Below are 57,671 nucleotides of genomic sequence, written 5' to 3' on the forward strand. Positions count from 1 at the left end.
AACTGCGCAATTTCTTGTAAACTAAATTCACGTGGAAATTTCATATACTTTATTCTTTAACTCGCTCTAAATAAGCTCCTTTTGATGTGTCAATTTTAACTTTATCACCTTCATTAATAAATAAAGGTACGTTTATTTGTGCACCTGTTTCAACTGTTGCAGGCTTTGTTGCATTTGTTGCTGTATTTCCCTTAACACCAGGTTCGGTATGGGTTATTTCCAAAACAACACTTGCCGGCATATCAACCGAAAGTGGCATACTGTCTTCAGTATTAAAAATTATGGTTACAACTTCTCCTTCTTTTAAAAGATCAGGACAATCAAGCGTTTCTTTTTGAAGCTCAATTTGATTGTAATCATCTGTATTCATAAAGTGAAACGTATCACCTTCAGGATATAAGAATTGATATTTTCTAGTTTCAACACGTATATCTTCAATTTTTCTTCCAGCTGGAAATGTGTTATCCAAAACTTTACCAGAAGTAAGACTTTTTAATTTTGTTCTTACAAATGCTGGACCTTTTCCTGGTTTTACATGTAAAAATTCTATTACTTTAAAAATATCATTATTATGTCTAATACATAATCCATTTCTAATATCTGATGTTGTTGCCATATTTTCTATTTATTTTTTAAATTTTTAGCTACCTGTATACCCTTTCATAATTCCCCTTTGAGAATTTTTAATGAAAAGAATAATTTGATCTCTTTCACTTGTAGCTTCCATTTCTGCTTCAATAATTTCTACTGCTTGTGTTGTATTATAATTTTTTTGATACAAAAGCCTAAATATATTCTGAATTTCTCTTATTTTTTCTGTTGTAAAGCCTCTTCTTCTTAATCCTATTGAATTAATTCCAATATATGAAAGCGGTTCTTTTCCAGCTTTTGCAAATGGAGGTACATCTTTTCTTACTAAAGATCCTCCAGATACCATAGCATGTTCTCCTATATGAATAAATTGATGAACAGCAACTAAGCCACTTAAAATGGCAAAATCTCCAACTGTTACATGACCTGCAATTACAGATCCATTTGCCAAAATACAGTTATTTCCAATTACACAATCATGTGCAATATGCGAGGTTGCCATTATCAAACAGTTATCTCCTATTTGGGTTTTTCCAAGGGCTTTTGTTCCTCTATTAACTGTAACACATTCTCTAATTGTAGTATTATCTCCAATTACTGCCAAAGAATCTTCACCATCAAATTTTAAATCCTGTGGAATTGCAGAAATTACTGCTCCTGGAAAAATTCTACAATTCTTACCAATTCTGGCACCTTCCATAATGGTTACATTAGATCCTATCCAGGTTCCCGAGCCAATTATTACATTATTATGAATTGTAGTAAATGGTTCTACCACCACATTGGTTGCAATTTTTGCACCTGGGTGAATATATGCTAAAGGTTGATTCATTATTCTTTAGGTTTTTTTGCTATTTGCGCCATTAATTCTGCTTCAACAACTAATTTACCATTTGCGTATCCATAAGACTGCATATGACAAATTCCTCGCCTTATAGGTGAAATTAATTCGGCTTTAAAAATTAAAGTGTCTCCTGGCAATACTTTTTGTTTAAACTTAACATTATCCATTTTCATAAAATATGTTAAATAATTTTCAGGATCTGGTACCGTACTTAAAACTAAAATACCACCACATTGTGCCATTGCTTCTACTTGTAAAACTCCTGGCATTACTGGTGCACCTGGAAAATGACCAACAAAGAAATCTTCATTCATGGTCACATTTTTCATTCCAACTACATGTTTATCAGAAAGTTCTATAATTCTATCTATCAATAAAAATGGTGGCCTGTGTGGTAGAATACTCATAATTTTATGAATATCCATTAATGGAGGTAAATTTAAATCAAACGAAGGAACCTTATTTCTTTTCTCGTATTTTATAATTTTTTGAAGTTTTTTTGCAAAAACCGTATTTACTAAATGCCCTGGTTTATTTGCAATTACTTTACCTCTTATTCTAGTTCCAACCAATGCTAAATCACCAATAACGTCTAACAATTTGTGCCGTGCAGCTTCATTAGCCCAGCGCAATGTTAAATTATCTAAAATTCCATTTGGCTTAACATTCAACGTTTTTTTATTAAACGCTTTTTTTAATTTATCCATAGTTTCTTCAGATATTTCTTTATCTACATAAACTATGGCGTTATTTAAATCTCCTCCTTTTATTAAATTATTATCTAAAAGCATTTCTAATTCATGCAAAAAGCTAAAAGTACGGGCATCAGAAATTTCATCTTTAAAATCTGCTAATGAATTTAAAGTTGCATTTTGTGTTCCTAAAACCTTTGTACCAAAATCTACCATTGCAGTAATTTGATATTCATCTGAAGGCATTAAAATAATTTCACTTCCAGTTTTTTCGTCTTTATATGATATTATTTCTTTAACTACATATTCTTCTCTTAAAGCATCTTGTTCTTGAATTCCTGCTTTTTCCAGCGCTTCAACAAAGTGTTTTGAAGAACCATCCATAATTGGAGGTTCAGGGTTGTTTATTTCAATACAAATATTATCTATACCTAATGCTACGACAGCAGCTAATACATGCTCCGAAGTATTTACAAAAACACCTCTTTTTTCTAAATTTGTGCCTCGTTGCGTATTTACAACATATTCAGCACTTGCTTCAATAATAGGCTCACCTTCCAAATCAATTCTAACAAAAGCATATCCGTGATTTATTGGAGCTGGCTTAAATGTCATAGTAACTTTATTTCCAGTATGTAAACCCACCCCTGAAAGTGTTACTTCTTTTTTAATTGTCTTCTGTTTAGTACTCATTATTTTTCCTTTAAAGCTTTAATTTCTTTTTCTAATGAATTTAATTTAGCGACAAGGTCTGGCAATTTTTTAAAATAAACATAAGACTTGTTAAAATCATTATATCCAAATGCCGGAGTTCCTTGAATAATTTCATTATCCTTTATATTTCTACCAATACCAGATTGTGCTTGTATTCTAACATTGTTTCCAATTATTAAATGACCGGCTATACCAACTTGACCACCAATCATACAACTTTCACCTATTTTTGAAGATCCAGCAATACCTGTTTGAGCGGCTATTACAGTATTTTTGCCAATTTCTACATTATGTCCAACTTGAATTTGATTGTCTAATTTTACACCTTTTCGTATAATTGTTGAACCCATAGTTGCTCTGTCAATTGTTGTAGCAGCACCTATATCTACATAATCTTCAATAATTACATTTCCAATCTGAGGGATTTTTGCATAAATACCATCCTTACTTGGAGCAAATCCAAATCCATCCGCTCCAATAATTGCCCCTGAATTAATTACACAATTTTTTCCAATTTCAGTTTCAGAATAAATTTTAGCACCTGAAAATAATATCGTATTATCTCCAATGGTTACATTATCACCAATATACACATTTGGATATATTTTAACATTATTACCAATATTAACTTCGCTTCCAATATGTGAAAATGCTCCTAAATAAACAGCATCCCCTAATGTAGCGCTATCGCTTACAAAAGAAGGCGTTTCGATACCAATTTTATTTAATTTAACCTGACTGTAATATTCTAATATTAACGCAAATGATTCATAAGCGTCTTCAACTTTAATAAGCGTAGTTTCAAACTCTTTTTCAGGAGTGAAATTTTTGCCAACAATTGCAACAGAAGCTTTTGTTGAATAAATAAATGGCGTATATTTTGGATTGGATAAGAATGTTAATGAACCTTCTTCTCCCTCTTCAATTTTAGAAAGTTTAAATACTTCAATATCTCCATCACCAACAATATCACCTCCTAAAATTTCTGCTATTTGATTTGCTGTAAATTTCATTGCTGCAAAAGTAAAAAAAAAGAATAACTATACCTATTTCTTTGGGTAACACATATAATACTTATTCACTGGTTTTGAAAGTGCCTGTATATTTAAATGATCAGATGCCTCCATAACATCTTTTAATTCACCATTTTTAAATAAAAGTTTAATAATGTTTTTAGTTGAATCATAGGCTTGATTAGATATTTTTCCACTATAAACAAAATAATCAAGTTCAAATTCATTAAGATTTAATGAACTCTTAACTTGTTGTCTAATATCTTCAAGTTGCGCATCCGAAAATGGATCATTTCTTAATTCAACTTTTGGTAACCTTCTATTTATTAAACTTTCAGATAATTTTGAAAGAATCGTATCTTCATTAGAAATCCATTCTTTTATAGATGCTAGTACATCATAATCATCAAGTTTTGCAAATATTCTCAGGGTTTTTATTGAAAAATTATCTTCATTAATTTGATTATTTAAAAAATACTCAAAAGCTTTACTTGTGGGTAATTTAACACCTGCTAAAACAAGTTCTTTTGCTCTAATTAGAATTTTTTCTAACAATTTTTCTGCTACCAAACTTGTTTTATGCAAATAGACTTGCCAATACATTAATCTTCTGGCTACAATAAATTTTTCAACAGAGTAAATTCCTTTTTCTTCAACTACCAAGTAATCATCTTTAACATTTAACATTGTAATTAAACGCTCCGAATTAATATTTCCTTCTGAAACACCGGTATAAAAACTATCTCTTTTCAAATAATCCAATCGATCCATATCTAACTGACTTGCAATAAGTTGATATAGGAATTTACGATGATATTTTCCTTTAAAAATAGTAATTGCAAGCGAAATTTGTCCATCAAAATCTTGATTTAAAGCCTCCATAAACTTTAATGATATGGATTCATGATGTACTCCAGTTGCAATACTTTGCTCTAATGCATGTGAAAATGGACCGTGGCCAATATCGTGTAATAAAATTGCAATATAAAGTGCATTGGATTCATCATCAGAAATTTCAACGCCTTTAAACCTTAGAATTCGAACTGCTTTTTGCATTAAATGCATACTTCCCAATGCATGATGAAATCTGGTATGGTGCGCTCCTGGATAAACTAAATGAGACAAACCCATTTGAGAAATTCTTCTTAATCTCTGGAAGTAAGGGTGTTCTATTAAATCATAAATTAAAGCATTTGGAATAGTAATAAAACCGTAAATTGGATCGTTTAATATTTTTAGTTTGTTCGTTTTTTTCTCGTTCAAAACAAATAATTTATAATTATAGCACAAAGATAACAATATGGGCGAAATAAACATTTTATGGGTTGATGATGAAATTGATATTTTAAAACCTCACATTCTTTTTTTAGAAAAAAAAGGTTATAAAGTTACTACTTGCAATAATGGTGCAGATGCCATAGACTTGTGTGATGAGAATAATTATGATATTATTTTTTTAGACGAAAATATGCCTGGTCTATCGGGATTAGAAACGTTGGCTGAAATAAAAAGTAAACAAGCCAATCTTCCAGTGGTTATGATTACAAAGAGTGAAGAAGAATATATTATGGAAGATGCAATTGGAAATAAAATTGCCGATTATTTAATAAAACCTGTAAATCCACATCAGATATTGCACAGTTTAAAGAAGAATTTAGATTCTTCTAGATTGGTCTCAGAAAAAACAACTTCTAATTACCAACAAGAATTTAGGAAAATAACTATGGATTTAGCAATGGTAAATTCATATGAAGAGTGGATTGATGTTTATAAAAAATTAATTTACTGGGAATTAGAACTTGAAAATATTAGTGATTCTGGAATGGTTGAAATTTTAGAGAGCCAAAAACAAGAAGCAAATTCTTTATTTTTTAAATTTATAAAGAACAATTATATAGATTGGATAAAAGATGATGAAGATGCTCCAATTTTATCACATACTTTATTTAAAAAGGTACTCTTACCTGAAATAAAAGACTCCAAAGGAACACTTTTGGTCGTAATAGATAATTTACGTTATGACCAGTTTAATATCATAGAAAAAACGATTAATAAGTATTATAAAAAACAGCAAGAAGTTCCTTATTTATGCATTTTACCAACAGCAACTCAATATGCAAGAAATGCTATTTTCTCTGGATTAATGCCTTTAGAAATGGAACAAAAGCATCCTGATTTATGGAAAAATGACATAGATGAGGGTGGCAAAAACCTATTTGAAGAAGAATTTTTAAAAGCCCAATTACAAAGATTAAAAGAACAACTAAAATTTGAATATTATAAAATTACCAATCTTAAATCTGGTAAACAATTGTCGGATAATTTTAATTCAATAAAAGAGAATGATTTAACTGTAGTTGTTTATAACTTTGTTGATATGCTCTCTCACGCTAAAACCGAAATGGAAGTTATTAAAGAACTGGCTAGTGACGATAAAGCTTATAGATCACTTACCAATAGTTGGTTTTTAAATTCTCCTTTATTGGAAATGATTCAAAAAGCACAAAAATTAGGATTAAAATTAATTATTACAACTGATCACGGAACAATAAACTCAAAAACTCCTTCAAAAGTAATTGGAGATAAAAATATAAGTTCTAATTTGAGATATAAAACCGGGAAAAGTTTAACCTACGAAGAAAAAGAAGTTTTTGCGGTTAAAAATCCTAAAGATATTTTATTACCTTCTTTAAATATGAGTAGTTTATTTATTTTTGCAAAAGAAGATTACTTTTTTGCGTACCCAAATAATTACAACCATTTTGTAAAATATTATCGAAACACCTATCAACATGGTGGAATCTCTTTAGAGGAAATGATAATTCCTTGTGCTATATTTGCACCAAAATAATTTAAGAATATGGTTAAAAATTACTCTTTGCAAGAATTACCTGAAATTGCAAAAGAAATTATTCAAAATTGCAAACATAAAATATTACTTTTTTATGGTGAAATGGGCGTTGGTAAAACAACGCTTATAAAAGAAATTGTAAAGCAACTAGGTGTTTTAGATAATGTTAGCTCACCTACCTTTTCTTTAGTTAATGAATATCACACTTCAAATAGTGATAAGGTTTATCATTTTGATTTTTATAGAATTGACGATGAAGAAGAGGCTTTAGATATGGGAGTTGAAGAATATTTTTATAGTAATAATTGGTGTTTAGTAGAATGGCCAAATAAAGTTGAAAATTTATTACCTTTAAAATCTGTAAGTATTACAATTACTTCAGATAGTAATCAAGTAAGAACCATTACAATTAAAGATAATGAGTAAAAAAATTAATTCACCATTTAGTAGACAAGAGTTAATTCCACAAGAGGAAACCTTAGAAATTATTAAACAAAAAGGTGAACTTGTAATTGGGATTCCAAAAGAAACTCATTATCAGGAAAAAAGAGTTTGTTTAACTCCGGACGCTGTTGCTGCTTTAACAAATCAAGGGCATAAATTTGTAATTGAAACTGGCGCTGGTGAAGGGGCAAATTTTTCAGACAAAGAGTATTCTGAAGCTGGAGCAAAAATTTCGTACGATGTTAAGGAAGCATTCGGCTGTCATATAGTTTTAAAAGTTGAACCACCTTCTTTTGATGAAATTAAATTAATAAACCCCCAGAGTATTCTTTTTTCCGCACTGCAATTAAAAACACAAACTAAAAAATATTTCGAAGCATTAGCAAGTAAACGAATTACTGCTGTTGCTTTTGATTATATTAGAGATGAACATGGAATTTATTCAGTGGTTAAATCTTTAAGTGAAATTGCAGGAACCGCTTCTATATTAATTGCTGCAGAAATGATGAGTAAGGGAAATGAAGGTAATGGATTGCTACTAGGAAATATAAGTGGAGTACCTCCTACCGAAGTTGTAATTCTTGGAGCTGGAACTGTTGCAGAGTTTGCGGCTCGTTCTGCAATAGGATTGGGTGCTAACGTAAAAGTGTTTGACAATTCTTTAACAAAATTGAGAAGCTTACAGCATAATTTAGGAAGACCAATTTACACGTCAACCATACAACCCAAAACACTTAAAAAGGCATTAATGCGCTGTGATATTGCTATTGGAGCAGTTAGAGGAACTTCTAGAGCTCCAATTTTAGTTACAGAAGAAATGGTGGAAAGAATGAAACCAGGCTCTGTAATTGTTGATGTTAGTATTGATCGGGGAGGTTGTTTCGAAACTTCAGAAGTTACAACTCATAAAAATCCTACAATCGATAAATATGGAGTTATTCACTATTGCGTTCCTAATATCCCTTCTAGATATTCCAGAACTGCCACAGTATCAATAAGTAACATATTTACTCCATACCTTTCTAATATTGCAGAAGAAGGTGGTTTTGAAAATGCTGTAAGATTTGATAAAAGTTTACAAAAAGGGATGTACTTTTACCACGGAATTTTAACCAATAAAACGGTTGCAGATTGGTTTAATATTCCATTTAGAGATATCAATTTATTATTTTTGTAAAATGACATTTAAACAACGATTACCTTTTTTTTTAGGAGGTTTAACAATAGGAATTATAGTAGTAGTCTTTTTTTTAGGTAAAAAAGAAACTACTTTCGATTACTTACCAAACGCCCGCGTTTTAAAAAATATTAATACTAAAGAGCGTATTTATTCAGATGAATCTTTAGCAATTATAAATTCAATGCAAATTGATACTTCTCAAATTTCTAAAATATTAAAAAAAGGAAATGTTGATATCCTTAATAAAATAAAAACAGCATCTTGTATCGAATATAATATTGAAGGTAAAAAGGAATTAAAAAATGTCACTTTAACCGTTGAAAACTGCAAAACAATCGCTATTATAAAAAAAATTGTTATTCGTTAATTATTTTTGAATAATAATTTTCTTTGATTTTTTTTATACTTTTTATTGTTTTTTCTAACCAATCCTGATATTTTTCTCTTTTTTCTAGATCCGTTAAACACCAATCAACATTAGACTTTTTAAGTTTTTCAGTTAAATTTTGAAGGATTATGGCTACCGCAACGGAAATATTTAAGCTTTCTGTAAAACCAACCATTGGAATTTTTAAAAAACCATCTGCATTTTTCATAACATCATCAGATAAACCTTGTTTTTCAACACCAAAAAAGAATGCTGACTTTTGAGTAACATCAAAATCCTGTAATAAACAAGAATCGTTGTGTGGTGTTGTTGCTATAATCTTATAACCTTTTTCTCTTAAATTTTCAATACAATCTAATGTATTATTGGTATCTCTTTTATTATACATTGAAAAATCAATCCATTTTTGTGCGCCTTTTGCCACTTGATTTGATGCATAAAAAGAATATTTACTTTCTATAACCTGTAAATCCTGAACTCCAAAAACATCACATGTTCTAACAATTGCACTTGCGTTTTGAGGTTGAAAAATATCTTCAATAGCAACTGTAAAATGCCTTGTTCGTTCTTTTAATACTTTATTAAATAGATTTTTTCTGTTTTCAGTTAAAAATTGCTCTAAGTACTCAATATATTTTTCATCTGCCATTTAATATGTGTTTTTTCAAAGATAAAATTTTACTTTTGATATATGAAAAAAATTGTGATACTTACTGGAGCAGGAATGAGTGCCGAAAGTGGAATTAAAACTTTTCGAGAGGCAGATGGTTTATGGGAAGGTCATGATATTCTTGAAGTTGCATCCCCTGTCGGGTGGAATAAAAGTAATAAACTAGTTTTAGATTTTTACAATAAAAGAAGAGCTCAATTATTAACGGTTTCTCCTAATTTAGCACATCAATCTTTAGTTAAACTAGAAAAAAAATATAGTGTTAATATAATAACTCAAAATATTGATGATTTACATGAGCGAGCTGGTAGTTCAAATGTTTTACATTTGCACGGTGAATTATTAAAAGTGCGAAGCACTAAAAATTCTAATTTAATTTATAATTGGACAAAAGATTTAAATATTGGTGATGTTTGTCCTGAGAATTCTCAATTAAGACCACACATCGTTTGGTTTGGAGAAAATGTGCCAATGTTAGACAATGCAATTGAAATTACATCAGAAGCTGATATTCTAATTATTATTGGAACCTCTATGCAAGTATATCCAGCCGCCAACTTGATAAATTATACTAAGTCAAGTATTCCAATATATTTTATTGATCCAAAACCTTCAATTAGAGAAAATTATTTTAGAAATTTAACTGTAATTCCAGAAAAAGCCTCTATTGGAGTAACTAATTTAGTTAACCAATTAATTGAGCCATAGTTTTAAATAATTTCCCTTTTGAAATTGAACTCCCCATTTCAATCAACTTAAAAACCTCTATATTTCTTTCTTTTTTATATTTTTTTGAAGCTTTAAAATATTCTATACGGTCATCCATTGGATTATTTAAAAACCATTGAAAATCAGAATCGTTTAAAAAACTTTTCGTTTTATCATTCAACTGAATGTAAATTCTGATAATTTCTTTAGATGTACATTTAAACAAATTAATATGGTTATCTGAAATATGTTCTAAATATTCAGCTTTTGTTAATACATTTTCCCAAACAACATCGCTAAAAATATTTAATTCTTCTTCAGCCATTGAAGGTTTGTCCTTCTTAATTATTTCCCATTCTTTTACATCAATTTGCTGGGTAGCTAAAAACTCAGCAAACTCCTTGTGCAATTCTAAAAACTGCTCTTTTGTTAATTGTCTGTATTTCATATTTAGGCATAAAAAAACCGCCCAATTTGGGCGGTTCAAATATAATATATTTGGAATTAAAATGTATATCTTAATCCAAATTGCACTTGCCATCTTGATAATAAACTTGCATCATACACAAATGTGTCTTTTAAATCTGAGCTAAATGTATACGTTGGAGTTCCAGACCCATTAACAGAGACGCCAATTGGCTGCACTGCATTTGGTTGTTGAACCAATCCCCAATTAGAGCTTAATAAATTACCAAAGTTTAAAACATCAATGCTAAATTGTAATGAATTGTCTTGTGAGACTTTTAAATCCTGAAGAATTTTTACATCCCATCTTCCTCTCCAAGGAGCTAAAGCACCATAACGTTCAACATAATTTCCTCTTCGTCCACTTAAATAATCATCTTGTTGAATAAATTGTTCAAAAGCTTCACCTTGTCCTGCTCCAGAAAATTGCATCTGACCAATTTCAGAAGCAGTTGGAACATAAATTAAATCATTTAAAGAAGAACCGTCATTATTTATATCACCAGCATATGTATAATTAAATCTTCCTCCTTGGGCATATTCAAATACTGTAGAAATTGTAGTTCCCCATTTGTCATCAACTCCATAAGTCCAATTTTTACTTACAATACCTAAAACTCTATGCGTATCTCCATATTTAGAATACGCTAAAGTTGCATCATTTGCATTGCTTAATACTGGATTAAAATCAAATGCATCGCCAGTAATTTCAGCTTCAATAGAGTTTACATCTTTAGAATTTAAATAGTTATATGCTAAACTTGTATACAAACCATTTTCAAATGATTTTTGAGCTTTAAAGGTTGCATTAAAAGTTCTTCCTTTATCAGAATTTGTAAAAACATAAGCTGTATTTCCTTTATCCGAATCAGTATAAATCCCTCTATTATCAACACCGCTTAAGGTTCCTGATGGATTATTAAGTCCCCAGTTTTGTACGTGGGCTCCATTTATATCTTTTGTATAAGATAAATCAGTAGTAAGTACTAATCCATTTTCTAATTTTTTATCTACACCTAAACTTGTTCTCCAAACTTGAGGAAATTTAAAATCAGGATCAACAACTTGATAATAATAAACATTAGGATTTGCTATTTGGTTACCTAACCAAACAAAAGGAAAACGACCTGTAAACAACCCTGTTCCTCCTCTAATCTGCAAAGTATTGTCTCCATTTACATCCCAGTTAAAACCAACTCTTGGAGAAATTAAGAAATTGTTATCTGGCATTTTTGTTGAATCAAAGAAAACTGTTTCACCAGTTGAAGGTTTTGTATAAGGAATACCAGGAACATAAACGGCACCTCTATCAATTACTTCTTGTGCTTTCTTTGCAGAATCAAAGAATAAAGGTTTATCAAATCTTACACCATATGCTAATTTAAAATTATCATTAACATTCCATTCATCTTGTAAGTAAAATGCCATTTGACCAACATTTGTTTCAGCTAAAGCCCAAGAATCATTCGCATTATTAGCAGCATAAACCCCTTCTGCAGCTGCCATTGCATCTGCTAAGAATCCATTTGCAATTGCATCGTTAAATGCTCCCATATTTGCAAAATCTCCAAAGAAAGCTCCTACATATCCTCTGTCATCACCGTATCCATAAGCACCTAAATTAAATGAGTTATCAAATTGAAATTTTTCAAAAGAAAAACCAATAGTATAATTATGATTTCCTTTACTAATATTCAAATTATTAGTTACCTGAAAAACTTTTTGATCTAAAGTATTATGAATAGAAAAAGGTTCATGACCTGTAATAATATAATTTCCTCCACTTCCATCTTGAATTCTAAAAGCTGGCATAGGAGAAGATTTTGCATTTCTAAAATCATCAAAATGCGTAAATCCTATTTGAAATTTATTTGTAACATTATCATCAAATTTAGAATTTAATTCAGCTAAAAAAGATTGAATTTTATTATTTATTTGATAACCAGCATTTTCAAATTGAAGCATTTGAGAATTTGGTCCTCTAAACCCTAGTGCAGTTGGATGCGCTGTTTTATCTTTTGATGCATCTAAAAAGTTGTAAATAAGAGCTAAACGATTATCTTCATTAATATTCCAATCTAATTTCAAAATTCCTTTTGTACTTTCTGAATTATGCAAATAACCTTCATATTCTCCTGGATCGTATCCTATACTTCTTAATCCTGCCTGGACAGTCATTAAATCCGCAACAGAAACTCTAGATTCATTAATCGCTCCTGAACCCGTATTTGGTAACCAAGACTGACCTAAATCTGATCTTTCATCTTTTTCAAAGTTTGCAAAAACAAATAATTTATCTTTAATAATTGGAGCTCCAATACTAAAACCATATTGTTTTTGCTCTAATTTTGGAACAAAAATACTTTCTCCTTTAATTTTACTTCCAGTTAAATCTTGATTTCTGAAATAACCATAAACTGTACCTGAAACTTTGTTTGTACCACTTTTAGTTACGGCATTTATGGATGCTCCGGTAAAACCAGATAAAGTTACATCATAAGGAGCCGTAGACACAGAAATTTGCTCAATTGCATCCAAAGAAATTGGTTGAGAATCTGTTTGTCCACCTGGTGTTGCAGCGTCTAATCCAAAAGGATTGTTGAAAATTGAACCGTCTAAAGTAAAATTATTAAACTGGTCATTTCTACCTCCAAATGAACCTCCTGAAGCTGATGGATCTAATCGAGTAAAGTCTGAAGCTGATCTAGAAATTGAAGGTAAATTTGTTAGTTCTCTTTTACCAACACTTGTTTCTGCTCCTGTTCTATTATTATTAAAAGTAGAATTTCTTCCTCCTGTAATAACCACTTCACTTAATTGCTCACTTTCACTAACCATTTTAACATTTAGGTCAAATGCCTTTCCTAAATCTAAATAAATGTCTGTATACTCGATAGTTTTAAATCCAACATAACTAAAAGTTACGGTATAAGGACCTCCAACACGTAAGTTTGGTATTGAAAATCTTCCTCCTTCCAGAGTCATAGTACCCGAAATAGTTCCGGTAGGTGTATGTTTTGCAACCACATTTGCTCCAAATAGACCAGCTGATGTTTCATCATGTACAACACCTTGTATTTTAGAACTTGTAACTTGAGCAAAACCTGAAGCAACAAAAATAAGGGTAATAAACAATGTTAATTGTAATTGTTTTTTCATTTGTTTTATATTTTAATTAATTGAGTTAATTATAAATCAAATGTAAAAAAAAGCCCACTTCAAAAGTGGGCTTTCATATAAGTTTATTAACTAAAAACTGTTAATTACTTTGCTTCAGCAATAATATCAATAGGTAATTCTACTACAACTGCTCTATGTAATCTAATAGTAGCATTGTATTTACCAAGTCTTTTGATGTTTCCACCTTCAACTTTAATGTATTTTTTATCTACTTCATGACCAGCAGCAGCTAATGCTTCAGCAACATTGCCATTGCTTACAGAACCAAATAATTTTGTTCCATCTCCAGTTTTAGCACTGATTTTAATTTCTAGCTCTTTAATTGCATCTGCAATTTTTGTAGCGTCTTTAATTAGTTTTTCTTCTTTAAAAGCACGTTGCTTTAAAGTTTCTGCTAATACTTTTTTCGCTGAAATAGTTGCTAATACTGCAAATCCGTGAGGAATTAAAAAGTTACGACCGTAACCATTTTTTACAGTAACAACATCATCTATAAAACCTAAGTTTTCAACGTCTTGTTTTAATATAATTTCCATGATCCTCTTTCTTTTATTTTAACATATCGCCAACATAAGGCATTAAAGCTAAGTGACGTGCTCTTTTAATAGCAACAGAAACTTTACGTTGAAATTTTAATGATGTTCCAGTTAAACGACGTGGTAAAATTTTACCTTGTTCATTTACCAAGTATAATAAGAAATCGGCATCTTTATAATCAATATACTTGATACCATTCTTTTTAAAACGACAGTATTTTTTAACCTGTTTAGTGTCAATATCTAATGGAGTTAGGTAACGAACCTCACCTTGTTTTCCTCCTTTTGCTTGTTGTTCTATAGACATAACTCTTATTTTTTAGATGCGTTATTTCTTACTCTTCTCTTTTCAGCCCAAGCAACAGCATGTTTATCTAATGCTACAGTTAAATAACGCATAACGCTATCATCTCTTCTGAACTCAAGTTCGAATGGAGTAATTGATTGTCCATCTACTTTGTACTCAAATAAGTGGTAAAATCCACTTTTTTTGTTTTGAATTGTGTAAGCTAATTTTTTTAGCCCCCAATTTTCTTGTGAAATCATTTCGGCACCTTTAGAAACAAGATAGTCCTCGAACTTCTTTACTGTTTCCTTTATCTGTACATCAGATAAAACGGGATTCAAAATGAAAACAGTTTCGTAATGATTCATAATTAATAATTTAAGTTTTACTTTTAAGGCTGCAAATATACTATTATTTACTTAAATGGCAAGGCCTAATTTTAATTAAATGAACTCAATAATTATCAACGTCAATATTAAACTTAATTGGCCTAAATTCTTTAATCGCCTGAAAAGAGTTTTTAACTCGTAATATGTTAGTTTTAGTTGCTCCCAAAGCCTGTTTTTGAGGAATTTTAATAATAATATGACGAATATAATAATTCCTTATTTTTGATATAGCCGGGGTTGTAGGACCTAAAACATTTTCTTTAAATTGAGAAGTTAATGATTTACCTAACCAATTAGCGCCTTCATCTACCCTATTAAAATCTTTATGTCTAAGTGTAATTTTAATAATTCTATAAAATGGCGGATAATGATATTGCCAACGTTCGTCTAACTGCTCTTTATACATTTCTTCGTAAGAATTGGTAGAAACTTGTTGTAATATTTGATGATGAGGATTAAATGTTTGAATGGCAACTTTCCCTCTTACCTTTTTACGCCCAGCCCTTCCAGAAACCTGAACCATTAATTGGTAACTACGTTCATGGGCTCTAAAATCAGGAAAATTTAACATTGTATCTGCATTCATAATACCTACTAAAGATACATTCCCAAAATCCAATCCTTTTGAAAGCATTTGAGTACCTACTAAAATATCTATTTCCTGTGCTTCAAACTGACCAATAATTTTTTGATATCCATATTTACCACGCGTAGAATCCAAATCCATTCTTCCAATTTTGTGATTTGGAAATAACTCTCCTAATTCCAGTTCAATTTGCTCTGTACCAAAACCCTTCGTATTTAATTTTTCACTCCCACAAGCTCCGCAATTATGCCGCATTGCTTGTCTATATCCACAATAATGACAGCGTAATTCTTTTCTAAAACTATGAAATGTTAAACTAACATCACATTGAGGACATTGTGGCGAAACACCACAAGTTTCGCATTCTACAACAGGCGCATATCCACGTCTATTTTGAAATAAAATAATTTGTTCTTTTTCATTTAAAGCATCGTTCATCATTTCAAGCAATCTATCCGAAAAATGACCGGTCATTCTTTTTTTACGATGCTTTTCTTTAATATCAACTAGTTCAATTTCAGGCAATAAAACATCTCCAAACCTTCTATTAAGTTCTACTAAGCCATATTTACCTTGTTGTGCATTATAATAAGTTTCTACACTTGGTGTGGCAGTACCTAACAATACTTTTGCATTATGGTGGTTTGCCAATACAATTGCAGCATCACGTGCATGATATCTTGGAGCAGGATCATATTGTTTAAAAGAAGGTTCGTGTTCTTCATCAACTATTATCAAACCAATGTTGGAAAAAGGTAAAAATAGTGATGATCTAGCTCCTAAAATTAGTTGTGCCTTTTGTTTATTTTCTAATACATTATTCCAGACTTCAACACGTTCATTCATTGAATATTTTGAATGAAATACTGATAAATATTCTCCAAAATAATATTGTAATCTTTCAATTAATTGAGTTGTTAACGCTATTTCCGGAAGCAAATACAATACTTGTTTTCCATCTTCAAGTAATTGTTTAATTAATTTAACATATATTTCTGTTTTGCCACTACTTGTAATTCCTTTTAATAATACCGTGTTTTTAGTTTGAAAAAAAGTTTTAATGGCTTCATAAGCTATTTCCTGATGTTCAGTTAACTCTTTTATTTTAGAAGATTTTCCATTAAAACTGATACGATCTTTTTGAATAAAATAATATTCAAAAATATCCTTATCAACTAAAGATTTAATAACGGCTAAAGAACAATTTGAATCTTCCTGAAGCTTTGAAACTTTAATAGGCTTCTTACCAGTTTGTAATTGAAAATATCTTAATATTAACTCACGTTGTTTTTTTGCCCGACTTAATGTTTCTAATAATTCTGACAGCTTATCATTAGAATTCCACTCCTCTTTTAAACGAATGTATTTCACCAACTTTGGCTTATACTGCTCGTAAATCTGCTCTTTAACAACAATTACATTTTTCTCTATCAAGCTTTTAATAATAGGAAAGACTGATTTTTTCCCTAAAATTTCAATTACTTTAAAAATAGAAAGTTGGGATTGATGTTGTAAGGCTTCAAAAATTAAAAATTCTTCACCCGAAAGCTCATTTTCTTTTGAAAAACCTGCAACAGCCTGAATTTCAGTTTCACTTTCCAACAAAAATGCTGATGGTAAGGCTGCTCTAAAAACTTCACCTAAAGAACACATATAATATTTAGCAATCCATTCCCAATGTTTTAGTTGAATATCATTTACAACAGGTGTTTCATCTAAAATTTGATGAATTTCTTTAGCTTCATACCCTTCCGGAGCTATAGTATGAATTGAATAAACTAGCGCTGTGTATATTTTTGATTTTCCAAATTCTACGGCAACTCGCATTCCTGGCTTTAAAAAGTCAGCTTCAGCTTCGGTTATTTTATAGGTAAATAACTTTTGAAGTGGTATGGGTAATATTGTATTTATATAATTAATAGGATTCTATTTAAAATGGTATACAAAAATAATTATTTGAATTTCCTAATCACTTAAAATTTCATTTTTTAAACAATAATATTTTACTTCACTGATAATTAAACCTTTATGATTTAATTAATTTTTTGGCACGCTGTTTGTAACTAAGTAAACATATAATGCTTACCAACATTATAAGTATTAACATTAAAACCCAATATTATGAAAAACAACATATTTTTATTCGCAACATTTTTATTAGTAAGTTTAGGAGCAGTTGCTTCAAACACTACTAATTCAAAATCAACAAACTTTAATCCATATTATGACAATAATGGAAATTCATTCACATTTGTTGAGAGAGGCGTAACATTTTCTGTTTTTCAAAATGGAGAATTCGATTTCTACATGAACTCTCGAAATGGTGTTAATGCAAGCTATCAAAGCAATGGTATTAATATTAGTTATAACTCTGGTTACAATTATGATGCCTATGTACAATATGATGATTTTGGAGCCATCATTCAAATTGAAGATATTCCAATTTATTACGACTATTATGGTCGTGTTGAACGAGTTGGGAATATAAATATCAATTATAATAATGGTAGATTGGCACGATTGGGAGGTTTAAGAGTACACTATAACAATTACGGTTCTTATTCTCACTATTCAGGATTTATAAACATACACAACCGTAATTATGTATATCATCCATACCATAACTATTTTTCAAGACCTTTATTCGATTTTAGAATTGTAAGTTACAGACCTTATAGAAATCATTATAAAGCAAATAGATATACATATAATAGAGACCATTCTAGAAACCATTATTACAATAACAATAAATATTATCGTAATAACAATAAACATTACAATAACAACAAACGTAATGGTCATAATACAAGACAACGTGTTGCAACTCAAAATGTTCCTAAAAGAAGAAATGATAATCAAATAGCGAGCCGAAACAGGCACGATATGAAATCGAATACTAGCATTAAAAGAAATACAAAAGGTATTAAATCTAATGACAGAAGTATTAATAGAAACACAACTGCAAACAGAACTAATGGAAATTCCAGAGTAGATAGAAACAGAAACACAACTGCAAACAGAACTAATGGAAATTCTAGAGTAGATAGAAACATAAACACAACTGTAAACAGAACTAATGGAAATTCTAGAGTAGATAGAAACATAAACACAACTGCAAACAGAACAAATGGCAATGCTCGAGTAGAAAATACAAGAAATAGAACCGCTAATAGAGTTAAAGATAATTCAAGAACTGTTAAGAATAGAAATAGTAACGTTACTAATAGAAGTCAAAACAGAGTTACTCAAGATCGTTCTGTAACTAATAGAAAGCCTGCTAAAACACAAGAAAGAAGATCTGTAGCAACACAAAACAGATCAAAAACAACTCAAACTCGCAAACCTGTAAGAGTTCAAAATAGAAAAAGTACATCATCAACTGCTTCTAGACAATCAGGAAAGAATAATAGTAATACAAGAAAAAGAAGAGGATAGAAAATTGAGTTTACAAAAAAAGCTTTACAGAAATGTAAAGCTTTTTTTATGTTCAATATTTTAGAAAAAATTAATCTTCTTTGTTTTCACTCTCGTCTTCATAATTAATTTGTTTCTTGGCTTTTTTGCTTCCTGCATACATATCATAACGCACATAAATACAGTCTAAATCACCATTTTTCAATTTTATTCTTCTTGAAGTTCGCAAACCAACATGTTTAATTGCGTCTAAATTTGATGTAATAAACCAAACTGTAGAATCTGGATATCCACCCTTTAAAGTATCTCCAATTTTTTTATAAAATTCTTGCATATCAATATCCAAACGCTCTCCATAAGGAGGGTTGAATAATATAGTTGTTTGTCCAAAAACTTCTTTCATAGAATTAAAGAAATTGACATGATGAATCCCAATAAACTCACTTAAATTAGCGTTTTCAACATTTTCTTTGGCTTTTCTAACAGCAGATGGAGCTTTATCAAATCCCATAATTTTAAAATGAGAACTTCTAATTTTCTTCAATAAAGATTCCTGAATAGTAAAATACAAATCTTCATCATAATCTTCCCATTTTTCAAAACCAAATTCTTTTCTATTGATATTTGCAGGTATATTATTAGCAATCATAGCTGCTTCTATTAAAATAGTACCGGAACCACACATTGGATCAATAAAATTACAATCTCCGGTATATCCTGAAAGCAATACTAAACCGGCAGCCAGTACTTCATTAATTGGTGCAATATTAGTAGCACTTCTATAACCTCTTTTATGTAAAGAATCTCCAGAACTATCTAAAGAAACTGAACATAGATCACCTTGAATATGTACATGAATTTTTAAATCTGGATATTTTATATCTACATTTGGACGTTTGTGGTATTTATGTCTAAAATAATCTGCAATTGCATCTTTAGATTTTAATGAAATATAATGAGAATTTGTAGTAAAGTTCTTTGAATTTACAACCGCTCCAATAGCAAATGTACTATCAACAGTCATAAATCGTTCCCATTCTATTTGCATTAATTTTTTATACAAATCATCTTCATCAGCTACTTTAAAACGTTTTATTGGCTTTAAAATTCTAATAGCTGTTCTTAGGGCTATATTAGCTTTGTACATAAAACCTTTATCTCCTGAAAAAGAAACATTTCTTACTCCAACTTGAATGTCCTGTGCTCCTAAATTCTTTAGTTCAGTTTCCAAAACTTCTTCTAAACCAAACATTGTGGTGGCAACCATTTTAAAATTATGATTCATATCTTTTTATTTTTGCAAAAGTACTTAAATATTTAACCCTTTCAATATTTAACGATAAATACACCCCAAAATAAAACATTTGAGTATTTTTGTTTCCATTTTAAAATTATGACAAAAAATAAAGAATGGTTTGCTTCGTGGTTTGATACCAGTTATTATCACATTTTATATAAACATAGAAATTTTTCAGAAGCTCAGGAATTTGTACAAAATTTAGCTTCTTTTTTAAAAATTAAAAAAGAAGATTTAGTACTGGATTTAGCTTGTGGAAAAGGGAGACATTCTATTTATTTAAATAAATTAGGATTTAATGTAGTTGGTGCCGATTTATCTAAAAACAGTATTCGTTTAGCTAAAAAGTTTGAAAATAGCACCTTACGATTTGTCGAGCACGATATGCGAAATCCTTTTAAAAACAAATTTGATGTAATTTTAAATTTGTTTACCAGTTTTGGTTTTTTTGAAGATGACAAAGAAGATATTGGAGTTTTAAAAAATATAAAAGATGGCTTAAACCCTAATGGAACAGCTGTAATTGATTTTATGAACTGTAAAAAAGTAATTGCAAATTTAGTTCCAGAAGAAATTCAAGAAATTGATGGTATTACTTTTAAAATATCCCGTTATCTAAAAAATGGTTTTATTGTAAAGGAAATTAATTTTGAAGCAGATGGCAAGCATCACACTTACTTTGAAAAGGTAAAAAGTTTAGATTTAACAAAAATTAATTCATATCTGACCGCAGTCGGTTTTAAAATAAAACATACTTTTGGTAATTATCAGTTAGATCCTTTTAATGAAGAAGTTTCAGATCGTTTAATTTTAGTATTAGAATGACATATTTAGCGCTAATTTTATCAGTTTTAATAGGTGTAATTATTGTTTTTGGGCTAAAGCCAAGCAATAAGTTTGTTCAACTTTTACTGGCTTTTAGTGGGGCTTATTTACTATCTATTACAATTTTACATTTATTTCCAGAAGTTTATATTGGTAATAAATCAAACATTGGTTTATATATTATTCTTGGACTTTTACTTCAATTAATATTAGATTTTTTCTCAAAAGGTGCTGAACATGGACATATTCATATACATGATAATATTGCTTTTCCTTGGGCCTTATTTATAAGTTTAGGGATTCATGCATTTATGGAAGGAATTCCTTTAGCCCATAACCATAATCATGAACATTTACTTTGGGCAATTGTGATTCATAAAATTCCGATTTCAATTATTTTGGCAACATTTTTTGTGAAATCAAAAATATCTAAAAATCACGCTATTTTATTTTTGATATTATTCGCTTTAATGTCACCATTTGGAAGTTTAGCTGGTGAAAACATATCAATATTAGCTACTTATAAAACTGAAATTACAGCAATAATAATAGGGGTATTTTTACATATTTCAACTATTATTCTATTTGAAACATCTAAAGATCATAAATTTAATTTATTGAAATTTATTGCGATACTTGTTGGTATGATTGTAGCTTATTTAGCTTAATATTAATTGGCAACTTCACTAATAAACTTAATACGCATTAACCTTAATTCGTCATCGTCATAATCTCCATCAAATTCATCTAATGCCTTTTGAATACTATCATCCTCTGCTTCCATAAAGTATTCAAAAATCTCTTCTTGTTGATCTTCATCTAATAATTCATCGATGCAATAATTAATATTAATTTTTGTACCACTATAAACAATACGCTGCATCTCCTCTATCAATTCCTTGAATTCCAAACCTTTAGCCTTTGCAATATCTTCCAAAGGAAGTTTTCTGTCTGTATTTTGAATGATATACAATTTTAATCCAGAATTTACACCTGTACTTTTTACAACAAAATCATCAGGTCTTAAAATATCATTTTCATCAACATATTTTGCTATTAAATCAATAAAAGGTTTTCCAAATTTTCGTGCTTTACCTTCGCCAACTCCATAAATATTCTTTAATTCATCCATTGTAATTGGATATTTTAAAGCCATATCATCTAATGAAGTTTCTTGAAAAACAGCATATGGCGGAACCCCATTTTTTTTAGCAACTGTTTTCTGAAGTTCTTTTAGTAATTTAATAAGAACTTCATCTGCAGAAGAACCACCTGCTTTTGAATTTGTAACAATTGTAATATCATCACCTTCTTCATACATATGATCTTCTGTCATCATAAAAGACTCAGGTTTTTCAATAAAATCCAGACCTTTATCTGTAATTTTCACAACACCATATTGTTCAATTTCCTTCCTAATAAAACGAGCTACCAACGCCTGTCTAATAAGTGCCATCCAATACTTATCATCTTGATTTTTACCCGACCCAAAATAAGGTTGTTGATCTGTTTTATGAGAATGAATTAGCGCATTTACTTTTCCTATTAAAATACTAACAATATCTTTAGATTTGTATTTTTCATTAGAAAGTTTAACACATTCCAACAGCGTTTTTAAATCGTCTTTTGCTTCATGCTTTTTCTTAGGATTTCTAACATTATCGTCCATATTGGCTCCTAAACCATTAACTTCATCAAATTCTTCACCAAAATAATGCAATAAATATTTTCTACGAGACATTGAAGTTTCTGCATACCCTACAACTTCCTGTAACAAAGCATTTCCAATTTCTTGCTCAGCTATAGGTTTTCCAGATAAAAATTTCTCCAACTTCTCAATATCCTTATAAGAATAATATGCTAAACAATGTCCTTCTCCTCCATCACGACCGGCTCTACCAGTTTCCTGATAATAACTTTCTAAACTTTTTGGAATGTCATGGTGTATAACAAACCGAACATCAGGTTTGTCAATTCCCATACCAAATGCAATGGTAGCTACTACAACATCTACATCTTCCATTAAGAACATATCCTGATGTTTTGCGCGTGTTTTTGCATCTAATCCTGCGTGATATGGCACTGCTTTAATTCCATTAACTTGCAAAACCTGTGCAATTTCTTCAACCTTTTTTCTACTTAAACAATAAATAATACCCGATTTATTTAAGTGCAACCTAATAAAACGAATTATATCAGAGTTTATATTACTGGTTTTTAAGCGTACATCATAATATAAATTAGGTCTGTTAAAAGATGCTTTAAATGTTTTAGCAGTAGTCATTCCTAAGTTTTTTAAGATATCTTCCTGAACCTTTTCTGTGGCTGTTGCAGTTAATCCTATAATTGGTACATCATCTATTCTCTCAATAATAGACCTTAAATTTCTATACTCTGGTCTAAAATCATGTCCCCATTCAGAAATACAATGCGCTTCATCTATTGCAACAAATGAAATTTTTTGAGATTTTAAAAATTCTACATACTCTTCTTTAATAAGCGATTCAGGAGCAACATATAATAATTTTGTTATGCCATTTACAATATCACTTTTAACCTGAGCTACATCTGTTTTATTTAACGATGAATTTAAAACGTGTGCAATTCCTTTATGTGAAGAAATCCCTCTAATTGCATCTACCTGGTTTTTCATTAAAGCTATTAATGGAGAAACTACAATTGCCGTACCTTCTTGAATTAATGCAGGTAGTTGATAACAAAGCGATTTTCCACCTCCAGTTGGCATAATAACAAATGTATCATTACCATCAAGAATACTTTTTATTACTTCCTCTTGCAATCCCTTAAACTTATTAAAACCAAAATAAGTCTTTAATTCCTTATAAATATCAATGTCTTTACTTGTCATTCTATCTTTTGAACTTCTAATTATTTAAAATAAATATGAATTAAACTTTCATATTTAATAATCAATTTTTTATTTTTCTATTACTTTATTCAATTTCTAATTAAATAAATATATTTTTGTTTTCATTAAAGATAAAACTTTTTTTTAATAGTAAAACTTAATCTTTTGAAAAATAAAAATACAATTATAGATATCGCTAAACAAACAATTTTGGATGAAAGCGAAGCAATTGCGAATTTAGCAAATTTATTAAATGAAGATTTTACAAAAACTGTAAATTTTATTCATTCTTCAAATGGAAGAGTAATTGTTACTGGTATTGGGAAAAGTGCAAATATTGCAACTAAAATTGTAGCAACTTTTAATTCCACCGGAACACCAGCCATATTTATGCATGCTGCGGATGCTATTCACGGGGATTTAGGAAATATTCAAAAAAATGATGTTGTAATTTGTCTTTCAAAAAGCGGAAATACACCCGAGATTAAGGTATTACTTCCTTTAATTAAAAATTACGGCAACAAAGTGGTGGCAATTACAGGAAATTTAGAATCCTTTTTAGGCACTCATGCAGACTTTGTTATTAATTCATATGTTGAAAAAGAAGCTTGTCCAAATAATTTAGCACCAACATCAAGTACAACTGCTCAATTAGTTATTGGTGATGCTTTGGCTGTTTGTTTGTTAGAGAAAAACAATTTTTCAAGTAAAGATTTTGCCAAATATCATCCTGGGGGATCATTAGGAAGAAAATTATATTTAAGAGTTCATGATTTAATTGATAAAAATGAGTTACCAGTGGTACATCCACAAACTCCAATAAAAGATGTTATTATAGAAATTTCAAAAAAGCGTTTAGGAACCACTGCTGTAATAGAAAACGATAAAATTGTTGGAATAATAACTGATGGAGATTTAAGAAGAATGCTAAAAGACAATTTAGATATTGGCAGTTTAATTGCAAAGGATATAATGGGAAAAAATCCTAAAACTATTTCAGTGGATGCTATGGCTGCTGAAGCTCTGGAAACTATGGAACGAAATAATATTACACAAATTTTAGTTGAAGACCGCTCAAAATATGTAGGAGTTGTACATTTGCATGATTTATTAAAAGAAGGAATTTTTTAAAATGGCCAAAAAAATAAAAGAAGAAAAAGAAATGTCTTTTTTAGACCATGTAGAAATACTAAGATGGCATTTAGTACGCTCCACAGCTGTTGTATTTATTTTTGCAATTGGAGCGTTTATCATGAAAGATTTTGTATTTAATACAATTCTATTTGCACCAAAAGACGCCAATTTTATTACATATCGTTTTTTTTGTGAAGTATCTAAAGTATTTGGCACAGATGGCTTATGTATAGATAACATCCCTTTTACTTTTCAAAGTTTGGCGATGGCTGAACAATTTAGTGTACACATTTGGACTTCATTAACGGTTGGATTTATAATTGGATTTCCATTTATAATATGGGAGTTTTGGAAATTTATAAGCCCTGGCTTGTATGAGCAAGAACGTAAAGGAGCTTCCATCTTCATTATTATATCTTCAATTTTATTCTTTATAGGTGTATTATTTGGTTACTATTTAGTAACACCTCTTTCTGTAAATTTTTTAGGAAATTATTCTGTAAGTGAAGTAGTTGAACGAAATATTACTATAGGGTCATACATTTCACTTGTACGCTCATCATCATTGGCTTCTGGTTTAATATTTGAACTACCTATTGTGATGTTTTTCTTAACAAAAATGGGACTTATTACTCCAGATTTTTTAAAAAAATATAGAAAACATGCATTGGTTGTAGTCCTGATATTAGCTGCAATTATCACACCACCAGATATTATTAGCCAAGTAATTGTAGGTATTCCTATTATGGTTTTATATGAAGTGAGTATTATTATTTCTAAAATAGTTGTTAAACGAGAACTTAAAAAAGAAAAGCAAAATGCCTAATCAAGTTGAAGAATTTAATGCGTATCGATTAAAAATGAATGATAAAATTTTGGCTGAAGACAATAAAGTCATTAAAAGAATCTTTAATTTAGATACAAATGCATTTAAAAAAGGACATTTAGACGTTAAAACAAAAGAATTATTAGGTTTAGTGGCTTCAACAGTTTTAAGATGTGATGATTGTATAAAATACCATCTTGAAACAGCTTATAATGAAGGTATTACTAAAGAAGAAGTTATGGAAACACTTTCCATTGCAACTTTAGTTGGTGGTACCATAGTGATACCCCATTTAAGAAGAGCCTATGAATTTTGGGAAGAACTGGAATCAAAGGGTTAAGAGTTCTATTAAGATAATAAAGACCAAATTAAACAATTTTACATTTAAACAATTTATCGATTTAACAACTATTCAAAATGAAATTAAGAGCTGAAAATATCAAAAAGAAATACGGTAGCAGATATGTTGTAAAAGGAATTTCTCTTGAGGTTGAACAAGGTCAGATTGTTGGGCTTTTAGGTCCAAATGGAGCAGGAAAAACTACTTCATTTTATATGATAGTTGGTATGATAAAACCAAATGAAGGGGAAATTTATTTAGATGATCAGCCAATTACGGACTTTCCAATGTACAAAAGAGCGCAGGAAGGTGTTGGTTATTTAGCACAGGAAGCTTCTGTGTTTAGAAAATTATCTGTTGAAGATAATATTATGTCAGTCCTTCAATTTACTGATTTATCAAAAAAGGAACAAAAGGATAAATTAGAATCTTTAATTGAAGAATTTAGTTTAGGTCATGTTCGTAAAAATCGTGGAGATTTATTATCTGGTGGAGAACGTAGAAGAACTGAAATTGCCCGAGCATTGGCATCAGATCCAAAATTTATTTTATTAGATGAACCTTTTGCAGGGGTAGACCCTATTGCGGTTGAAGATATTCAAAGTATTGTAGCCCATTTAAAAGATAGAAATATTGGTATTCTTATTACTGATCATAATGTGCAGGAAACGTTGGCTATTACAGATAAAACATACTTAATGTTTGAAGGAGGTATTTTAAAAGAAGGAACTCCTGAAGAACTTGCTGCAGATGAAACCGTTAGACGTGTTTATTTAGGTAAAGATTTTGAATTGAAAAAGAAGAAATTTTAAATTTACGCAGAGATTCTTCTCTATCAAATAGAATAAAAACATTATTTATTCTGAAGGAGCGACATTACTACATAAATTAAAATAACAATTGGTATTGCCACAAACTGAAATAACACGCATAACAATGCCGTTATTAAAATAAATACAAATTTCACTTTGTTGTTTTTCCAGCTATAATCCTTAAATTTTAATGAAAACAACGGTATTTCTGCATTCATTAAAAAACAAAGTAATAATGTTACTCCTATTAAAAACCATTTATTTTCAATTAAACTAGTAGCAAATTGAACAGAGCTAAACTTTAAAATTAGTGGCAAAGACAAAACAACCAAAGTTGCAGCTGGTGTTGGCAAACCTATAAAAGAACTTGTTTGACGTTCATCTATATTAAATTTAGCCAGTCTATAGGCTGCTGCCAAGGTAAATAGCAAACCCATAAAAGGTAACCAATGCCAATGACTTTCACTAAAAGAAACCCAATTGCCAACTTCACAAGATAAACCATCAACCCAATTTTCGTGAACTATTTTAGATAACAACTGAAACATTACAATACCTGGCACTACTCCACTTGTAACAACATCTGCCAACGAATCTAATTGTTTTCCTAATTCACCCTGAACATTTAATAAACGTGCCGAAAAACCATCAAAAAAATCAAAAAATATTCCTAAAAACACTAAATAAGCTGCAATTACCAATTCACCATTTACAGCATATATAACTGCAATAGTTCCTGATAATAAGTTTAATAAGGTTAATAAATTTGGAATGTATTTTTTAATCAACATCTTTTATAAATTTCAGTAAATTTAACAAAATGTTTTTCAGAAAGATTAATTATATTTATTTTTTAAATATCTCTTTTTTATATGCCAATAATTGAATCTAGTTACAAACCCTCGTTACTATTTAAAAATCATCATTTTAACACGGTTTATAAAACATTGTTTAATTCCGAAACAATTATTTATAAAAGAACCCGGATTGAAACGAGCGATAATGATTTTATTGATTTGGATTTTTCATTAAAAAACTCAAACACATTAGTAATTGCAATGCACGGATTGGAAGGTAGCTCTAAATCAAAATATATAGTCTCCGTTGTTAACTACTTAAATTTAAACAATATAGACTGTGTTTCTGTCAATTTTAGAGGTTGTAGTGGTGAAGATAATAACAATGTTTACTCGTACAATAGTGGAAAAACCGACGATGTTTCCTTAATCATAAATTATATTTTAACTCATTACAATTATAAAAATATTGTTTTGTTGGGTTACAGTATGGGAGGAAATATTACCTTAAAATATATGGGTGAAAATTCAGAAACTCCATCAATCATTAAAGGTTCAATTGCAGTATCTGCTCCCTGTGACTTGGAAGGTTCGTCAAATGTATTGTCTAAATGGCATAATGCTGTTTATTTGAATCGATTTATGAGTACTCTCAAGGAAAAATCGATATTAAAGTTGGAAAAATTTCCAAATAGTGGACTAAATAAAGAGGCAATATTAAATGCTGAAAATTTTAGGGATTTTGACAATGCCGTTACCGCGCCCCTTTTTGGATATAAAAACGCGCATGATTATTGGAAAAAATGCAGTTCAAAACAATTTTTAGAAGGAATTAATCTACCAACCTTATTAATAAATGCGCTTGATGATTCCTTTTTATCCGAAAGTTGTTATCCTTTTGAAGCAGCAAAAAATCATAAATATTTAACCTTAGAAGTTCCCAAATATGGTGGTCATGTTGGATTTAATACTTCTTTTTTTGGAAAGGATTTATTGTGGAGCGAAAAAAGGATATTGCATTTTATTCAACATATTATTTCTTAAAATTCAACGTTAACTTATAAAGTTTTTTTACTTTCGTTTAAAAATAATTCACCTTGAAAAAATATATACTCATTTTTTTATTTTCAATTCAATTAGTATCTGCTCAATCAGTTAGAAAATATTCGAATGAATTTTTAAATATTGGCGTAGATGCAGCTGCTTTTGGAATGAGTAAAGCTGTTGTAGCAACAAGTAACGATGTAAATTCAAATTACTGGAATCCAGCTGGTTTAGTAGGAATTAAAGATTATCAAGGTGCAATAATGCATGCAGAATATTTTGCAGGAATTGCAAAGTATGATTATATAGGTTTTGCAATGGCTGTTGATGAAAAAAGCGCTGTTGGTATTTCATTAATAAGATTTGGAGTAGATGATATTTTAAATACTACGGAACTTATTGACAATGAGGGAAATATAGATTATAATCGAATAAGTTTATTTTCGGCAGCTGATTATGCATTAAATTTATCATATGCCAGAAGTTTACCAATTGAAGGTCTTAACCTAGGTTTAAACACTAAAATTGTAAGAAGAATTATTGGGAAATTTGCTACTTCCTGGGGGTTCGGACTAGATGCCGGTGTTCAATATGAAAAAAATGATTGGAAATATGGTTTAATGTTAAGAGATATTACAACTACTTTTAATTCCTGGAGTATTGATGAAGCTGAATTCGAAAAAATTAAAAATTCAATTCCAGACCAAAATCAGGAATTACCTGAAACAAATGAGATTACCTTACCAAAAGCACAATTAGGAATTGCAAGAAAATATACTATTTCTAAAGATTTCAATTTATTGACGGAAGTTGATTTAAATATGAGATTTACAAAAACAAATGATATTATTTCAACTGATTTTGTAAGTATAGACCCAGCAGTTGGGTTTCAATTAGATTATTTAAATATGGTTTTTTTACGAGCTGGTGTTGGAAATATTCAAAAAGAGTTACAATTTGATACTTCGGAAGAAGTAGTTTTTCAACCAAATTTTGGAGTTGGCTTTAATTATAAAGGAATCCAAATTGATTATGCTTTAACTAATATTGCGTCTGTTGGAAATGCATTATATTCAAACATATTTTCTATAAAAGTAGATTTTGATTATTTCAACTAATTTTAAAATTCTATTAAAATAACATTTATTAATTGATGAAAATTAAGCCATTATTTACCTTTTTTCTTTTTCTATTTTCAGTTATATCTTATGCTCAGATTAAACTATCTGACAAAGCAACTATTAGTGTAGTTACTTGTGGTCCAGGAGATGAACTTTATTCTACATTTGGGCATAGTGCTTTTAGAGTGTACGATGCTGTTAATAAATTAGATAAAATTTATAATTATGGAACCTTTAATTTTAATGCTCCTAATTTTTATCTCAATTTTGCAAAAGGGAAACTAACCTACCAACTATCCACTACCCGATTTGGGTATTTTTTACAAGTTTATAATTATGAAAACAGATGGGTTAAAACGCAGGAATTAGACCTGAATTATAATGAAGTTCAAGCTACATTTGAATTTTTAGAAAACAATGCAAAACCAGAAAACAAAGATTATGAGTACGATTTTTTCTACGACAATTGTTCAACAAAAATTGAAGATGTTATAAAAACTGTTTTAAATGACAAGGTTACTTTTCATAACAACCATATTACCACACATAAATCTCATAGAGATCTAATAGCCGATTATACTAAAAATCAAAAATGGGGAAAATTTGGAATTGATTTAGCTCTGGGTTCTGTTATAGATAAAGAAGCTACAGAAAATGATTATAAATTTTTACCCGATTATATTTATGAGGCATTTGAAAATGCAACTATTACAACCGATAATGGGATAAAACCTCTGGTAAAAGAGAATAAAACAATTATTAATCCTAAAAAAGAACTTTCTATTAAACCTTTAGCTTTTGTATCCACACCATTTTTTACACTGCTATTAATTAGTTTAATTATTGTTTATTTCACTTTTAAAAATTACAAGAAAAAAGCAAGATCAAAATGGTTGGATTTCATAATTTACTTTTTAACAGGAATTATTGGAATTGCTGTATTACTTTTATGGTTTGCAACCTCACATACAGCTACTTATAAAAATTTAAATTTCTTATGGGCTTTTGCTCCTAATTTGGTTGTTGCTTTTTATCTATTGAAATCGAAATTACCTAAATGGATTTATTATTATAACATCTTATTAATTGCTTTAATTTTAATTCTGGCAATTTTATGGTTGTTTAAAATTCAGGTATTTAATAGTGCTATGATTCCTTTATTAACTGCTTTGGGAATAAGATATTTATTTTTGGTGAAATCTAAATACTAACTTCTCGATACAATTTTTCTCCATTGCATTTCTAAAAACCACTCGAAGTGACGTTGATTATGTAAAAATTCCGTCAGTACTAGATACAATTTTTCTCCATTGCATTTTTAAAAATCACTCGAAGTGACGTTGATTATGTGAAAATTCCGTCAGTACTAGATACAATTTTTTTTACATTGTATTTCTAAATACCACTAGAAGTGATGTTGAGAGTTACAACTACTCGTCAGTTCGAGTGATTTCAATAAGAATGAAATTCTTAGTGAAATTGTATCGAGAACTAAGTACCTCTAAAAAACAAAACTGTACTAATTGTTTTAATTACAATTTTAAAATCCATTAATAAGTTACGTTCTTTAATATAATAAAGATCATATCGAAGCTTTACGAATTGCTCTTCTTTGGTACTTGCATAAGGATATTCCACTTGAGCCCAACCTGTTAATCCAGGTTTAATTACGTTTCTAATCGTATAGAAAGGAAAATTTTCACTTAATTCTTCAACAAATTCCGGACGTTCAGGTCTGGGACCAATAATACTCATATCGCCCTTTAAAATATTTATAAATTGAGGAACTTCATCAAGTCTGGTTCTTCTTAAAAATTTACCAAATTTTGTAATTCTATTGTCATTTTTAACTGCCCAAACTGCACCAGATTTTTCGGCATTTGAAATCATGGTACGCAATTTTATTATTTTAAATAACTCACCTCCTTTACCAACACGTTCCTGATAATAAAATAATCTACCTTTATTCCAAAGTAAATTTCCAATTAGTACAAAAGGAATTATCATAATAAAAAATAAAATTCCAAATACAGCTCCAATAACATCAAATGCTCTATGAAAAATTAAATAAGCTCTATTTTGCTGACTATTACTAAATGTTAAATGATTATAAAAACTTTCGTTTAAATGTGTTTCAGGAATTTTTTTAGATATAGATTCAACAAACTCCTCAGAACTAGTGATATGATACCCCTTTTTAAAAAGCGAAATTAATTGTGGCGTGTATTTATTTGTAAACTCATTTTTATGATAATTATCTACAACAATTTCAGATATATGGTGAGTTAAAACTAGCTCATTTAAGGAGGTGTTTTCTACATTAAAACGCTGAATTGACTGATCTAAAATTGGTTCTGAACAAATATAACCAACAATAAAATTATCAGGAGCTTTGGTTTTTATCAATTCGACTAATTTAAAAATTTCCTCTTTATTTGATCCTATTATTATAATACGATTAAAAAAAAGTGGTGAAAATATAAATTGTATGTAGGCCAACCTCCAAACATAAACAGATGCAGTTATTGCAACAAATAAATAAATTACTTGCATTCTGTTTTCTGGCAATACAGGAGTAATTATTGGTGTGAAAATATAAAATAAGGTTGTGAAAATTCCAGTTAAAATAGCACTTCTTAAAACCAGGTATTTATCATTGGCAATTTTTAAATTATACATTTCAAAAATTTGACCCAATAACAGTAAATACCCTGCTAAAATTAGCATCCATTTATAAATGTTCTCATTTGTGCTATTAAAATAATGAAAGTCAAAAATAAATGACATAATTGCCAATCCTTCTATTGCAAAAACAACATCAAAAACACGCAATAATAATTTACGTTCCGAAATTGAAAAGCTGTTGTTCTTTGGGGGCATTAAAATAGTTTTAGATATTTATCACTTAAATATCCAAAGTTATGATATTTTCTAACATATATAAGCCCATTTTCACCAATTCCTTCTAATTTTTTAGTTGACATTTTTTGTAATTCTAAAATACCCTCTACAATTGCTTTTCCACTCTCTGGTAATACTGTTATTCCACAATTAGACAATTCAACTGGGCTTTTAATAAAATTAGATGATTCTAAAACCGGTTTGGAAGCGAGCATATAGTCAAAATACTTATTTGAGGAAACACCATAATCAAATAAAGGGGTATCGTTTCTGCCAACAAAACAAACATTAAAATGTTTTAAAATGCTTTGAACCTGACCTTTATTAATTTTATCTATAAATGTGATATTTAAATTTCCTGCTGTCTTTTGCATTAAACTTTTCTTTAAGTAACCGTTTCCTACTAAAACAAAATGAACTTCCTTATTTTGAACCATTAAAATAGATGCTTCAATTAAATACTCCAATGCATTTGCCATTCCCATAGTTCCTGTGTATCCAATTATAAATTTATTATTGGGTATTTGTTTTATTATTGAGTCTGGCAAAGACTCTTTTAAAAGTAATTTTTCATCTATTCCATTCGAAATCCAATTAAATTTTGATGCATCTCCAGATATTTTATTAATATAAGAACTAGCGTTAGGAAGCAAGGATACAATGTTATCCGATTTTTTATATCCTTTTTTTTCTATCCAACTCATTAAAATTATCATAGGATGAAATTTTGAATATCCAGATAAATACATTGGAGTTAGAGGCCATAAATCTCTAATTTCAAACAATAATTTTTTAGAATTAAATTTTTTCTTTAAATAAATTCCAGATAAAATTGGAAAAATTGGCATTGAAGAAACTATAATATTAGATGGCTTTTCTAACAAGGAACTTTTTAAAAACAGTACTTTAAAAGCAAATACAATCATACTCCACAATTTAAAAATACTTCCCCCATCATATGGTGGTATTTTTACCCAACAAAATGTAATATTTTCTTCAATTTCTTCAAGTGTAAATGTTTTGTTAGAGATCTTTGGTTGATTAATAAAAAGGTGATTGTATGAACCTGAAATTATTTTAACCTTATACCCTTTTGAAATCCAGTATTTTGAAAAATTAAAATGGCGTTCTCCCCAACCAGAATCTGGTTTTCCAGCAGTTTGATTTATTATCCAAATAACTTTTTTACTCATTCCTCAGATTTGAAATTACTGCCTTAAATTTACCGTTTTTTGTTCTTTCGATTTCTAAAACATACTCAAAAATAATACTTAAACCTCCAAGTTGACTTGTTATTCGTTGTTTAATTAATTTTTCATTATTTGTGTCAAACGATTTTTCTACAACTAATTTAACTATAATTTCTTCAAGTGAAAGTTGTATTACTTGACTCATAACTAAATACGGAATATTTATAAAAACACTGTGAAAACGAACCATTTGTTGCCCATTTCTACCAATTATAACATCTTCAACTCTGCCTTCTATTTCATCAATTTTAAGCATTGCATTATTTTGTTCTTTTGCAATTTTAACCTGATCCCCTATTCTGTATCGAATCAATGGTTGATCATAATTTAAAAAACCTGTCGCAATAACTTCTCCCATTTCTCCATTATTTACATATTTCCCTTTTGAATCAATAACTTCCATAATCCCAGAATCCATACTAAATAATAGCTCTCCTTTATTATTTTCAGAAATTAAACCACAAGCCTCCACGCCGCTATACGCATCAAATACTTTACATTTAAAGGCTTCTTCAATAGTTTCTCTCATTTTATAAGTTAATTTTTCACTGGATGTTAAAACAGCTTTTAACTTTGGAGTTTTCAATTCAAGTTTTAAAATACTTTTTGCCAACAAATAAATACTCATTGCATAGCCAACTAAATATTTGCTTTGTGAATCAAACAATCCTTTTACATAATCTGTAGCCGTTGATTCAGAAATATGGTAAGCTGAAAAATACGCTTGAGATTCTGCCTTATTATATCTGTAAAATGGTTTTTTAGTTTTAGAATTTGATAAAACTTTCCTACCGCCAATCATAGCTCTTGGCATTTTATAATGTACTCCTGACCAATTTCTAACGCGCACTTCATAAAGCGCTGACCAAGTTTGATGAAATTTTCTGCTTAAATAAATACTTGTAGGTGTTCCGCTACTTCCACTACTAAAATAAAATTTTCCTTTTTCTTTTTTAGCTGATAACAATTGAGAAGTCCCATATTTTCTTAATTCATCTTTTTCTAAAAATGGTAATTTTTTTAAATCCTCTAATTCAAATTTCTCAAAATCACTTAACTCAAAGCCATTTTTTTTGTATAATTTTTCATAAAATGGAACTGTAGTAAATGCATGAATAAGTAATTTTCGAAGTTCCAAGGTTTGATAATTATGCCATTCACTTTCAGAGTAATTATCATGAACTCTAAACTTTTCTAGTTTATTTTTGAAACAACCACTAAAACGTCTATTCTTCCAATAATATCCATACATAGAAAGCATCATATTTTGAATAAAAACTGGAGAAACAGAATAAATTTTATTTAACATTAATAATTTATTTCAAAAGATTGTACCATTGAACTTTGATTTTTTCTATATCAAATTGTTCTGAAAATAAACGAGCTGATAAAGATAATCGATTCGCTTCATCCGGATTATTTAAAATATTAATAATAGCATTTGCCATTTCTTGTTCATCATTCGCAGAAACTAAAATTCCATTTTCTTTATTCTTAATCAAATACGGAATACCTCCAACATTTGTTGAAATTATTGGCAGTCCTAAAGCCATCGCTTCAAGCAGACTCACTGGCATATTATCTATATTTGTAGTATTTATAAAGATATCATATTCATTTGAAAGTTGATGCCAATCTTCTTTTTTAAGAACCCCCGTAAATTTGATGTTTTCAGTCAAATTTAATTTATCAACCAATAATTGAACTTCCTCAAAAGTACCATCCTTAGTTGGACCAACCATACATAATTTTGCGTTTTCGAATTGTTTTTTTACTAAATTCAATACTTTAACAGCTAATAAAGGATTGTATGTTTTATCAAAAGCCCTAACCCATAATATTTTTGGGCTTAAATGCTGTCTTTCTTTAAAATTATATTCTTTTATAGGGATACTATTTGGAATGTACTCAGTTTTATATCCTCGAGCACTAAACTCTTTTTGTAAATATATTGAAGGTGATATGTTCTTATATGAATTTTTAAAAATTAACTTAGACGTGAACTTTGAATTTTCTATTCTAAAAGGTAAATTTCCTCCGTGCAAAATTGGAATATATTTAATGTTTAATAATCGAGCAAATTGAGAAATCACAAAAGCATAATAAAAATTTAATGTACTAAAAGTATCTATTAATAGTACATCTACTTTATTTCTATTCTTAAGAACACATATAACCATATCAAATAATCTCAATATTTTATTTGATTTATCGGAAGAAACAGTTACAGAAAATCCTTGTTGTAGTAACAATTCAGTTAATGTAGCCATTGTAGAATTGTATGCTGTTTTTTTAGTTAAATTATTTCCTATGTATACTATTCTTTTCATCTTTTGCAATTGTTACAAGGCTTAAACCATATATAAAGGCAGGAAATGCAACTCTCATTGCAGAATGGTTAATAGTAAAGAACCAAAATACTAAGAATGCGCTTAAAAGAGCTCTAAAAATTAGAGGTTGCCTTAAAATATGTTTCAAAGGAATAACTAATAACAATATTAATATAACCAAACCAATCACACCATGTTCACTTAATAATCTACTCAATTCATTATGGGAAGCTGCTACAATTCCTTGCTCTTCCATCCGTTCATATTTTGAACCTCCAACACCAATTCCAAAAAAAGGGTGTTCATAAAAATTATCCAATTCACTTTTAAATAAATCTATTCTACCAGTTGTAATATCATCTTTAGTAACTCCTGCTGCATTTTTATTGGTATATCTGTTTTCAAGCATACCACCGGTTAAATTTGATGTATAAATCCAAAGAGCAACTCCACTTAATACAATAATACCCCCATATTTAACAATATTTTTAAATTTATCTTTTGAAGCAGCAATATAATAAAAAACAAAAAATGTTATTGCTATAAATGCGGTTAACATGCCTCCTCTAGAAAATGTGATTAACCCTCTAAATACCAGATATATAAAAACAAACACATCTACAAACAGCACAAAAAATACGCGCTTTTTAAAAAACAGAAATACTGCAAAAATAAAAACTCCAAATCCTAGTAAAGTTGCAACTTGATTGGGACCAAAACCTCCAGATGCCATAATATTTGCAGCACCTCCAAAACTTATATCTTGAAAATCAGGTGTTTTAAAATATAAAAAACTTAACATAGAAATAATTGGTAATCCCGCTACAAATAACACATCCAAAATAGTAGACAAGGTTATTTTTCTTTTATAAAAATAAATTGAAGCAACTCCTAATAAAACTGGTCCACTTAAATTAAAAGCGATTGCCGTTCTAATTGATTCATTAAAAGGAATATCCACAAAAGCAATTCCAATAAGCAACAATAAAATGTAAATTAAATAACTTACAGATATATGATGTTTTTTTGTCTCAATATAAAGTCCAAAAAATAAAAAAAGTAAAACTGAATATTTTGGTAATTCATGAAAAACCATACTACCAGCCATTCTAAAAAGCACTTCACCTCCAACTAAATAGGCACTCCAAAATATGGCTTCATTATACTTGTTCTCAGATTTATAAATTGAGAAAACACCTATTACAACAATTAATAATGAATAGTATTTAGTAATAGATCCCGATAATAATAAAACTCCTAAAACAAGATGAAATAAGGCTAAATAAAAACGCGTATATTTTGAAAAACTAATCAAATTGATAAATTTTTATTAATTTTTTCAGAAAACTTTCTTCTGAAAATTCTGTTTTAATCTTATTAAAAAAAATTTTACCAAAAGTGCTACGATTTAATTCATTTTCAATTAAATACATCAAACCATCTGCCAATTCTTTTTCATTTTTTGAATGAACCATCATACCACTTTTCATATGTTCTATAACCTGAGAACAATCTCCAACATTTGTAACAACAACTGGTAAAGACGCCAAACCATATTCTAACAATGATACTGGTAACCCTTCTGATTTGGAACTCAATACCCCTATTGTTGTTTGTTCTAGTATATGATAAATATCCAAACGACTACCATACAAAAATACAGCGTTTTCTAATCCTTCTTCTTTTATAAAAGATTTTATTTTATCTGAATATTCATCATATAAATCCAATCCAACTAAATGTAAGGTCCAATTATTTAAATCGTTTTCAATAAGTTTAATGGCTTTTAATAAGTTTAAATGATCTTTTTGAGGTCTTAAGTTTGCTAAACAAATTATCCTTTTTCCATTAGTCCCTTTTAATACTGTTTCAATTTTAATTCTATTATTTAATGTTGCAAAATTCGGCAGATAAAATCTATTTTTAGTGTTCAATTTCTTTAAAGACCAATCAAATAATAGTTTATTTACAGCAATAGTGCTATTAAAAAAATAAGAACAAACTTTTAAAGCAACTGATTTTCTATTTGTTAAAGATTCACTAGATCCGTAATGATCGTGCCAAACAACATTCAAAAAAGGGTTTATCAATTTTAATTGTACAGCAATAAAAAATGAAGACGAATGGGCATGAATAGTATTAATTTGATGAGATTTAGCATATGAATTTAATTTTAAAATTGCTTTTAAATCTAAACTTCTTTTTTTATTCAAAAACAAATAACCAACACCTTTTACTATGCTGTTTTTTAAATCACCTTCTTTACGAGTTACGCATAAATGAGAATTTACTCCAATCTTATTTAATCCATTTGCTATATTTACAGCCATCATTTCAGCTCCTCCAGGATTTAGAGAATCTATGATTTGAATAACTTTTAGCTCATTAACTAATTTCGTCATGTCGGACTTTAATACTTTCTGTTTATTTTAACTACTCTTTAATGAGATCCCCCAAGGCAAGCTGAGAACGAAGTTTTTAAACCAACAACTTCCCTACTTCTTTTTCAAACTTTTCCAAAGTGTATTGTCTAGACCATTCCATCGCTTTATCTACTTGTTCTTCGAATTTTTTAGGGTTATGAATATACGATTCAATAACTTCAACAATCTCATTAATACTTGGATTCACTATAGATCCTCTTTTATTATTTTCTAACATATATGAAATGCAAGATACATCACTTGTAATTGGTAAACAACCCCAAAACATAGCCTCTGCTACTACTTTTGGCCATCCTTCTGATTTTGATATAAATAATAAAAAATGTGCTTCTTTATAGGCTTTTTTAACGATTTCTTTATAAGTATTTCCATGTAATCTTACTTCGTTTTCTAGGGAGTTATCTAAAATATATTCTGTCAAATTAGTTCTTTCTATTCCTTCTCCATACATATCTAATTTTACTAGATATCCTTTTTTCTTTAATTCATGAATAACTTGAACACTTAATAAAGGCTGTTTTCCAGGAGTTAAACCACCAACAAATAGAAAGTTTAATTCAGCTTCATGAGATCCCCATTCAAGCTGTGAATGACGTTGTTCTTCGTTATCTTCAACTTGATTGGAGATTTGTTCATTGTGCTCCATATCATGAGATGCCCAGTCAAGCTGGGATTGACGTTGTTCTTCGTCATTTAAAACTTGATCAAACGTATGTTCTTGAAATCCAGAAATATCCCTTACCATAATATCTTCAATCTCCAATTCTGAATAACTTGCTGTAAAAAAAGGAACAATATTCTTACTTTGTTTCGGCCATTTACCATAAACCAACACATTACAATTCTTAGTTAAAAAAGTATTGCTAACAATCCATTTTTGTAAACGGTAACTTAACGGTTGTTTGCTTTTAGGATCCCAATTGCCAGCATACTTTACTGTTTTTGGTTTGGAAGGAAATAAAATTTGAACAAAACATCCTAATAAGCCAATATTACCTGGACAACGTAAATGAATATGATCTGCCCATTGCATGGCGTTGTAGATTTGAAAACAAATTTTAGAGATTTTAAAAATTGCATTGATACCATTCTTCATTGAAGTAATATCAAAGGAAGGTATTTTAATTAGTTCCAAATCGTCATCTCCAACTTGATTGAAGGTCTGTTTATTAAACCGATAGTTACTTTCTATTGAAGTAATATCTTCTTTAGAAAGAGGCGCAACAATTTGTACCTCATCTACATATTTTAACCACAAATTCATTTCACGAACATAGGGTTCGTAAGCAAAAATCCCTAGTTCATTTGATTTATGTTCAACGTGCGTAATTATTACAAACTTCATAGTTTATTTGGGTGTATTCAAAAATAATGAAAACCATCCAACCAATCTACCCAATGCTTCAGTAAATGCCTCTTTTTTATGAATTCCATAAAAACTATTCAAAAATCTAATTTTTAAAAGCACTATTACATTTAGATGAAATAGTACTTTAGCTTTTATACCTGGATTTGGATATTTAACTCTCCATACATACCAGCCATTTCTAACAACCATTTTACCATAGCAATATTTATTTGGTCTTCCAGCAGCTTCGTGATGATGTTCTAATTTGGCTGCAGTGTTTACATATAACTGTCCTAATTTTGAAGCTCGCAAACAAAAATCCATATCTTCATACAAACCATAACCTTCAAAATAGGTTGAAAATTGAATGGTGTTAAATACTTCTTTTTTATAAGAAGAAACACCTCCCATAAAAAAATCAACAGGGTAAGTTTTATTCGAAGAAGGTAAAAAACCGATAGATCTACCGTGCGAATATATTGGCATATACCCAGGTAATGTTTCATCAATTAATCCTAATTTCTTTCTTAATTTAAAACGCAAACTTTCATTTCTACAATAACCATCTAGGCAATAACCATTCTTAATAAAATTAGAAGACCATGCTACCTCATTTGATATATAACCCCCAACACCTAAAGCATTTTTCTCCTTTATATAAGTTTGTATTAATTCTTTAAAATAATTGCTATCTAAAATGGTATCATCATCTAAAAAACAAACCACTTCATTTACTTTTCCTACTTTTAAAATTCCAAAATTTCGCTGTTTTGTTAATCCTCTATTCTGTTTATCAACTAAAAAATAGTGTAGATTGTTAAAATTTGAAGTTTTAATGAAATCCAAAGTATCATTATTTTTAGACCCATCAACAATAATAATTTCATTGGGATATAAAGTTTGATCAGCTATTGAGTTTAGTAATTTTTCAATGGCATCTCTTCGTTGATAAGTACAAATGATAAGGCTAAATTTCATTGGAATACTGTTTTATCAAAAAATTAGCCCAATAGATACTTTTAACCCACATTTTATTCATTAATTTATAATACTCAATTGGATTTTTAACAGACTGAATTCTATAAAACTTAAAAAACAAAGTAGTTTTATAACTTTGTTTTTGTTCTTCAGTGGCGTGTTTTAAATTATAAACCATCACTGTTGGTGAAGGTTTTGGCTGTATCAATTCTTTATCCCATTCTCTATAAATTTCAGATCTAAAACCTCCAATTGGAGCTTTTAGATGCAACATTTTAACAGTTGGAACATATAAAATATCCGTTCCTAAATTTCGCAATTGCATACCAAAATCACTATCCTCTCCATAACCAAATTCATAGGCCATATCAAATTTAATTTTCTTTATAATACTTGATTTAACAATACTTGTGCCTGATCCAAAAGTGCTTGATTGAGTAACAACTTGTTGCTTTATTACTTTATTCTCTTGTAAACAACTAATAGTTATTGCATTTTCACCATAACAATCTATATAGTTAAATGCTTTTCTCAATAAATCATCTTCAAATCTAACATCATCATCCGCAAAAAATACCCAATCAGAAGAAACTTTTTGCAAACCAATATTTCTTGAATTGCAAGCTCCCAATTGATAAATTAGTGTGTAGTCAATTTCAAAAGGCCATTTCTGTGCTAAAAAATCTAATTTAGTTGTTTCTCCTTTATTTGGAATTTGTTCAACAATAATCACTTTTTTAGGGAGTAATGTTTGTTTCGTCAAATCTAGTAAAACCTCTTTTAAATATTTTTCCCTTCCTAATGTTGGGATTAATACATCAATAGTTGGTAAAATTGATTTCCTGTAAACTTTTAGCTTTAAATCATCAAAAGATATTTTATTTCTTATTGGATTTTTAAATAGTACTCTAAAAAAAGGGAATATTATAAATCTTTTTTTATAAATAAAAAGATTTAACCCGTAAAGTAATATCCATCTAAATCTATAATTTGATTTTACAAACCATAGTAAATCAATAGTTGAAATGTTCTTTTTGCTAATTATCTTGTTTTCTAATGATTTTTTTAATAAGCTTGGATTAGAATAGCACAACAAACCTTGTTTCATTCCTATCTTTGCTATGTTGTTTAAAAACAAATTGAGAGTTAATCTATATTTCAATAAATATTCAAATTTCAAAAGCACAGAAGCATGTATAACACCTACATCAGATGACATTAACCAGGTTGGATATTTAACCTTTTTATTTACATTTATAAACGGTGTATCTTCAACATATCCAATGGAAGAAGTTATATAAAAATGATCAGAAGTTTCAAAAGAAACTAATAGTAATTGATGTTTTAAAATAGAATTCCATTCAGATAAATTTAAATCTTCTTTTAAACTATGGTGACACCAACCTATAAATCTAGATTTATTTTTAAAGGCTATTGAAAGCATTCTTTCTTGGATAGAACCCAAAGCGATTTCAATTTCCTGATTATTTGCATAATCAAAAATTTCAACCACTTTATCATTATTATGAAAAACTAAAATCATTTGTCTTTAATAATTGATTTAAAAAATTCAATATTTTGTTTCCCAATGAGATCTTGTGAAAAACTAGTTTCAATGCGTTGTTTTGCCTTTTTACCAAAGGCACTATTTAACTTCTGATTATTTAATAGTTGTAAAATCTTATCCGCATATAATTGATGTGCTTTCGGGTTTTCCATAAACCCTGTTTTACCATTGATCATTAATTCGTTTGCCCAACCTATATTTGAAGTTACTAAAGCTTTCTCCATAGACATTGCTTCTAGCCAAGTCATTGGAAACGCTTCTGCAAAACTTGGTAATACAATGACGCTGGTATTCGCAATATATTGCTTTACATCAGAATAAGGCACTTCAGATTTATAAATTACTTTTTTCTTTGCTTCCTTAGATAACCTATTCATAAATAACTGTACTGTTGATTTTTTTTCAAATATATCGATAACATCCTTTCCTACTAAAATTAAGTTTGAAGAAGGCTTTTTATTAATTACTTCATTAAAAATGTAAGCCAATTCTAAAACTCCTTTTTTTCTAATCATTGAACCAAAATATAAAATTGAATTTTTAACAACCTCAACTTTTAAATTAGAAAAATTATGGATATCTATCCCATTATAGATCACTTTTATAGTTTTATGCAGCTTAAAAATTTCAGCTGTTTTTTTTGCTGTAAATTCACTTACAGCAGTAATATAATCTGCTGATTTTAAAGCTTTCTTTTCAAAAAAATAATTTTTCCATTTTTGTTTTCGTCCTTCTAAATTACAAAAATAAGCATCTGTTCCATGGAGTCTAATTAATAACGGACATTTAAATTTCATAAAAGCCGTAATTCCAGTCCAATCTGGTGCTTCTAAAATATCAATTTGGTCATTTTTAATAATTTTATTTATATAGGTTTCAAGCTGTTTTCTATATAAATACCAGCTTAAAAATTTATATTTTTTATAGGTTATTTTATGAATTATAATGCCACTATCCTCAAATACATCATTACAATCCGTACCATAAATAAAAACAGTAACTATATTACCTTTGTTAACCAATGTAACTGCTAAGTTTTTAATACTCGTACCTATACCAGCTGAATTCGATATTTTAGCATGTGGATATTCTGAAGTTAAAAAAGCTATATGCATTCAATTAATTTTAAATGATTTTGAACCATTATTTCTAAGGTATATTCCTGTTCTATTAATGTATTTACTTTCGTTGAAATCGTTTTTTCTTGATTTACAATATTCGTGATAATTTTAGCCAATGCATTCGTATCCTTAGGTTCAAAAAGATACCCATTGAAGCCATTTTTAATAATCTCAGGGTTTCCACCCACGGTGGTTGTTATAACAGGAACATTACTTGCTAAACTTTCTAATAAAGATAAGCTAAAACACTCCATATATGTTGGCTGAATTAAATAATGATATTGATATAATAATTCATTTATTTTTGGTGAATTACCTTTAAATTCAACAATAGTATCCAAACTATAAGATTCTTTTAATGCTAACAAGCTATTTTTATACGTACCATCACCATAAATATCCACTTTTATAGATTTCTTATTTTTGTTATTTAATTTATTTAATGCGCCTAATAAATCTTGAATTCCTTTAGACTCTCTTAAATGTGAAATCACAATAAATTTAAATGGAGCATCTTCCCTTTCAATAAATTGCTTTTTAAAATTAGAAATAGCAATGCCATTATAAATAGTTACTGTTTTATTTTTTAAATGTTTTCCGAAATTTTTTAAAACATGTTGTTCTGTATACTTAGAAACACCAACTATTTTATCTACATACTTTCCAAATAAAATTCCTTTAATTTTATTTTTTAATCGTTTTTTAAATGGAAAACCATTTAAAGGTCTTGGATTGTGATCTATGTTAATAATATATGGATTCATTTGTAATTTAACCCTCTTAAAAAAAATGGAAACTGGTTGTAAAAAATGAGTAATTACAATATCAAACTTTAAATTATTTTGTTTACAATAATTTAAAAAATAACCTTCAACATTCCTATTCTCAGAACTAATTATGGATATATTTTCATAAAAAGAGAAAGATTCCACCTTTTTAAAAAACCATTGAACTGAATGTCCTTTTCCTCTTAACGTTTTATCAAATGCTACAAAAAAACGATCCATCCCTCCAATTCTTTCAGGGAAAAGGTTGTATTCACAAATAATAGCTATTGATTTTTTCATGAGCTTAACTTATATAAAACATTAGCTATCCTTTCACTAGTTCCTTCTAAAGGTTTACCAATTTGTAATTTTAAAAGATTATTTTGTTGATCCACTCTAGATGTTGGATTTTCCAAAATTTTATTAATTTCAAAAAATAACTCAGTTTCATTATGAGCTATTACAACTGCACCACTTTCCACCACTTTTTTATAGTGATCATAATTTAAAAACTTTTGATCGTCATACAATCCATTATTCACATTTCCATATACTGTGTTTATAACTGGCTTGTCAAATAACATAAAATCTAAACTCATGGTAGAACACATATTAATATTCAAATCTGAAAATTTTAAAATCGATTTTAAATCTGAAATATCTTCTTTTGTAGGCACTCTTTGAGACCATGTTTCAACATGGTTGGCTCTTGAAAGTTTCCATTTAGGAATATTCCATTTAATATCAAGATATTTTAATTTAATATCGTTAAACCTGATTCCGTCCTCTGCTGGAGAAGTTCTAACTAATAACTGTAAATCTTGTTCGCTTTGTTTAATGAATTTAATAATTGATTCAATATGAACAGGATCATTACCACCTATTCCTGCATCTGCACAACTATAACAAATAGTTTTTTTAGCTGGATTCAATTCAAATTTTTTAAAAAAAGATATTTTATCAATTGCATAAGCTTTCATAACATAAGGCTCAAACTGAGGAGTTCCAACAATTGTTATGTCTTTCGGTTTTGTTGATGGATAAAAGTGAAGCATTTCCTTTTTCATGAGATTACTCCAAACAAAATAGTGATCAAACCTCCCTAACATTCTACCTTTTGATGCTAAATTATCCCAACTAAAAATAAACGAAATAGATTTCAAATTAACTTTGTTTACTACTGCTAAAAACGGAGCTAAATAAGGAGGTCTTTGATGGGTGAAAAATATACTATTTGGCAGGTTTTCACTCAATAATTTCATATAACCAATAGTTATTTTATTTTTATTAAATGATTTAAATTGTAATTTTTCATAAAAACAAATACTTTTTTCTGAATGAAAAAAATATGCAATTAAATAGATAAATTTAATTTGCAATGATCTTAATGAATTATTTGCTGGATATCCTCTAACTAAATTATTATTAATTCCATAACTACTTCTATGCAAATACATATGAGCAACTTCTTTGAGTTTTCTGAAAATCCAATTTACTTTATGTTCTCTAAAAATATCAAGCTCTTTAATTTGAATTTTTTGATTATCAATATCATTAAAGCAATTTTTAGGTAACCCCGAGTAAATGATAATTTCATCAAATTTAAGAAGGCATTCATTTATAAAATTACTTAAAATAAAATTTCGGTACCCAACTCCATCTGTAATTACTATTCCTAATATTTTCATATTTTGTAAGATCTTTAAATAAATTGTATTATGTTTTAAATTTATTCAATTAATTGTTTTGGTTTTTTTTTAAAATATCAAATGCAACTCTCTTAGAAAATTCTTTAGCTCCTTTATCATTAAGATGGCTACAATTAAAAAAATAAGTATCCTCTAAAAACAATTGAGAATAATCAATAAGATTAGGTATTTTCTCTTTCAATTTTGAACTAAAATCTTTATTTGCTGTATTAAAACAAAATGGAGCCATAAAATAACTTACTTCTATATTAAGTTCTTTGGCAAATTTATTAATTTCTAAAATAATTTTATTGTCCTTTTTTATATAATCTGGTAAACTGGATTTTAAGTTTGTATTTATAGAACCAAATAATGGATTATAACCATTCTCAAGATTAAATTTTGGTTTTTTTCCAATAATTGAATTAAAAAACTCACGAAACCCCAATTTATAATCGTACACCAAATACCTATAAAAGGGAATGAATTTTAATTTATAATAATCTAAATCCCTTTCTTTTATATGTGATGAAATTAAACTATCTCTTATATAAGGCATTAAATAACTTTTCGAAATCATAGAAGTTCCTTCATTATTAAAAACATAATCAATTTGAATAAAAACAGTTTTCACTTTAATTTTTTGATTATTTAAAAGTTTTAACATTAATAAGTAATCATCTATCTTTGCGCCTTGAATACCTAAATTTATAACTTTTTTACCTGTAATTGATTCAATAACATCAGAATCAATTGTATTATGAACTCTTGAGGATCCTAAAAAAACATAATCTATAAATTCTTCATTTAATGAACGAATATAAGAAATTTTATTTCTTGGAATACTTTTCGCATAAACACTAGTGTATAGATAATCTAACAGAAATAACATTAGTATTATTATAAAAAACATTGAAAAGATATATGTGAAAAATTTTTTCATTAAAATTGAAAATATATGAAATTTTGATGATCAGAATACACTCCAAAAACTAAAATCATTAAAATAATTCCAGTCATTTTTATATATGATAACTTTCCAGAAATGGGATGTTCATTATTTCTATTAACCCATTCAATAATTAAAAAAACGCTTATTAATAAAAGTAGTTCAATATTATATCTTTCAATTGATAAATATTCTATTTTAAAATTGAAATTTGTAAACAATCCATTAATATATTTAAAACTTTCTGATAAATTTTTTGATCTAAAAAAGATCCAGGAAAAACTTACCAGACTAAACGTACCAACAATTTGAATTATTTCTTTAGGGTTTGGTAAGCCCTTATTTGTAACAATCGTAGTTGTATTTTTTTTGTTCAAATTTAAAACCAACAAAGGAGTGAAGAATAAGGCGTGTAATCCTCCCCAAATAAGAAATGTCCAATTTGCACCATGCCATAATCCACTTACAAAAAAAACAATAAATACGTTTCTTATTTGTTGTTGTTTTGATCCTCGCGAACCACCTAAAGGAATATATACATAATCACGAAACCAAGTTGTCAGTGAAATATGCCATCGTCTCCAAAATTCAGCTACATCTCTAGAAAAATAAGGATAATTAAAATTTATCATTAAATTAAAACCAAACATTCTAGCAATACCAATTGCTAAATTCGAATAACCCGCAAAATCTCCATATATCTGAAAAGCAAAATAAAAACCCCCCATTAATAAAGAAAGACTATTCAAATTTTCATAATTACTAAAAATTGCATTTGTATAGGTTGCACAACTATCAGCAATTACCATTTTTTGAAATAACCCCCATACAATTAGATGAATTCCACTTTTAACAACAGTAAAATCAAAAGTTCTTTTGATTTTAAATTGAGGTAATAATTGTGATGCTCTTTCAATGGGCCCAGCAACCAACTGTGGAAAAAATGAGACAAATGCGGCAAAATCAATCAAATTAAAAGTCGGTTTTATTTTTTTATTATATACATCAATAGTATAACTTAAAGTTTGAAAAGTGTAAAAAGAAATTCCTACTGGAAGTATAATATTTAAAGAACTTACATCACTTTTAAAGCCAAAATATTTAATTGCCTCAACCCAACTTTCTATAAAAAAATTAAAGTATTTAAAAACACCTAACAAACCCAAATTAAAAAGTAAACTTAACCAAAGTAACCTTTTTCTAATTTTTTCTTTATGGAATCTATTCATTAATAAACCTACAACGAAATCCACAAGTGTACTTAAAACAATTAATCCTAAAAAACGATAGTCCCACCAACCATAAAATACATAGCTTGCAATTAAAAGAAGTAGATTTTGACCTGTAAGCTTATTATTTAGTACCAACCAATATAAACAAAAAACAATTGGCAAAAACACTAAAAAAGGAATAGAATTAAATAGCATTTAAATACCTAATTTTATTATCATCTTTTCAGCTTTCAACCAATCATCTAGGGAATCAATATTTACATGAAATGTAGAATCTGATACAATAAAGCCTAACTTTTCACCAAAAAACGATTTCCTATTTTGTAAAACACTCATTTTTGTTAAATAAATAGCCCCATCTCTATAATAACATTTTGGTAATTCTTGTCTTCTCGTTATTATTTCTTTATCTCCAGTACTTATTTCTATATTTCCATTATTTTTTTTTTCAAATACCCAATGTGGATTAAATTGGTGAGGAACTTCAAGAACAGAAACTAAACAATCTTTTTGTGTCTCTTCAAATTTTAAAATAGCCTCATCAATAAAAGAAGATGTTCTAAATGGATTGGTAGGTTGTAATAAACAGATCGCATCATATTCATTTCCATTTTCTTTTAAAAATTCAATTGCATGAATGACAGTTGAAATAGTAGGACTTTCATCAGTAGCCAACTCTTTTGGTCGTTTTACTACTTTAATATTTTTATAACTATTGGCTATTGCTAAAATAGCTTCATTATCTGAACTTACAATAATATCTGTAACTAATTTAGAGTTTAAAGCAGCCTCAATTGTATAACTTATTAATGGTTTTCCTTTCAATAACTTGCTATTTTTTTTAGCAACTCCTTTAGACCCTCGTCGTGCTGGTATAATCCCTAAAATCTTCATTAATATTCAATTGTTTTGTGGTAATGTAAAGGCAATGAAGCTAATGCATCAGCTATTTTAATACCTGCTGTACCATCCCCATAAATTGTTCCTTTTGCTATTATTTTAAATTTTAAACATTCCTTAATTCCATTAATAATTTGTTCTTTATCATAAATTACATCCAGTACATTTTCTCCTCGTTGTCTCCTATATTGCCTTGAGCCAATATTTACAACAGGTACTCCTAAATAGGAACATTCTCTTATTCCAACACTTGAATTACCTATCAAACATTTTGAATTTACCAATAATTTTAAAAAATCATTAGGTTCCATATTTTTAAAAAAACGAATGTTTTTTGGTTGTTTTAGTTCTCTATAAGTTCTTATTCCAGACGATGTTCCATCAGAGCCGGAATCAACATTTGGCCAAAACCAAAAAGTAGGAATGTCTAACGAGTCTATCGCTATTAAAGTTTCTGTTACATCCTTCTTTGCTTGTTTATATTCATTGGTTACTGGATGCTGCATCACTATTAAGTAGCCCTCTTTCCAAAATATTTCATTCCCAACACCTCCATATTTTGTAATTGGATTGAAGTCTAATGCTGAATTTTGTAAAACTTCTTTTGCTAAATCTATAGATGGGCAACCGGTGTTGATAACCATTTCAGGATTTTCACCTAATTTTATAACTCTATTTCTTGCATCTTCTGAAGCTACTAAATGAATATCTGCTAATTTGGTATTTGCATGCCTTACTTTCTCATCAATATTTCCTGTCACTTCACCACCCTGTATATGTACTAATGGAATATTTTGATAAGCAGCCGCTATTGAAGTAGCAATAGTTTCAAATCGATCCGCTATGGTAACTACTGCATCTGGCTTTAATTTATAAAATACATTGCTCAATTCCATAACTCCCAATCCAGTTGTTTTAGCCATGGCGGTTGGGTTTTCTCCTTCCAAAACCATAAATACCTTTTCATCTACCTTAAAACCATCATTTACAATATAATCCACAGCATTACCATACCTTCCTAATAAAGCTGAACCTGCAACAACCAATTGCAATTCTAATTTAGAATGCCTTTTAATAGCAACCAAAGCAGATTTTATTCTACTATATGATGGCCTGGCCGTAATAACAACACATATTTTTCTCTTTGTCATTTGAATATTTTATGAGTTTTTAAAAGTAGTTAAAAATTAATAAGGGCGAAAGTGAATTTGACAAGAGTTTATTTTAATTTAAATCCTCTCAAATCTAATGAACTGCTTGAAACAAAAGGATTGAATTCTAATTTAATGAATAATTTTGCTACAAATAAACCCAACTATATCAATAAAATCATTCAATATCATTCATATTTAAAAATTCCCATTGCTTCATATTTCGCAATAATTTCTTGCCAATTATTAATTCAAATTTATCTGCAGAAATTCCATATCCTTTTGGCTTTTTAGCTTCTAAATCATTAAAAGAAAGGATATGACCTTCTTTTAAATTTTTATTTACAGCCAACGATTTTTCAAAAATTTGTTTTAAATCATGAAATAGCTCATTTTTATTCTTATTCACTGGTTTTTTAATAGCGTTTTCAATATTCCTAACAGCCTTTACCAATTGACTAATCTCATTTATAGTTAAAGATGACTTAGCATCAGGCCCTTTTGAATTTTTGTCAAATACTGCATGAAATTCAATAATTTCAGCACCCAAAACTACAGCTGCAATACACGCCTCAATAGATGAAGAATGATCTGAAAAACCTATAGGCACTTGATATCTTTTCTTTAATTCTTCAATTACATTTAAGCCCCATTGATTAGAAACGGTTGGATAACTAGTTGTACATTGTAACAAAGAAAAAGAAATATTTCTAGCCCTTAAAAATTGAGCTGTTTTATCAAGTTCATCATATGAACTCATTCCAGTTGAAACAATAATTGGCTTTTTAGTTTGAGCTAATTTTTCTAAAAGTAAAAAATTTGAAACTTCACCCGAACCTACTTTATATCGTTTCACTCCAACTTTTTCAAGTAAATCTACTGCCGCATTACTAAATGGGGAGCTCATAAATTCTATCCCAACTTGATTGCAATGTTCCTTAATTTCAACCCATTGTTCAAAGGAAAACTCCATTCGTTTCCAATAATCAAAACGTGTTTTATCTCTTTCAGAAAATTTTATTCTAAATGGTTCATAAATACTACTTTCGGCAACCGCTATATGCGTTTGAAATTTTATAATATCAATACCTGTTTTAGATAAAGCATCTATATAATTATGAACTTCGGTTATGTTTCCATCATGTGCTTGTGCTATTTCTGCAATAATGAATGTTTTTTTTATCATTTTAAAATATTTATTTAAAAGTACTATATTCAATTCATCTACCAAAAAATATAATAAATTGCAAAAGAATTTAATTTTAACAATTATTTTATTAATATATGTTTGTATCTAGAAAAACAATTCCTCTTTTTTGGTGGTCATCAATTAAATTTGAAAATAAAAAGCAAGAAAATTTTGGAGATATTATTGGTCCATATTTGATAAAAAAAATTTGTCAGAAAGAAGTAAGGTTTATACAACCAAAAAAAAGAAAATTATTTCAATACTTTACTAAAGTTTACTTTACTGTAGGTAGCATTTTACCGCACGTAGACAAAAAAAGTATTGTCTGGGGTAGTGGATTGATTGATAAAAATACAAATATATTAAATGCATCATTTCTTGCTATAAGAGGACCTATAAGTAGAAAAATACTTTTGAAAAAAGGCTATTCAATACCTGAAGTTTATGGTGATCCAGCATTACTTTTACCAAATTTTTATTCATCTTATGAAAAAAAAATATATAAAATTGGAATAATCCCACATTATGTTGATTATGAATTGGTATTGAATTGGTACATTGATACCCCTTCAATTAAAATTATTAATTTATTGAATAATTCTGTAGAAGCTGTAATTAATGAAATATGTAGTTGTGAAACTATTATTTCCTCATCTTTACATGGAATTATCGTTTCTCATTCTTATAATATTCCTGCTGTTTGGGTCAAATTTTCTAATAACCTTTTTGGGGATGATATTAAATTCCATGATTATTTTGAATCTGTAAAGATTTCAAATATTTCAAGTACAAAATTTGAAGAAAAAAAAACAAAAAAAGAATTAATACGCTTAATTGAACAAAAAAGTATTTTAATCAACGTAGAAGTTATTAAATCATTACAAAAGGGATTAATGGATGTTTGCCCGTTTTAAATATTATAGTAAAATAAAATTAACACATTGAAATTGATAATTTAATAGCATTACCCTCTTTATCCCATTCATATTCATAATAAGAATTTCTATAATGAGCTATAATAGTTCCTAAAATAAAATTGTTTATTGTTTGTAATTCATAAAATGTATGAAAATTCATACCTAATATTTTTTTAACTTTATTTTTAATTGACTTATATTTAGGATGTATCCCAATTATCAATATTAAGTTTAGTCCTTTATAGTTATCAAAAATTCCATATAACAAAGCATCAATCTCACTTTTTTGATTTGTTAATATAACTTCTTTAGAATTTAACTTTGAAAAAATTTGAGCTTTTGGAATTTTCCCCCATTCAAAATTAGTATTTGCTTTTATACTTTTTTTTTGAATAACATTTTTAAGGTATTGGTTATTTATTTTTTCTAAACTAGAATGAAATGGTTCTTTACTTGTAGCAAAACGATAAATTCTTGAATGCCACTGATGTAAAATTAAAACTTTCTCATTATAAAATTTCAAGTCAAAATTTGCATTCAATAATCTACAATGTACATCAGTATCTTCAGCTCCCCAACCATGATAAAATTCATCATACCCATTTAAAAATTTTAAAAGTTTGGTTGGGTATAATGTCATACCTGTTGCCTCTCTATTAGATAAATGTTTTATTGAATATTTTTCAAAAGGTTTATCCAATTTAGATTCTTCTTTGTTTAAAAAGCCTACCTGAAAATATATGGCTCCATTTTCATTTTTAAAAAAATTCAAATATTCAATAAAGTCTTCTTTAAAAATCATGTCAATATCTCCAACAAAAAAATAAGGAGTATTGCAATTCTTTAATGCAATATTAATAGCTTTAGACTTATTCCACAATTGTTTAGATGCTGGACAGCTAAAATAATTAATAAAAGAATATGATTTAATAAGAAATTCCAAATCTTTAGTAATTAATTGTTCACTCCCATAATTTACTAATATAACTTGAAAATTAATATTAGATTGATATTGTAATGAGTTTAAACATTTTTCAACAATTTGAATTGAACGATTTTTATATGTAAAAACAAGTGTAATCATTTTTATTCTGTTAAATCATTTATTATTTTTAGTAGATATTTACCAGAAAGATAATCTATTAAATCTTTTCTATCTAAAATTAAATTTTTGCGATTTTTTAACCAAATTAAATAAATGTTAGTGAGATGTAATTCAATTTTATTAACATTATCAATAGTGCTCCAATAGGGGTATTCCTTTCCCAACAATCGTCTACATTCGCTATAATATGGTCCTAACAGAAGCAATGTCTTTTTTGCTTGAATACAATGTGGAAATTTTCCCGGTAAAAAGGGACTAATACTACCTAATGCCTCCAATATAATATTTACGGATGCATTATGTTGCATTGTAATAACTGTATCAAATGGTACATATCCGTCACTCAATATTAGTTGTGGAATCTTTTTCTGTTTTTCAATAATGAAATTATCAAAAGATGATTTATTACCTACAAAAATAAGATGTGAATGTTCTTTTGCCTTTGGATTTTTTTCTAAAAAAAGTTCAAAAGCCTTTATTAGAAAAATAGGGTTTCTTGTGCTCATCAAGTTACCAGCATGAAACAAGTTAAAATTATTAATATTAAAATAACTCGGAAGTAAGTTATCATTTACATTTTGTCTTGCTATTTGATGTGGAATAATTATTTCTTTACCTTTTTGATTTTTGTAATACCCCCCCATCCATTCAGCTAGAAGTTTGCTTGGATAAACTAAATATTTTGACTTCTCTACAATTTTAAGGAAAAAATCTCTTTTAAATTGATGTCCTGGTTCAACCCAATCATATGGCCTTGGATAACTATGCATTGGGTAAGGGTCATGAATATAAGCTAACCATTTCGAATGCCAATGTGGCATTTTAAGAATAGCTTTATGGGGTCTAAAACTTGCGGCTTTACTTAGTGTTAAAACCCAATCTGGGTTAAAGTCTTTTTCTCTTTCTAAAGAATGTAATATACTGTTACAGTCATTAAAAAACGTAAAAGAAAACCCAAATATTTTCTCAATAAATTTAGCTAAGTTAATATTAAATGTTCTTTGAAGAACTCTTTGAGATCTACTTAAAAAATATAATAAACTCCATTTTTTCTCTGGAATTTGAACACATTTAATATTTTCTAGATGAATTTTTTTTCGGGAATAATGGTATACTTTTAATTTAAAACCAACCTCTCTTAAATTAAGAATTAAAGAAACATTTGCTTTTGAACCACTGCTATCATTAACATCAATTGAATCTACGACTATTAGTATTTTTTTAGTTGTCATAAATCTCTATTAATTTTCATAAAATCAACAATAATTTTTGAAGCATTTCCTTTTCCATATGGATTACTTTTATCAACCAAATTAGGTGCAAAATTTAATAACTCAGTAACTTTTGCTACAATTTTTTTAGCATCTGTTCCTACTAAAAATGAAAAACCTTCCTTAATTCCTTCATCTCTTTCAGTGGTTTCTCTTGTCACTATAACAGGTATTTTTAATGATGGTGCTTCTTCCTGTATACCTCCAGAATCTGAAATTATTATGCAAGATTTACTCATTAACCAAACAAAAGAAGGATAATCTAAAGGATTAATTAAATGTATATTTTCTTTATCTGAGAGAATTTCAAAAACTATTTTTTGAACATTTGGATTTAAGTGTACCGGATATACAATTTCTACATTTTTAATTTTAGAAATCTCAAGTATTGCATTACAAATGTTTTCAAACCCAGTCCCAAAACTTTCTCTTCTGTGGCCTGTAACTAAAACTAATTTTTTAGTTAAATCCAACTTTGCTTTTAATTGTTTTATACTAGAAGTAATATACCCCTCTTTAATCTTTTGCAATGTTAAAAACAAAGCGTCAATTACTGTATTACCTGTAATAATAATATCAGATTTAGAAACACCTTCTTGCAATAAATTTTTTGCAGCATTGTCTGTTGGTGAAAAATGAATGTTAGCAATACGCCCTGTTAATTGCCTATTTAATTCTTCAGGGAATGGAGATTTTTTATTATAGGTACGTAAACCAGCCTCTATATGTCCTACTTTTATTCCTTTATGAAAGGCAGCCAAAGAGACGGCAGTTGAAGTTGTTGTATCTCCATGAACCAAAACCAAGTTGAACGTTTCATTTGATAGCACAGTATCAATAGACTTTAATATACTGGCAAACAATTCATTTAAACTTTGGTTCTTACGCATTAAATTTAAATCATAATCTGGAATAATTTCAAAAAAATTAAGGACCTGATCTAACATTTCTCTATGTTGTGCTGTTACACAAACTTTTACCTCAAATTTATTTTTCAATAATTCAAAATAAACTGGAGCCATTTTTATGGCTTCAGGTCGTGTTCCAAAACAGAGTAGTATTTTTGTCATTCTTAAAAACTATAAACAATTTACTTTTTTTAATACTTTTAGCTGGTAAAGCTTAATGATTTATGTAAAAATAAACCATTAAATTGAACCATTCTTCCTGAATTAATATATTCAGGATTTATATATACTAAATCATAATCTAATTTTTTTAATTGATTGCATATCTCTAAGTAATCCTTTTGCCCTTCGTATAAATTTACTAAAGAAAGCTCTAAATAAAAACCAACAATGTTATAGTTAACTTCCTTAACTTTGGATAAAACCATATGTTCATAGCCTTGAATATCCATTTTTATAAATACATTTTTAGCTTGTTTAATTATTTCATTTTTATTTAAAGTAACTAATGTTATTTGCTTGGATATTTCTTTTTTAACATAATGACTATTTGGTACATTATATTTAGTATTTTTTATATCTAAAATAGAACTATTTCCTATTAAATTAGAAATATTAATTTCAACTTCTTTTTCTTCATTACCCATACAACATTTTTCATAAATAGTCCATAAAGGAAAAGGTTTTGAGTTTTCAACTAATTTTTCATAAACAATTGACAAAGGTTCTATTGAAATTATTTTATTTTTATACCCATACGAATAAATTTCTTTTCCAAACTGACCTTTATTTGCTCCTATATCAATTATAAGGTCTGTATTTACTTCATTTAAAAGTTTAACAAGTTCATTTTCTTTTGTTCCGTAGCCTAATTTACCATTTAATTTTACAAAATCATAACCTAAATATTTTAATACTTTCTTTAAACTTTTTTTAAATTTCATATTGTTTAATTAACTTTTAAAATATTTTTAACCATTTCATTTTTTTTAAAATCTTATACATTCCACTATAAAAATATCTTAAAATGATTGATTGTCTATTAAGATTATATGTTCTTGAATTTGGTTTTAAATTTTTTCTTTCAATTTTTAAAAACTCATAACTTTCACACCATTTTGGAATAGAATGACCAAGATGGTAAGCAAACGCATTATTAGTTGAAAGTCTTCCATAACCAAATTTATCAATAAACTTATCTATAAATACTCCTTCATCTCCCATTTTAAAAGTATATTTAGGCTTATTTAATGGAAGATCCTTGAATATTCTTGAATTATATGTTGCAATAAAATGAGTAGCCCCCAAGCAAGATTTCACATTATTCTTCTCTAAATAATAGTGCAAATCTAAACAATCATAATTTTTCTTTTTAAAAAAGTTAGGATTGTTGCTAATGCCTTGTTTAAAAAGTGCGAATGATTTTGAATTAATAATATTTCCTTTTTTTAATTTAAATAAATTTTTAATTATATAAGATGAATTATGATAATCAACTAAATGAGGAGACGGAACTGGACTCACAACTCCTATATTAGTAAAGTTATTAAAAACTTTAAATACTTCATCTTCCCAATTATTAAAATAAAACACATCAGCATCAGCAATTGTTATATAAGGCTCATAACAACCTTTTGCT

The 57,671-nt window shown here is 28.5% G+C and carries 54 protein-coding genes (2 of these 54 only partly in view); 16 read left to right on the forward strand and 38 right to left on the reverse strand.

Going from position 1 to position 57,671, the window contains the following annotated elements:
* The 6 genes in view from CHB63_RS04130 to CHB63_RS04155 are tightly spaced (at most 33 nt apart) and all read right to left on the reverse strand, a layout consistent with a single transcriptional unit that may run on beyond the window.
* Positions 1-44, reverse strand: the beginning of a protein-coding gene (locus tag CHB63_RS04130; protein WP_089377140.1) for a UDP-3-O-(3-hydroxymyristoyl)glucosamine N-acyltransferase. The gene continues 877 nt to the left of window position 1, outside the view; the window shows 44 of its 921 coding nt (coding positions 1-44); it begins with the start codon at positions 42-44; its stop codon lies beyond the left edge, outside the window.
* A gap of 5 nt (positions 45-49) precedes the next feature.
* Positions 50-616 carry an elongation factor P gene (gene efp, locus CHB63_RS04135; RefSeq protein WP_089377141.1) on the reverse strand — a complete coding sequence of 189 codons (567 nt, stop codon included), beginning with the start codon at positions 614-616 and terminating at the stop codon, positions 50-52.
* A gap of 24 nt (positions 617-640) precedes the next feature.
* Entirely contained in the window at positions 641-1,423 is a 783-nt protein-coding gene (lpxA, locus tag CHB63_RS04140) for an acyl-ACP--UDP-N-acetylglucosamine O-acyltransferase (protein ID WP_089377142.1), read from the reverse strand.
* Positions 1,423-2,820, reverse strand: a complete 1,398-nt coding sequence (locus tag CHB63_RS04145) for a bifunctional UDP-3-O-[3-hydroxymyristoyl] N-acetylglucosamine deacetylase/3-hydroxyacyl-ACP dehydratase (protein ID WP_089377143.1) — start codon at positions 2,818-2,820, stop codon at positions 1,423-1,425. The genes lpxA and CHB63_RS04145 overlap by 1 nt, the downstream gene beginning before the upstream one ends.
* Positions 2,820-3,854, reverse strand: coding sequence for a UDP-3-O-(3-hydroxymyristoyl)glucosamine N-acyltransferase (gene lpxD / locus CHB63_RS04150; RefSeq protein ID WP_089377144.1), 1,035 nt, complete (start codon positions 3,852-3,854; stop codon positions 2,820-2,822). Before lpxD ends, CHB63_RS04145 begins: the two co-directional genes overlap by 1 nt.
* A 33-nt stretch (positions 3,855-3,887) precedes the next feature.
* Positions 3,888-5,117: an HD domain-containing protein gene (locus CHB63_RS04155; protein WP_245856765.1), complete on the reverse strand. Its 1,230-nt coding sequence runs from the start codon at positions 5,115-5,117 to the stop codon at positions 3,888-3,890.
* Positions 5,118-5,154: 37 nt separating this feature from the next.
* On the opposite strand from CHB63_RS04155, the gene porX reads away from it, so the two are divergent.
* Genes porX through CHB63_RS04175 form a run of 4 tightly spaced genes read left to right on the forward strand, consistent with a single transcriptional unit; the run spans position 5,155 to position 8,696 of the window.
* A complete protein-coding gene (porX, locus tag CHB63_RS04160; RefSeq protein ID WP_089377145.1) occupies positions 5,155-6,705 on the forward strand; it encodes a T9SS response regulator signal transducer PorX in 1,551 nt (516 codons plus the stop codon).
* Between the two features lie 9 nt (positions 6,706-6,714).
* Positions 6,715-7,131 carry a tRNA (adenosine(37)-N6)-threonylcarbamoyltransferase complex ATPase subunit type 1 TsaE gene (gene tsaE / locus CHB63_RS04165; protein ID WP_089377146.1) on the forward strand — a complete coding sequence of 139 codons (417 nt, stop codon included), beginning with the start codon at positions 6,715-6,717 and terminating at the stop codon, positions 7,129-7,131.
* Positions 7,124-8,326, forward strand: a complete 1,203-nt coding sequence (locus CHB63_RS04170) for an alanine dehydrogenase (protein WP_089377147.1) — start codon at positions 7,124-7,126, stop codon at positions 8,324-8,326. Before tsaE ends, CHB63_RS04170 begins: the two co-directional genes overlap by 8 nt.
* A gap of 1 nt (position 8,327) precedes the next feature.
* Positions 8,328-8,696: a hypothetical protein gene (locus CHB63_RS04175; protein WP_089377148.1), complete on the forward strand. Its 369-nt coding sequence runs from the start codon at positions 8,328-8,330 to the stop codon at positions 8,694-8,696.
* Here the strand turns inward: CHB63_RS04175 and CHB63_RS04180 are convergent.
* Entirely contained in the window at positions 8,686-9,366 is a 681-nt protein-coding gene (locus tag CHB63_RS04180) for a TrmH family RNA methyltransferase (protein WP_089377149.1), read from the reverse strand. The two genes, CHB63_RS04175 and CHB63_RS04180, sit on opposite strands and share 11 nt — an antisense overlap.
* A gap of 42 nt (positions 9,367-9,408) precedes the next feature.
* Between CHB63_RS04180 and CHB63_RS04185 the strand changes: the two genes are divergently transcribed.
* Entirely contained in the window at positions 9,409-10,095 is a 687-nt protein-coding gene (locus CHB63_RS04185) for an SIR2 family NAD-dependent protein deacylase (RefSeq protein WP_089377150.1), read from the forward strand.
* Here CHB63_RS04185 and CHB63_RS04190 read toward each other — a convergent pair.
* From CHB63_RS04190 to priA, 6 genes are all read right to left on the reverse strand, one after another.
* Entirely contained in the window at positions 10,073-10,543 is a 471-nt protein-coding gene (locus CHB63_RS04190; RefSeq protein ID WP_089377583.1) for a DUF6495 family protein, read from the reverse strand. The two genes, CHB63_RS04185 and CHB63_RS04190, sit on opposite strands and share 23 nt — an antisense overlap.
* A gap of 56 nt (positions 10,544-10,599) precedes the next feature.
* Entirely contained in the window at positions 10,600-13,719 is a 3,120-nt protein-coding gene (locus tag CHB63_RS04195; RefSeq protein WP_089377151.1) for a TonB-dependent receptor, read from the reverse strand.
* Positions 13,720-13,823: 104 nt separating this feature from the next.
* Positions 13,824-14,276 carry a 50S ribosomal protein L9 gene (gene rplI / locus CHB63_RS04200; RefSeq protein WP_089377152.1) on the reverse strand — a complete coding sequence of 151 codons (453 nt, stop codon included), beginning with the start codon at positions 14,274-14,276 and terminating at the stop codon, positions 13,824-13,826.
* 13 nt (positions 14,277-14,289) lie between these two features.
* Positions 14,290-14,583: a 30S ribosomal protein S18 gene (gene rpsR / locus CHB63_RS04205; RefSeq protein WP_089377153.1), complete on the reverse strand. Its 294-nt coding sequence runs from the start codon at positions 14,581-14,583 to the stop codon at positions 14,290-14,292.
* 5 nt (positions 14,584-14,588) lie between these two features.
* Entirely contained in the window at positions 14,589-14,930 is a 342-nt protein-coding gene (rpsF, locus tag CHB63_RS04210) for a 30S ribosomal protein S6 (protein ID WP_089377154.1), read from the reverse strand.
* An 85-nt stretch (positions 14,931-15,015) separates the two neighbouring features.
* A complete protein-coding gene (priA, locus tag CHB63_RS04215; RefSeq protein ID WP_176420268.1) occupies positions 15,016-17,457 on the reverse strand; it encodes a replication restart helicase PriA in 2,442 nt (813 codons plus the stop codon).
* Between the two features lie 201 nt (positions 17,458-17,658).
* Here priA and CHB63_RS04220 point away from each other — a divergent pair, with 201 nt between their 5' ends.
* Positions 17,659-18,972, forward strand: a complete 1,314-nt coding sequence (locus CHB63_RS04220) for a hypothetical protein (protein WP_089377156.1) — start codon at positions 17,659-17,661, stop codon at positions 18,970-18,972.
* Positions 18,973-19,042: 70 nt separating this feature from the next.
* Here the strand turns inward: CHB63_RS04220 and CHB63_RS04225 are convergent, their stop codons facing one another.
* A complete protein-coding gene (locus tag CHB63_RS04225) occupies positions 19,043-20,236 on the reverse strand; it encodes a THUMP domain-containing class I SAM-dependent RNA methyltransferase (protein WP_089377157.1) in 1,194 nt (397 codons plus the stop codon).
* Positions 20,237-20,344: 108 nt separating this feature from the next.
* On the opposite strand from CHB63_RS04225, the gene CHB63_RS04230 reads away from it, so the two are divergent.
* Together CHB63_RS04230 and CHB63_RS04235 are read left to right on the forward strand one after the other, a co-directional pair.
* Positions 20,345-21,073: an SAM-dependent methyltransferase gene (locus CHB63_RS04230; RefSeq protein ID WP_089377158.1), complete on the forward strand. Its 729-nt coding sequence runs from the start codon at positions 20,345-20,347 to the stop codon at positions 21,071-21,073.
* A complete protein-coding gene (locus CHB63_RS04235) occupies positions 21,070-21,741 on the forward strand; it encodes a ZIP family metal transporter (protein ID WP_089377159.1) in 672 nt (223 codons plus the stop codon). The genes CHB63_RS04230 and CHB63_RS04235 overlap by 4 nt, the downstream gene beginning before the upstream one ends.
* Positions 21,742-21,743: 2 nt before the next feature.
* Here CHB63_RS04235 and CHB63_RS04240 read toward each other — a convergent pair whose 3' ends face one another.
* A complete protein-coding gene (locus CHB63_RS04240) occupies positions 21,744-23,942 on the reverse strand; it encodes a RecQ family ATP-dependent DNA helicase (RefSeq protein WP_176420236.1) in 2,199 nt (732 codons plus the stop codon).
* Positions 23,943-24,107: 165 nt separating this feature from the next.
* On the opposite strand from CHB63_RS04240, the gene CHB63_RS04245 reads away from it, so the two are divergent.
* The 4 genes from CHB63_RS04245 (at position 24,108) to lptB (ending at position 27,054) form a co-directional block, all read left to right on the forward strand.
* A complete protein-coding gene (locus CHB63_RS04245) occupies positions 24,108-25,073 on the forward strand; it encodes a KpsF/GutQ family sugar-phosphate isomerase (protein ID WP_089377160.1) in 966 nt (321 codons plus the stop codon).
* 1 nt (position 25,074) lies between these two features.
* Complete coding sequence (tatC, locus tag CHB63_RS04250; RefSeq protein ID WP_089377161.1) at positions 25,075-25,902, forward strand: twin-arginine translocase subunit TatC; 828 nt, start codon at positions 25,075-25,077, stop codon at positions 25,900-25,902.
* On the forward strand, positions 25,895-26,242 hold the full coding sequence (locus tag CHB63_RS04255; RefSeq protein ID WP_089377162.1) for a carboxymuconolactone decarboxylase family protein: 348 nt from the start codon (positions 25,895-25,897) through the stop codon (positions 26,240-26,242). Before tatC ends, CHB63_RS04255 begins: the two co-directional genes overlap by 8 nt.
* Before the next feature lie 77 nt (positions 26,243-26,319).
* Complete coding sequence (lptB, locus tag CHB63_RS04260) at positions 26,320-27,054, forward strand: LPS export ABC transporter ATP-binding protein (protein ID WP_089377163.1); 735 nt, start codon at positions 26,320-26,322, stop codon at positions 27,052-27,054.
* 41 nt (positions 27,055-27,095) lie between these two features.
* On the opposite strand, the gene CHB63_RS04265 is transcribed toward lptB, so the two are convergent.
* Positions 27,096-27,845: a CDP-alcohol phosphatidyltransferase family protein gene (locus CHB63_RS04265; protein WP_176420238.1), complete on the reverse strand. Its 750-nt coding sequence runs from the start codon at positions 27,843-27,845 to the stop codon at positions 27,096-27,098.
* 81 nt (positions 27,846-27,926) lie between these two features.
* On the opposite strand from CHB63_RS04265, the gene CHB63_RS04270 reads away from it, so the two are divergent.
* From CHB63_RS04270 to CHB63_RS04280, 3 genes are read left to right on the forward strand one after another with little or no spacing between them, the layout of a single operon-like run.
* Complete coding sequence (locus CHB63_RS04270; protein WP_089377164.1) at positions 27,927-28,895, forward strand: YheT family hydrolase; 969 nt, start codon at positions 27,927-27,929, stop codon at positions 28,893-28,895.
* 53 nt (positions 28,896-28,948) lie between these two features.
* Positions 28,949-30,013, forward strand: a complete 1,065-nt coding sequence (locus tag CHB63_RS04275) for a putative type IX sorting system protein PorV2 (RefSeq protein WP_089377165.1) — start codon at positions 28,949-28,951, stop codon at positions 30,011-30,013.
* A 35-nt stretch (positions 30,014-30,048) separates the two neighbouring features.
* A complete protein-coding gene (locus CHB63_RS04280) occupies positions 30,049-31,227 on the forward strand; it encodes a lipoprotein N-acyltransferase Lnb domain-containing protein (RefSeq protein WP_089377166.1) in 1,179 nt (392 codons plus the stop codon).
* Positions 31,228-31,507: 280 nt separating this feature from the next.
* Here the strand turns inward: CHB63_RS04280 and CHB63_RS04285 are convergent, their stop codons facing one another.
* From CHB63_RS04285 to CHB63_RS04365, 17 genes are all read right to left on the reverse strand, one after another.
* Complete coding sequence (locus CHB63_RS04285) at positions 31,508-32,896, reverse strand: exopolysaccharide biosynthesis polyprenyl glycosylphosphotransferase (protein WP_089377167.1); 1,389 nt, start codon at positions 32,894-32,896, stop codon at positions 31,508-31,510.
* Positions 32,896-34,110, reverse strand: coding sequence for a glycosyltransferase family 4 protein (locus CHB63_RS04290; RefSeq protein WP_089377168.1), 1,215 nt, complete (start codon positions 34,108-34,110; stop codon positions 32,896-32,898). The genes CHB63_RS04285 and CHB63_RS04290 overlap by 1 nt, the downstream gene beginning before the upstream one ends.
* Positions 34,103-35,476 (reverse strand): phenylacetate--CoA ligase family protein, encoded by a 1,374-nt coding sequence (locus CHB63_RS04295; RefSeq protein WP_089377169.1) that lies wholly within the window; start codon positions 35,474-35,476, stop codon positions 34,103-34,105. Before CHB63_RS04295 ends, CHB63_RS04290 begins: the two co-directional genes overlap by 8 nt.
* A gap of 7 nt (positions 35,477-35,483) precedes the next feature.
* Entirely contained in the window at positions 35,484-36,497 is a 1,014-nt protein-coding gene (locus tag CHB63_RS04300) for a glycosyltransferase family 4 protein (protein WP_089377170.1), read from the reverse strand.
* Positions 36,469-37,812 carry an O-antigen ligase family protein gene (locus CHB63_RS04305; RefSeq protein WP_089377171.1) on the reverse strand — a complete coding sequence of 448 codons (1,344 nt, stop codon included), beginning with the start codon at positions 37,810-37,812 and terminating at the stop codon, positions 36,469-36,471. The genes CHB63_RS04300 and CHB63_RS04305 overlap by 29 nt, the downstream gene beginning before the upstream one ends.
* Positions 37,805-38,899 carry a glycosyltransferase gene (locus CHB63_RS04310; protein ID WP_089377172.1) on the reverse strand — a complete coding sequence of 365 codons (1,095 nt, stop codon included), beginning with the start codon at positions 38,897-38,899 and terminating at the stop codon, positions 37,805-37,807. The genes CHB63_RS04305 and CHB63_RS04310 overlap by 8 nt, the downstream gene beginning before the upstream one ends.
* 76 nt (positions 38,900-38,975) lie before the next feature.
* Positions 38,976-40,286: a glycosyltransferase family 4 protein gene (locus CHB63_RS04315; RefSeq protein WP_089377173.1), complete on the reverse strand. Its 1,311-nt coding sequence runs from the start codon at positions 40,284-40,286 to the stop codon at positions 38,976-38,978.
* A gap of 3 nt (positions 40,287-40,289) precedes the next feature.
* A complete protein-coding gene (locus tag CHB63_RS04320) occupies positions 40,290-41,267 on the reverse strand; it encodes a glycosyltransferase family 2 protein (RefSeq protein WP_089377174.1) in 978 nt (325 codons plus the stop codon).
* The gene (locus tag CHB63_RS04325) at positions 41,257-42,810 is read right to left on the reverse strand and encodes a glycosyltransferase family 2 protein (RefSeq protein ID WP_089377175.1); all 1,554 of its coding nucleotides are present in this window, start codon (positions 42,808-42,810) and stop codon (positions 41,257-41,259) included. The genes CHB63_RS04320 and CHB63_RS04325 overlap by 11 nt, the downstream gene beginning before the upstream one ends.
* On the reverse strand, positions 42,807-43,949 hold the full coding sequence (locus tag CHB63_RS04330) for a glycosyltransferase family 4 protein (protein ID WP_089377176.1): 1,143 nt from the start codon (positions 43,947-43,949) through the stop codon (positions 42,807-42,809). The genes CHB63_RS04325 and CHB63_RS04330 overlap by 4 nt, the downstream gene beginning before the upstream one ends.
* Entirely contained in the window at positions 43,940-45,022 is a 1,083-nt protein-coding gene (locus CHB63_RS04335) for a glycosyltransferase family 4 protein (RefSeq protein WP_089377177.1), read from the reverse strand. Before CHB63_RS04335 ends, CHB63_RS04330 begins: the two co-directional genes overlap by 10 nt.
* On the reverse strand, positions 45,019-46,410 hold the full coding sequence (locus CHB63_RS04340) for a hypothetical protein (RefSeq protein WP_089377178.1): 1,392 nt from the start codon (positions 46,408-46,410) through the stop codon (positions 45,019-45,021). The genes CHB63_RS04335 and CHB63_RS04340 overlap by 4 nt, the downstream gene beginning before the upstream one ends.
* Positions 46,411-46,459: 49 nt before the next feature.
* Entirely contained in the window at positions 46,460-47,302 is an 843-nt protein-coding gene (locus CHB63_RS04345; protein WP_089377179.1) for a hypothetical protein, read from the reverse strand.
* A 50-nt stretch (positions 47,303-47,352) separates the two neighbouring features.
* Positions 47,353-48,786 (reverse strand): MBOAT family O-acyltransferase, encoded by a 1,434-nt coding sequence (locus CHB63_RS04350; protein ID WP_089377180.1) that lies wholly within the window; start codon positions 48,784-48,786, stop codon positions 47,353-47,355.
* Positions 48,787-49,485, reverse strand: a complete 699-nt coding sequence (locus tag CHB63_RS04355; RefSeq protein WP_089377181.1) for an acylneuraminate cytidylyltransferase family protein — start codon at positions 49,483-49,485, stop codon at positions 48,787-48,789. It abuts the gene before it with no gap.
* Positions 49,485-50,642, reverse strand: a complete 1,158-nt coding sequence (gene neuC / locus CHB63_RS04360) for a UDP-N-acetylglucosamine 2-epimerase (RefSeq protein ID WP_089377182.1) — start codon at positions 50,640-50,642, stop codon at positions 49,485-49,487. Before neuC ends, CHB63_RS04355 begins: the two co-directional genes overlap by 1 nt.
* 178 nt (positions 50,643-50,820) lie before the next feature.
* The gene (locus CHB63_RS04365) at positions 50,821-51,828 is read right to left on the reverse strand and encodes an N-acetylneuraminate synthase family protein (protein ID WP_089377586.1); all 1,008 of its coding nucleotides are present in this window, start codon (positions 51,826-51,828) and stop codon (positions 50,821-50,823) included.
* A gap of 98 nt (positions 51,829-51,926) precedes the next feature.
* Between CHB63_RS04365 and CHB63_RS04370 the strand changes: the two genes are divergently transcribed.
* Positions 51,927-52,745, forward strand: a complete 819-nt coding sequence (locus CHB63_RS04370; RefSeq protein ID WP_089377183.1) for a polysaccharide pyruvyl transferase family protein — start codon at positions 51,927-51,929, stop codon at positions 52,743-52,745.
* Positions 52,746-52,764: 19 nt separating this feature from the next.
* Here the strand turns inward: CHB63_RS04370 and CHB63_RS04375 are convergent, their stop codons facing one another.
* The 5 genes in view from CHB63_RS04375 to CHB63_RS04395 are tightly spaced (at most 38 nt apart) and all read right to left on the reverse strand, a layout consistent with a single transcriptional unit that may run on beyond the window.
* A complete protein-coding gene (locus tag CHB63_RS04375) occupies positions 52,765-53,832 on the reverse strand; it encodes a galactosyltransferase-related protein (RefSeq protein WP_089377184.1) in 1,068 nt (355 codons plus the stop codon).
* A gap of 2 nt (positions 53,833-53,834) precedes the next feature.
* On the reverse strand, positions 53,835-55,085 hold the full coding sequence (locus tag CHB63_RS04380) for a glycosyltransferase family protein (protein ID WP_089377185.1): 1,251 nt from the start codon (positions 55,083-55,085) through the stop codon (positions 53,835-53,837).
* Positions 55,082-56,194: a non-hydrolyzing UDP-N-acetylglucosamine 2-epimerase gene (gene wecB / locus CHB63_RS04385; RefSeq protein WP_089377186.1), complete on the reverse strand. Its 1,113-nt coding sequence runs from the start codon at positions 56,192-56,194 to the stop codon at positions 55,082-55,084. Before wecB ends, CHB63_RS04380 begins: the two co-directional genes overlap by 4 nt.
* A gap of 38 nt (positions 56,195-56,232) precedes the next feature.
* Positions 56,233-56,976: an FkbM family methyltransferase gene (locus CHB63_RS04390; protein WP_089377187.1), complete on the reverse strand. Its 744-nt coding sequence runs from the start codon at positions 56,974-56,976 to the stop codon at positions 56,233-56,235.
* A 16-nt stretch (positions 56,977-56,992) separates the two neighbouring features.
* A protein-coding gene (locus CHB63_RS04395; protein ID WP_089377188.1) for a glycosyltransferase family A protein crosses the window boundary here: on the reverse strand, positions 56,993-57,671 show its 3' portion. The gene runs 311 nt beyond the window's last position; only the last 679 of its 990 coding nucleotides appear in the window; its start codon lies off the right edge, out of view — the gene reads right to left on this strand; it ends in the stop codon at positions 56,993-56,995.

Origin of the sequence: Lutibacter flavus (assembly GCF_900188355.1) — a bacterium.
GTDB classification, from domain to species: Bacteria; Bacteroidota; Bacteroidia; order Flavobacteriales; family Flavobacteriaceae; genus Lutibacter; species Lutibacter flavus.

Coding starts and splice junctions, on each gene's coding strand:
- CHB63_RS04270 (WP_089377164.1), top strand. CDS start 27,927: ATGCCAATAATTGAATCTAGTTACAAACCCTCGTTACTATTTAAAAAT.
- neuC (WP_089377182.1), bottom strand. CDS start 50,642: ATGACAAAGAGAAAAATATGTGTTGTTATTACGGCCAGGCCATCATAT.
- lpxD (WP_089377144.1), bottom strand. CDS start 3,854: ATGAAATTTACAGCAAATCAAATAGCAGAAATTTTAGGAGGTGATATT.
- CHB63_RS04320 (WP_089377174.1), bottom strand. CDS start 41,267: ATGAAATTTAGCCTTATCATTTGTACTTATCAACGAAGAGATGCCATT.
- CHB63_RS04390 (WP_089377187.1), bottom strand. CDS start 56,976: ATGAAATTTAAAAAAAGTTTAAAGAAAGTATTAAAATATTTAGGTTAT.
- CHB63_RS04325 (WP_089377175.1), bottom strand. CDS start 42,810: ATGATTTTAGTTTTTCATAATAATGATAAAGTGGTTGAAATTTTTGAT.
- efp (WP_089377141.1), bottom strand. CDS start 616: ATGGCAACAACATCAGATATTAGAAATGGATTATGTATTAGACATAAT.
- rpsR (WP_089377153.1), bottom strand. CDS start 14,583: ATGTCTATAGAACAACAAGCAAAAGGAGGAAAACAAGGTGAGGTTCGT.
- lpxA (WP_089377142.1), bottom strand. CDS start 1,423: ATGAATCAACCTTTAGCATATATTCACCCAGGTGCAAAAATTGCAACC.
- CHB63_RS04330 (WP_089377176.1), bottom strand. CDS start 43,949: ATGCATATAGCTTTTTTAACTTCAGAATATCCACATGCTAAAATATCG.
- porX (WP_089377145.1), top strand. CDS start 5,155: ATGGGCGAAATAAACATTTTATGGGTTGATGATGAAATTGATATTTTA.
- lptB (WP_089377163.1), top strand. CDS start 26,320: ATGAAATTAAGAGCTGAAAATATCAAAAAGAAATACGGTAGCAGATAT.
- CHB63_RS04180 (WP_089377149.1), bottom strand. CDS start 9,366: ATGGCAGATGAAAAATATATTGAGTACTTAGAGCAATTTTTAACTGAA.
- rpsF (WP_089377154.1), bottom strand. CDS start 14,930: ATGAATCATTACGAAACTGTTTTCATTTTGAATCCCGTTTTATCTGAT.
- CHB63_RS04345 (WP_089377179.1), bottom strand. CDS start 47,302: ATGTTATTTCTGTTAGATTATCTATACACTAGTGTTTATGCGAAAAGT.
- tatC (WP_089377161.1), top strand. CDS start 25,075: ATGGCCAAAAAAATAAAAGAAGAAAAAGAAATGTCTTTTTTAGACCAT.
- CHB63_RS04145 (WP_089377143.1), bottom strand. CDS start 2,820: ATGAGTACTAAACAGAAGACAATTAAAAAAGAAGTAACACTTTCAGGG.
- CHB63_RS04355 (WP_089377181.1), bottom strand. CDS start 49,485: ATGAAGATTTTAGGGATTATACCAGCACGACGAGGGTCTAAAGGAGTT.
- CHB63_RS04185 (WP_089377150.1), top strand. CDS start 9,409: ATGAAAAAAATTGTGATACTTACTGGAGCAGGAATGAGTGCCGAAAGT.
- CHB63_RS04220 (WP_089377156.1), top strand. CDS start 17,659: ATGAAAAACAACATATTTTTATTCGCAACATTTTTATTAGTAAGTTTA.
- tsaE (WP_089377146.1), top strand. CDS start 6,715: ATGGTTAAAAATTACTCTTTGCAAGAATTACCTGAAATTGCAAAAGAA.
- CHB63_RS04340 (WP_089377178.1), bottom strand. CDS start 46,410: ATGAAAATATTAGGAATAGTAATTACAGATGGAGTTGGGTACCGAAAT.
- CHB63_RS04175 (WP_089377148.1), top strand. CDS start 8,328: ATGACATTTAAACAACGATTACCTTTTTTTTTAGGAGGTTTAACAATA.
- CHB63_RS04295 (WP_089377169.1), bottom strand. CDS start 35,476: ATGTTAAATAAAATTTATTCTGTTTCTCCAGTTTTTATTCAAAATATG.
- CHB63_RS04285 (WP_089377167.1), bottom strand. CDS start 32,896: ATGCCCCCAAAGAACAACAGCTTTTCAATTTCGGAACGTAAATTATTA.
- rplI (WP_089377152.1), bottom strand. CDS start 14,276: ATGGAAATTATATTAAAACAAGACGTTGAAAACTTAGGTTTTATAGAT.
- CHB63_RS04350 (WP_089377180.1), bottom strand. CDS start 48,786: ATGCTATTTAATTCTATTCCTTTTTTAGTGTTTTTGCCAATTGTTTTT.
- CHB63_RS04190 (WP_089377583.1), bottom strand. CDS start 10,543: ATGAAATACAGACAATTAACAAAAGAGCAGTTTTTAGAATTGCACAAG.
- CHB63_RS04195 (WP_089377151.1), bottom strand. CDS start 13,719: ATGAAAAAACAATTACAATTAACATTGTTTATTACCCTTATTTTTGTT.
- CHB63_RS04290 (WP_089377168.1), bottom strand. CDS start 34,110: ATGAGTAAAAAAGTTATTTGGATAATAAATCAAACTGCTGGAAAACCA.
- CHB63_RS04255 (WP_089377162.1), top strand. CDS start 25,895: ATGCCTAATCAAGTTGAAGAATTTAATGCGTATCGATTAAAAATGAAT.
- CHB63_RS04335 (WP_089377177.1), bottom strand. CDS start 45,022: ATGAAAAAATCAATAGCTATTATTTGTGAATACAACCTTTTCCCTGAA.
- CHB63_RS04315 (WP_089377173.1), bottom strand. CDS start 40,286: ATGAAGTTTGTAATAATTACGCACGTTGAACATAAATCAAATGAACTA.
- CHB63_RS04230 (WP_089377158.1), top strand. CDS start 20,345: ATGACAAAAAATAAAGAATGGTTTGCTTCGTGGTTTGATACCAGTTAT.
- CHB63_RS04225 (WP_089377157.1), bottom strand. CDS start 20,236: ATGAATCATAATTTTAAAATGGTTGCCACCACAATGTTTGGTTTAGAA.
- CHB63_RS04365 (WP_089377586.1), bottom strand. CDS start 51,828: ATGATAAAAAAAACATTCATTATTGCAGAAATAGCACAAGCACATGAT.
- CHB63_RS04280 (WP_089377166.1), top strand. CDS start 30,049: ATGAAAATTAAGCCATTATTTACCTTTTTTCTTTTTCTATTTTCAGTT.
- CHB63_RS04170 (WP_089377147.1), top strand. CDS start 7,124: ATGAGTAAAAAAATTAATTCACCATTTAGTAGACAAGAGTTAATTCCA.
- CHB63_RS04310 (WP_089377172.1), bottom strand. CDS start 38,899: ATGACGAAATTAGTTAATGAGCTAAAAGTTATTCAAATCATAGATTCT.
- CHB63_RS04370 (WP_089377183.1), top strand. CDS start 51,927: ATGTTTGTATCTAGAAAAACAATTCCTCTTTTTTGGTGGTCATCAATT.
- CHB63_RS04380 (WP_089377185.1), bottom strand. CDS start 55,085: ATGACAACTAAAAAAATACTAATAGTCGTAGATTCAATTGATGTTAAT.
- CHB63_RS04265 (WP_176420238.1), bottom strand. CDS start 27,845: ATGTTGATTAAAAAATACATTCCAAATTTATTAACCTTATTAAACTTA.
- CHB63_RS04300 (WP_089377170.1), bottom strand. CDS start 36,497: ATGAAAAGAATAGTATACATAGGAAATAATTTAACTAAAAAAACAGCA.
- CHB63_RS04240 (WP_176420236.1), bottom strand. CDS start 23,942: ATGACAAGTAAAGACATTGATATTTATAAGGAATTAAAGACTTATTTT.
- wecB (WP_089377186.1), bottom strand. CDS start 56,194: ATGACAAAAATACTACTCTGTTTTGGAACACGACCTGAAGCCATAAAA.
- CHB63_RS04235 (WP_089377159.1), top strand. CDS start 21,070: ATGACATATTTAGCGCTAATTTTATCAGTTTTAATAGGTGTAATTATT.
- CHB63_RS04375 (WP_089377184.1), bottom strand. CDS start 53,832: ATGATTACACTTGTTTTTACATATAAAAATCGTTCAATTCAAATTGTT.